The following is a 44,643-nucleotide window of genomic DNA, read 5'->3' on the forward strand; positions in this document are numbered from 1 at the left end:
AACCACCACCCGCCGCTGTCCTTCGGGCGGGCGGAGCTGGCGACCGTGCAGCAGGTGTTCGACCACGTGCTCCTGCTGGCCCGGGCGCCGGTGCTGGCCGGGGAGGACGGCGGGAACGTGGTCGCGGAACTGCGCGCGATGCGCGCCGGGGCGCCCGGGACTGTGCTGCTCACGGTCGGTGCAACGGCACGCACCCGGGCTCGATTCCCCACCCGGGTCGGTCGTCGGGGAAACCACTCCCCGGCCCGGCCGGGCCGCCCTAGGCTGCTGCGCCGTGGCAGCGACACCGGCGGTGCGGACCCTGGACCAGGCGCGGGCTCGGTACTCCCTGCACGAGTACGACCCGGCCGACGGCGCGGACGGACACGGCTACGGCGAGGTGGCGGTGGCCGCCCTCGGCGCCGATCCGGCCCAGGTGTTCAAGACCCTGGTCGCCCGGGTCGACGGGGCGCTCACCGTCGCCGTCGTACCGGTCAGCGGCCAGCTGGACCTCAAGGCACTGGCCACCGCCGCGGGCGGGCGGAAGGCCACCATGGCCGACCCGGCCGACGCCGAGCGGAGCAGCGGCTACGTGCGGGGTGGGATCAGCCCGCTGGGTCAGCGGAAGGCGCTGCCGACCGTGGTGGACGACAGTGCGCTGACCTTCCCGACGGTGCTGGTCAGCGCGGGACGCCGCGGGCTCCAGCTGGAGCTCTCGCCGGCGGACCTGGTGCGGCTGACCCGGGCCCGGACCGCCGCCATCGCCCGTCTCGGCTGACGGGCCTCCGCTCCCCCGCGGCTCGGGCGCGCCGCGGCCCCTGCCGGGGGCCGGCGGGGGTCAGCCGTAGGGGGTGAGCAGCTGGTCGACCGGCGCGAAGTCGTCGGTGAGGACGTCGGCGTCCCCGATGAACCGGTCGAGCTCGGGTCCCTCGGCCACCTGCCAGGCGAGCCCGCGCTCGGCCAGTGCGGCGGCGATCCCCGCCGACGGCAGCGGACGCTGCGAGGCGACCGCGACCACGTTCCCGCCGTCCTCCCCGGCCAGCACCGGCCGCACCCGGCTAGGATCGAGCGACGTGGTCGCCCGTTCCCGGGCGCCGCAGAGAGGACGGTCGGTGCCCGAGGAGCCCGCGATCGACAGCCCCGTCGTCGAGACGGCGAAGCCCGATGAGACGCCGGAGGCGCGCGCTGACGGCAGTCGTGCCGAGCTCGCCGAGACCCGGGCCCAGCGCGACGCCCGCTTCGAGCGCGACGCCCTGCCCTACCTGGACCAGCTGTACCCGGCGGCGCTGCGGATGACCCGCAACCCCGCCGACGCCGAGGACCTGGTGCAGGAGACCTTCGTCAAGGCGTACTCCGCCTTCCACCAGTTCGCCGAGGGCACGAACCTCAAGGCGTGGCTGTACCGGATCCTGACGAACACCTACATCAACAGCTACCGCAAGAAGCAGCGCCAGCCGCAGCAGTACCCCACCGAGCAGGTGCAGGACTGGCAGCTCTACGCCGCCGAGGAGCACACCTCCAGCGGCCTGCGCTCCGCTGAGATGGAGGCGCTGGACCACCTGCCCGACACCGACATCAAGGAGGCGCTGCAGCAGCTGCCGGAGGACTTCCGGCTCGCGGTCTACCTCGCCGACGTCGAGGGGTTCGCCTACAAGGAGATCGCCGAGATCATGGGCACGCCCATCGGCACGGTGATGTCCCGCCTGCACCGCGGTCGACGGGGTCTGCAGAAGCTGCTGGCCGACTACGCCCGGGACCGCGGCTTCGTCGCGGCCGGAGCTGCTGGGGAGGCGACCCGCTCATGAGCACCGACGCTCACGACGGCGCCCGGCACGACCTGCACGGCGAGGAGGTCACCTCCTGCGACGACGTGCTCTCCCACGTCTTCGAGTTCCTCGACCACGAGACCGACGACGCCCGGCGCGCGGTCATCGCCGAGCACCTCGAGGACTGTTCGCCCTGTCTGCGCCAGTTCGGCATCGAGCAGGAGTTCAAGGCGCTGGTGCGCCGCCGCTGTGGCGGCGACCCCACGCCGATGGGGCTGCGCGACCGGATCAAGGTGCAGCTGACGACCGTCTCGTTCGAGGAGGACGGCACCCAGGTGCGCGTCGAGAAGACCAGCATCGAGACGACGACCTTCGAGACCCGCGGCGAGCTCCCGGGGAAGCGCCCCACCGCCTGACGGCGGCGGAGCGCTCTCCGGCCCCCCTTGCAGGGACCCACCGCGAGCTCGCGAGTGGGGGCAAGGGGGTCCTTCTTCAGGCGTTGGGGCGCTTGCCGTGGTTGGCGCCGCTCTTCTTGCGGGCGCGCCGCTTGCGTCCACGCTTGGACATCGCTGCCCCTCCTCTCTGTGCTCCACCCGGGCGGGACGCCCGGCTGCTGATCGGTCCCGGCGCGGGATGCAGAGCACCCCGGCACCGGCCAAGCTGACCCTGCAAGGCTCTCACGGGTGGGCCCGGCACCGTGCGCTGGTGCACGGTCGGGACCAGCGGTGGCACGGGCCATCGGCAGGAGGCCGGCGCAGCCGGTGAGCGCAGGACGCCGGCGCAGCCGGGAAGAGGAGACGACGTGGTCCAGGCAGTCGACAGCGTGCTCGTGGCCGGCCGGGGGCCGATGGCCTGCGCGGTGATCCGGGCGTGCGGCCGGCTGGGCGTGAAGGCCGTGGCCGTGTACTCGGAGGCAGAACGCGACGCCCGGCACGTGCGGATGGCCGACGAGTCCGTGCTGCTGGGTCCCGCGCCGGCAGCGGAGTCCTACCTGGATGTGCGCCGGCTGGTGGAGGCCGCTCGCCGCACGCGGGTCGACGCGGTGCTGCCCGTCCCCCCGGCCCTCGCCGGGAACGCACGGCTGGCCGCGGCGGTGGCCGACGCCGGGCTGGGCTGGATCGGGCCGGAGGCCGGGGTGCTCGAGCGCCTCGGCGGTGACGGCGTCGAGCCGGCCAGTGAGCGTGGCTTCCTGGCCTGGGTCAGTGCCGAGGGGCTGCACCACGTCACCCCGGTGCTGCGTGACCGCGCCGGCGGCACCCCACGGGTCTCCTGGACGCCCCCCGACGGGCTGGGATCACTGCCCGCGGCCGCCCGGCGGCTCCCCGAGCTCGGCTGGCGCGGGCTGGTCACGGTGGGCATCGACCCCGGCGGGGAGCTGGCCGAGGTGGCGGCGGGCTTCTCCCTGGACATGGCCGTGCTCGAGCGGGCACACGGGCTGGACGCCGTCGCGCTCGCGCTGGGCAGGGTGTCCGGCACGCCGGCGGACAGGGCCCTGGACGCTGCCGAGGGGCCGCCGTACGCCGGCCTCGCCGTCCAGCTGCGGTCGACGCTGCCGCCGGGCACTGCGGGACGGGTCACCGGCCGGCTGCCCGACGTCGTGGTCGCTGACCGGCGGGCGGCCGGGGAGGCCCAGCTGGTCGCGGTGAGCGGCTACGACGCAGGCGACCGACTCGACGGCTGGTACGACGCACTGCTGGCCACGGTCAGCGCCGCCGGCCCCGATGCGGCGAGCGCCGCGCGGGCGGCGACGGAGCTCCTCACCGGTCTCCCGGAGACCGGCGTCCCGCACGACGGTGCGGCCGTCTGCGACGTGCTGCAGCGCATCGCCGGTGCGCTCGTCCCCGACTGCACCTGACCGCTGCTCGGCACGGTGCGGTGCAGGCCCCCACGCGTGCTTTCATGAGCACACCGTCGGCTCAGGCGGATCGTGGCAGGTCAGGGAAGAGGGGGCGCCGGTGGCGGTCGAGGAGATCCACGCCGAGATGGTCTCCAGCGTGTGGAAGGTGCTCGTGGCCCCCGGTGCGGAGGTCGCCGCCGGTGACACGCTGGTCATCCTCGAGTCGATGAAGATGGAGATCCCGGTGCTCAGTGAGCGCGCCGGCACGATCGGCGAGCTGCACGTGGTCGAGGGCGAGGTGCTCCAGGAGGGCGACCTCATCGCCACCGTCGTCCCGGCGTAGCGACCCCGGGCGGGGGAGGACGGGGCCCGTCAGGCCAGGTCGAGGGAGTAGACCCGGAGGTCGATGCCGGGCACCGGCGCCCAGTCCCGTTCTGGCAGCCGGGTGAAGCCGAGGTGGGCGTAGAGCCGGTGCGCTGCGGTCATCCGCTCGCCCGTGGACAGCACCATCCGTCGTTTGCCGGCGGACCGGGCCCGGTCCAGGCAGGCGCGCACGAGCGCCGCCCCGATGCCCTGGCCGCGCGCTCCGGGGTCGACCGCCAGCATCCGGAACGCCGCCTCGTCCGGGGACTCGACGACCTCGCCGAAGTCCCCGGACAGCACCAGTGCCACGCTGCCCACGATGCGCCCGTCGTGGTCGCGGGCCACCAGCAGCTCCGCGCGGTCCGCCCGCCCCGCCACGTCGGCCAGCTGGGGCAGGTACTCGGCCGGTGCCAGGTCCTCGGCTGCGTAGGCGGCCACGGTGAGCTCGGCGATGCGGGCGTGGTCCGCGGGCCCGGCCGGGCCGACGACGGGTGCGGGGATGACCACCGGAGCAGGGTAGACAAAGGACCCTGTCCCACTCCTCCCTCGCAGGCTCGGGTGAGCCTCCGGACAGGGCCGTAGGCTCCGGCTCACCATGAGCAGCCTGTCCGAACGTCTCACCCGTGGCTCGGCCAGCCCGTCCCAGGTCGACCACGCGCGCCGGCTGGTGGCCGACTGGCAGCTGCTGGCCGACCTCTCCTTCGCCGACCTCACGCTGTGGGTGCCGCTGCAGACCGGGGCCTGGTGGTGCGTGGCCCAGGTGCGCCCGCTGACGGCGCCCACGAGCCAGCCGGAGGACCTGGTGGGCAGTGAGGCCACCGGGGCGGACGCCGAGCCGCTGGTGCGTGCGCAGCGGGAGGGGCGGCCGATCACCGACGGCGATCCCGACTGGTCGGGGGCGAGCCCCCGCCGTCGGGAGGTCATCCCCGTCCGGCACGACGGTGCGGTGGTCGCTGTGCTGGCCAAGGACACCAACCTGGCGGCGACCCGGTCGCCGTCGACCCTGGAGCTCACCTACCTCGACATCGCCGCGGACCTCTCGTTGATGGTGGCGGCCGGCACCTTCCCGCCGCGCATGCTGGACGACGCGGAGATGAGCCCGCGGGTGGGTGACGGGCTGGTCCGGCTGGACGGCACCGGGCACGCGGTCTACGCCAGCCCGAACGCCCTGTCGGCCTACCGGCGGATGGGGGTGACCGGGGACGTCGTCGGGTCCGACCTGGGCGAGGTGACCCGGCAGGTCTCGGCGGACCGGGTGGCCGGTGAGGCCGTGGCCGCGAGCATCGCCGCAGCGGTGGCCGGCCGGTTCCCCGAGCCGATGGACGTGGAGAACGACGCGGCCACCATGCTGGTCCGAGCCCTGCCGCTGCAGGCCCCCGGCGGTGAGGAGGGCGCGCTGGTGCTGGTCCGCGACGTCACCGACGTGCGCCGCCGGGACCGCGCGCTGATGACCAAGGACGCCACCATCCGGGAGATCCACCACCGGGTGAAGAACAACCTGCAGACCGTGGCCGCGCTGCTGCGGCTGCAGGCCCGGCGGATGACCGAGCCGGCGGCCCGGGCGGCGCTGGAGGAGTCGGTGCGCCGGGTGGCCTCGATCGCGGTGGTCCACGAGACGCTGGCCGGCAGCCGGGAGGACGTCGTCGAGGTCGACGACGTCCTCGATCAGGTGCTGCCGATGCTCGGTGACGTGACGTCGGTGGGGCCGGCCGCCCGGATCACCCGCGACGGCGCGATCGGGGAGCTGCCCGCGGCGTGTGCGACGCCGTTGGTGATGGCGGTGACCGAACTGCTGCACAACGCGGCCGAGCACGCGTTCGACGACGGCGAGCCGGGGACGATCGTGCTCGCTGCCGAGCGGACGGGCGACGACCTGGTGGTCCGGGTCCGCGACGACGGGCGCGGTCTGCCGCCGGGCTTCGACCCCGCGGCCAGCACCGGGCTCGGGCTGCAGATCGTGCGGACGCTGGTGACCAGCGAGCTGCACGGGACGCTGGAGATGGGACCGCCGGCGGACGGCGGCCCGGGGACCGAGGCGGTGCTCAGCCTCCCGGGCGCCGGCCGGCCCCGCCGCTGAACGACAGCAGGGACCGCTCCGGTCACGGAGCGATCCCTGCTGTCGTTCAGCCCCGTCCGGAGGCTCACCCCGAGCGTGCGAAGGGAGAGGGGGACGGGGTCCTTCTTCAGGCGGTGCGGACCCGGGTGCGCGCGGTACGGCGCTTCAGGGCACGGCGCTCGTCCTCGGACAACCCGCCCCAGACCCCGGAGTCCTGGCCCGAGCTCAGCGCCCAGTCCAGACAGGACTCGACGACCGGGCAACGGCCGCACACAGCCTTGGCCTGCTCGATCTGGACGACTGCCGGGCCCGTCGTCCCGATCGGGAAGAAGAGCTCCGGGTCTTCGTCCCGGCAGAGCGCGCGGTGGCGCCAGTCCATGGCGGTGTACTCCTCGATCTCGTCAGGGTGTCCGGTCGTCGGTCCGAAGACCGCCCCCGCAGGTCCGTGCGCTGATGTCAGCACGAAGAACGACGACCGCCTGCTGTGTTACCAGCAGGTTGCTTGCTTGTGATGCTTTCACGAGTAGACGCACTGTCAAGCAGTTCGCCGGGCGTCGGCGGGGCTCGTGAGCAACCTCACCACGCCGGGCGGGGCCTCGCCACTCCGTCCTACCGCACCCGGCGCGTCCCTGCATCACCCAGCGGGGGCCAGGACCGAGCGCTCGGTCACACGACGACGCGCAGCGCGTCCGGGACCGACCGCACGCGCAGCCCGGTGGTGGTGCCCAGGTGGTCACCGTCGAGCTGCCACCCCTGCGGGCGGGTCGACGTCAGGGTCAGTTCCCCGAGGTCGTGCCAGCGGTGCACCCCGCGGCCCCGGGCGTCCGGCCGGGCGGCCATGGTCTGGCGCACGTGGTGCAGCATCCGCACCACGCCGACGCGGCCCATCGCGAAGAGGTCCAGCCCGGTGTCGAAGGACGCCGCGGGGCTCGGGTCGATGGGCCGGGCCCCCAGGTAGGTCCACGGGCTGACGTTGGAGACCAGGGCGAGGAACAGCCCGTCGACGGGGGCCGTGCCGGGCAGCTGGAGCGTCATCGGCGGACGACGGCGGTCCCGGCCCAGCAGGAAGGCGTTGACCCCGGCCCCGATGTAGAGGCTGCCGGTGGACCGCCGTCCCCGGGCGCGCTGGGCCTCGACCCGGGAGATCACGTCGGCGTCGAAGCCCATGCCCGCGGCGAAGACGAACCACCGGGGCGTGGTCCAGTCCTCCGTCGTGCCCGCTCCGCCGACGCGGGCCTCTGCGGTGCCGAGGGACACCAGGCGGGTGCGGCCGGCGCGCAGCGAGTCGAGGATCTCCCCGGTCGCCTCCACCGGGTCGCGGGAACGGCCGAGCGCGCGGGCGAAGACGTTGGTCGAGCCGCCCGGCACGACGGCGAGCATCGGCACGTCGGGCCCCGGGCCGGCCGTGAGCAGCCCGTTGGCTGCCTCGTTGACCGTGCCGTCGCCCCCGAGGGTCACGACGAGGTCGATCCCGTCCGCGGTGGCCTGGGCGGCGAGCTCCCGGGCATGACCGCGGTGGGCGGTCTCGGCCAGCTCGAGGTCCAGCTCACTGGACAGTGCGCGGACCAGCACGTCGCGGACCTTGCGGGTGGTGGTCGTGGCCGCCGGGTTCGCCACCAGCAGGGCACGCATGCCGCCCAACATATCCAGCGGCTCCGGGCCGGCCGCGCGGCACGTCCGGTGCGGCGGCTCGCGCGGTGCCCGCGGGTAACCTCGACGGCGTGTCAGGTCAGGACGGACAGACCCCGGGCCGCCGTCGGCCGAGGGCGGAGGGCCTGCTCGGGAGGGCGGCGCAGCCGACCGCACCGCGCCCGCAGCGGGAGCGCCAGGAGGCACCGACCGCCGTCCGGCGGGCCGCCCTGGTGGTCGCCGTGGAGGCGCTCGCGCTGACGGTCCTCGCGTTCGTGCTGCTGGTGCTGACGCTGACCGGCTCGCCGGACAGCGTGGGCCGCGCGCTGGCCGAGGTGGTCTACGTCGGGCTGGGGGCGGGGCTGCTCGCTGCCGCCGCGGTCGGGCTGTGGCGGGTGTCCGGCTGGGCCCGCGGTCCGGTGATCGTGCTGCAGATCCTGCTGGGCCTGCTGGGCTACAACGCGGCCTTCGAGGCGCAGCAGCCGCTGCTGGGCCTGCCGGTGCTGGCCCTGGTGGCGACCGAGCTCTGGCTGCTGGCCACCCCCGAGGCGCGGCTGGCCTTCTTCGAACGCTGAGGGAGGCCCCCGCTGACCCGGGGCCGGCTCGCCCTAGATGAGCTCGATGACCTCGGCGATCGAGGGCAGCACCCGGCTGGGCCGGAAGGGGAAACGGCTGACGTCCTCGGCGCGGGTCGAGCCGGTGAGCACCAGGATGGTGTCCAGCCCCGCCTCGATGCCGGCGACGACGTCGGTGTCCATCCGGTCACCGATCATCGTGGTGGACTCCGAGTGCGCCTCGATGCGGTTCATCGCGCTGCGGAACATCATCGGGTTGGGCTTGCCGACGAAGTACGGCTCCGCCCCGGTGGCCTTGGTGATCATCGCCGCCACCGAGCCGGTCGCGGGCAGCGGGCCCTCCGGGGAGGGGCCGGTGACGTCGGGGTTGGTGGCGATGAACCGGGCGCCGGCGCCGACCAGCCGGACCGCCTGGGTGATCGCCTCGAAGGAGTAGGTGCGGGTCTCCCCGAGGACGACGTAGTCCGGGTCGGTGTCGGTCATCGTGTACCCCGCCTCGTGCAGCGCGGTGGTCAGGCCCGCCTCACCGATGACGTAGGCCGAGCCGCCGGGCAGCTGGGAGGCCAGGAAGTCCGCCGTGGCCAGGGCCGAGGTCCAGATCGCCTCCTCCGGCACGTCCAGGCCGCTGCGGGCCAGCCGGGCGGACAGGTCGCGCGGGGTGAAGATCGAGTTGTTGGTCAGCACCAGGAACCGGCGGTTGCGCTCCACCAGCCGGGCCAGGAAGTCGGCCGCGCCGGGCAGCGCCTTCCCCTCGTGCACCAGCACGCCGTCCATGTCGGTCAGCCAGCACTCGGACTCGCCGCGTTCGGTGGTCACGCCGTTCTCCTGTCGGTCGGGTGGGTCAGCGACGGTCGGCCGCGAACCTGGTCAGGGCGTCATCGGTGAGCCGGAAGACCGTCCACCCGTCCATCGGCACGGCACCGGCGGCTCTGTAGAAGTCGATGGACGGGGTGTTCCAGTCCAGGACGGACCACTCCAGCCGGGCGAAGCCGCGGGCCACGCACTCGTCGGCCAGCGTCCGGAGCAGTTCACGGCCGAGCCCCGTGCCGCGGTGCGCGGGGGAGACGTAGAGGTCCTCGAGGTACAGCCCGTGGGTGCCACGCCAGGTGGAGAAGTTGAGGAACCACAGGGCGAAGCCGGCGATCTCGGCGTCGTCCCCCGCTCCGGTCAGGGCCACGTGCCCGAACAGCGCCGGGGACTCCCCGAACAGCGCGGCGTGCAGCTGGTCGGCGGTCATCCGGGCCTCGTGCTCGGACTCCTCGTAGGCGGCGAGCTCACGGACCAGCCGCAGCACCGTCGGGACGTCGTCCGGCCGGACCCGGCGCACGCTCAGGACAGCACCTCCTTCACCCGTGCCGGGACGAGCCGGCCCAGTGGGGACAGCACCGGCATCACGAGCGGGGAGAGCAGGTAGCTGTAGGCGACCACGAGGCAGGTCACGGTCGGCACGGTGATCAGGCCGACGACGACCAGGACGACGGTGGCGACCAGTCCGTAGGGCTTGCCGCTCTTCGGGCTGACCAGGGACCGGAACGAGCGGTAGCGGACGTTGCTGATCATCAGCAGCCCGGGGACGACGACCACCAGCAGCACCCACAGCCGGTCGCGGCCCTGCATCGCGTCGGCGAAGGCGTACACGCTGGCCAGCACCACGCCGGCCGCGCCGGGGCTGGGCAGGCCGGTGAAGAAGCGCTTGTCCGCCGTCGGGTCGATCGTGGTGTTGAAGCGGGCGAGCCGGATGGCCGCGCAGGCCACCCAGAGGAAGCAGACCACCCAGCCCAGGGCGTCGAGTTCGTCCCGGCCGTCGGAGAACAGGGCGAAGGCCAGCAGGGCCGGGGCCAGGCCGAAAGAGACCAGGTCGGCCAGTGAGTCGAACTGCAGGCCGAACGGTGAGACGGCGCCGACCAGCCGGGCGACCGCGCCGTCGGCGATGTCGAACACGACCGAGAGCGCGATCAGCAGACAGGCCAGCCGGTACTCGCCGCGGAACGCGACCAGGATGGCGCCGAAGCCGCACATCATGTTGGCGAGGGTGAACAGGCTTGGCAGCCACGAGCGAGCCCGCCGGCGCCCGCCGCGCACCGAACCACGGACGAACTCGACGGTGGTGGTGCGCCTCCCTGGCATCCGCCGGCTCCTCAGCTGGGCTGGGACCAGCGGGCGATGACGGTCTCCCCGCCCCGCACCCGCTGCCCCTTCGTGACGGTGACGGTGCACTCGGGTGGCACGAAGACGTCCATCCGGGACCCGAACTTCATCAACCCGATCCGGTCGCCGGTGGACACCTCCTGCCCGGGCACCACACGGGTGACGATCCGCCGGGCGAGCACGCCGACGATCTGCCGGAAGACGACCGTGCGGTCGCCGTCGCGCACCCACAGCTCGCTGCGCTCGTTGCGGTGCGCGCTCTCCGCGCGGTAGGCGGCCAGGAAGCTGCCCGGCGTGTACGTGGACTCCGTGATCCGGCCGCCGTAGGGCGCGCGGTTCACGTGCACGTCGACGACGGACAAGAAGACGCTGACCTGCTGCCAGTCGCCCTCGGGGGCCACGCCCGGCTGCGGCTCACCGGCGACCATGACGACGCCGTCGGCCGGGGAGAGCACGTCCTCGGGCGACGGTGGGACCGAGTCGCACCGCCGGTCGGGGTCGCGGAAGAAGACGGCCATGTACGCCGACAGGGCGAGGAGGGGCCACGCCAGAGCGCGGGCCCAGCGGAGACCGCTGCCCCGACCCAGGACGGTGGAGACCGCCGCAGAGGCCAGGGGAACGGCGAGGAAGGGCCAGCCGGCCCGGTCGATGCGCATCGCAGACCGAGGCTACCGGGACGACCGCGATGTGCCCCGACGGCTGGCTCAGGCGGGCGCCGAGGCGAGGTCTGGGTCGGCTCCCTGTTCGGTGCTGCGCCCGCGCGGGGGCCCGCCGTACCAGTCGAGGCAGATCATCGTGGCGTCGTCGCGGAGGTCGCCTCCCGTCTCGCGCAGCACGGCGGCGCCGAGGGCGTGGACGACCTCCCGCGGGTGCAGGTCCGCGGAGTCAGCCAGCGCCGAGGCGACATCGAGGTCCACCGCGTTGCGCTCCTGCATGCCGTCGGTGAGGAAGACGATCCGGTCACCCGGTTCCAGCGGGAAGGGCTGTACGTCGAAGGACTTGCCGGGAAGGACGCCGAACGGCGCCTCGACACGGAGGTCGATCTCCTCCACCCGGCCGGCGCGCAGCCGGAGCGGCAGGACGTGTCCGGCGTTGACGACCTGTGCCATTCCGGTGTGCAGGTCCACCCGCAGGAGCTGGCCGGTGACGAACTGTCCCGGAGCAGAGTTCTCGGCCAGGGAGTCGTTGGCGTAGCGGGCCTGCTCAGCGAGGTCCAGGCCCTTCCGGCGCCCGTTGCGCAGACTGCCCACGAGCAGGGTGGCCAGGAGGGCCGCGGGCACCTGGTGGCCGACGGCGTCGGTGATCGACAGCTGGAGGGAATCCCGGTCGAGGGTGTAGTCGAAGGTGTCTCCGCCGACAGAGCTGGCCGGTTCCAGCCAGCCGGCGAGGGTGAACTGACCCGCCTCGCACGTGTAGGAGGCGGGAAGCAGACGGCGTTGGATCTCCGCAGCCAGCGCGAAGGGCGTGGACCGCTGGCCCCACTCGAACACGTCGGTGTGCCGGCGCGCGGCGATGATGACGTAGGCCAACGCGTGCGCGGCGCTCCCGACGTCGGCGACCTCCTTCGCCGAGGGGTGGTGGTTCAGCCGCAGCTCGATGACCCCGATGGCGTCGCCTCGGTCGGTGACCGGGACGATCATCCGGACTCCGTCGTCGAGGGCCTGGACGTCCGGCTGCTGGGTGCGCAGCACCTGCTCGTAGTCGGTGCCGGCCAACGGGATCGTCTCGGCCTGCTCCACGCCATGGCTGCGTGCTCCAGCGACCTGGCTGGCGGACGTGAGGCGGACCACGGCCCGGCCACTGAAGTCGGCGACGAGCAGGGTCACCGCCCGCGCGTCCACCATCTCGCCCAGCGCAGCCGACACGGCTTCCACGGCGTCGATCGGCGCCGCCGTCTCGACCTTCTCCAGCAGTGCGCCGACGTCGATCACGTGATCCTCCGAGCCGCGCATGGGGCAGACCCTAGGCGCACGACCGCACCGAGGACCTGGATGACGAACGACGGCGCTGCCGAGCCGCCCCGTGGGGCGGCCCGGCAGCGCCGGTGGAACGTGGGAACTCTCAGGCCGCGGCCTTGGTCTCCCAGAAGATCCGGTCGATCTCGGCGATGAGGTCGAGCAGCTTCTGGCCCTCGGCCGGGTCCATGCTGCCCTTGCCGCCGGCGGCACCGGCCTGCTTGGTCGCCTTGTTGAACAGCTCGTTCAGCTGCGGGTACTTCTCGAAGTGCGGGGGCTTGAAGTAGTCGGTCCACAGCACCCACAGGTGGTGCTTGACCAGGTCCGCCCGCTGCTCCTTGATCATGATGGCCCGGGTCCGGTAGACCGGGTCCTCGTTGCCCTGGTACTTCTCCTGGATGGCCTTCACCGACTCGGCCTCGATGCGGGCCTGGGCCGGGTCGTAGACGCCGCAGGGGAGGTCGCAGTGCGCGGTGGCCTCCACGGCGGAGAACATGCGGAACAGACGCATGGGTGTGCCTCCGGGTTCGTGGGGATGGATCTTCTGCGACCCTACCCGCGGTGATCAGCGACAACACGTCGAGCAGCAGCCCGGGAGACCTCCCCGGGCTGCCGACCCGTTGGGTGCTGGCCCGGGTCGCGGGGCCGTCGATGGCCCCGACCGTGCGGCACGGGGACCGGCTGCTGGTCCGCCGGCTGCCTCCCGGAGCGCCGGTGCGGCCCGGCACCGTCGTCCTCGCCCGCTTCCCGGCCCGGCCGGAGCTGCTGGTGGTCAAACGGGTGCGCCGGGACGTGCCCGGGGGGCACTGGGTGGAAGGCGACAACCCCCTGGTCACCGACGACTCGCGGGCGTTCGGGACGGCGGTCGTCGTCGGGCGGGTGGCGGCCCGGCTGTGGCCCCGTCCGGGGCGGCTGCCCGTGGCGCCGCCCGGCTGACCGCCCGGCTCAGCCGAGCCGCTGCAGCAGCGGGTCGACGAGCTCGTGCGCTGCGGTGTTGAGGTAGAGCAGGACGACGGTCGCCACCACGAACAGCGGGACGAGCACCGCCTTCTCCACGACCGCGCCGGTGCGCAGGTGCACCGGCGCGAGCCGGCTCCGCCGGATCAGCCAGAAGACAGGGACGGGCACCCCCTCCTTGGTCAGCCAGTCCCCGGCGATGTGGGTCAGGGTGCCGAGGACGACGGCCAGGGGGAGCCACCCGGGGGCCGGGCTGTGCGCGAGCAGCAGCCACGCACCGCCCCAGGAGAGGACGAGGTTGCCGATCACGGTGTTCTCCGCGCGACCGGGGATGACGAAGTGCAGGGCCCGCAGGGCCAGCCCGATCGCCAGGGCCAGCAGGAGCAGGCTGGACCACCGGTGCCAGGTCGCCGCCGTGGCCAGCAGCCCGAAGGCCAGCGAGCCCAGGACGGCGTCGTGGGTGCCCCAGCGGTGTCCCCGCGCGATCGTGTTGACGAGCCCGGAGGGGACGTCGGTGAGCGGGCCCCACATCCCGGAGATCGTCGAACCGCGCTGGTCCAGGTCCGGGAGCATGGCGAACCCGCCGACGGCGGACACCCAGGCGACCTGGGCGACCGTGCCGTGCACCGGCACCCAGGGGAGCGTCGCGGCACCGGCCGCCAGACCGGAGAGAGCGTGTGAGTGACCGAGCACCTACGCAGCGTCTCCCCGCGTCGCCGTCATCCCGCGGAGGCGCGCGGTGGCCCGTCAGTCCTCGTCGACGTCGTCCGTGCCGCCCCGGGCCAGCCAGGTGGCCAGCCGTTCCACCGGCACCTCGAAGTCGGGGTGCTGGTCGACGAAGGCCTGGAGCTGGTCGGCCAGCCAGGAGAGCGAGACCTCTTCCTCGCCCCGCCGGCCGGCCAGCTCCTCGATGCCGCGATCGGTGAAGTACATCGTCGTGTCCTGCCGCGCCGTGCTCAGTCGGCGAAAGCCCGGGCGACCAGCTGGCGCTGCTCGACCTCGTGCACCTTGGCCGAGCCCACGGCCGGGCTCGCCGAGGCCTTCCGGGACACCCCGCGCAGCGTGCGCCCGGCCGGCAGGTGCTCGGGCAGGTTCACGGCCATGAACTGGGCGGCGCCCATGTTCGCCGGCTCCTCCTGCACCCACACGACGTCGGTCGCGTTCGGGTAGGCCTCCAGCGCCTCGGCGATCTCCTCGGCCGGCAGCGGGTAGAGCTGCTCGACCCGCAGGATCGCGGTGTCGGCGGTCCCCTCGTTCTCCCGCTGGGCGAGCAGCTCGTAGCTGATCTTCCCGCTGCACAGCAGGACGCGGCGCACCGCGGAGCCGTCCAGGGGCTGCCCGCCCACACCCGGGTCCGGGAGCACCGGACGGAAGTGCTGCTCGGTGAAGTCGCTCACCGAGCTGACCGCGGCCTTGGCGCGCAGCAGCGACTTGGGCGTGAACACCACCAGCGGGCGGTGCACCTCCGACAGCGCCTGACGGCGCAGCAGGTGGAAGTAGTTCGCCGGCGTCGAGCAGTTGGCGACCGTCATGTTGTTCTCGGCCGACAGCTGCAGGAAGCGCTCGATCCGGCCGCTGGAGTGGTCGGGCCCCTGGCCCTCCAGCCCGTGCGGCAGCAGCATGACGACGCCGGACCGCTGGCCCCACTTGGCCTCACCGGAGCTGATGAACTCGTCGATGACCATCTGTGCGCCGTCGACGAAGTCGCCGAACTGGGCCTCCCAGAGCACGAGGGCCTTGGGGTTGGCCACCGAGTAGCCGTACTCGAAGCCGAGCGCGGCGTACTCCGACAGCAGCGAGTCGTAGACGAAGAACTTCGCCTGGTCCTCGGTGAGGTTCAGCAGCGGCGTGTGCTCCTCGGCGGTCTCCCGGTCGATGAGCACCGAGTGCCGCTGGACGAACGTGCCGCGGCGGGAGTCCTGCCCGGCCAGCCGGACCGGCACGCCCTCCATGAGTAGCGACCCGAAGGCGAGCAGCTCGCCCATCGCCCAGTCGACGCCGCCCTCGCTGGCCATCGCCGCCCGGCGCTCCAGCATCCGCTGCAGTTTGGGGTGCACGGTGAAGTCGGTCGGCAGTGAGACGTGTGCGTCGCCGATCGCCTTGAGCACCTCGGGGGTGATCGCCGTGTCGACCGTGGCCTCCTGCGGCGAGCGCGGGTCCATGACCGGCTCGGGCGTGGAGGAGTCACGGGCGTCGTGGGTCTCGGCGAAGGCCCGCTCGAGCTGCCCGCGGTAGTCCTTCAGGGCCTCCTCGGCGTCGGCCAGCGTGATGTCACCGCGGCCGACGAGCGCCTCGGTGTACAGCTTCCGGACCGAGCGCTTGCGGTCGATGATGTCGTACATCAGCGGCTGGGTCATCGACGGGTCGTCGCCCTCGTTGTGCCCGCGCCGGCGGTAGCAGACGAGGTCGACGACGACGTCCTTCTTGAACTCCTGCCGGTAGTCGACCGCCAGCTTGGCCACCCGGACGCAGGCCTCGGGGTCGTCCCCGTTCACGTGGAAGACCGGAGCGCCGATCATCCGTGCCACGTCGGTGGAGTAGAGGGTCGAACGGGACTGGGCCGGGCTGGTGGTGAAACCGACCTGGTTGTTGATGACCACGTGCACGGTGCCGCCGGTGCGGTAGCCGCGCAGCTGGGACAGGTTCAGGGTCTCCTGGACGACGCCCTGGCCGGCGAACGCCGCGTCGCCGTGCAGCAGCACCGGCAGCACGGTGAAGCCGCCCTCGCCCTTGTCGATCATGTCCTGCTTGGCCCGCACGATGCCCTCGAGCACCGGGTTGACCGTCTCCAGGTGGCTGGGGTTGCTGGCCAGCGACACCGCGACCGAACGGCCCTCGTGCTCGAAGGTGCCCTCGGCCCCGAGGTGGTACTTCACGTCGCCGGAGCCCTGCACGGTGCCCGGGTCGATGTTGCCCTCGAACTCGCCGAAGATCTTGGCGTAGCTCTTGCCGAGGACGTTGGCCAGCACGTTGAGCCGGCCGCGGTGGGCCATGCCGATCGCGACCTCCTCGATGCCGTGCGCGGAGGAGCTGACCAGCACCTCGTCCAGCAGCGGGATGACCGACTCGCCGCCCTCGAGGCTGAACCGCTTCTGGCCGACGTACTTGGTCTGCAGGAACGTCTCGAACGCCTCGGCGGCGTTGAGCCGGCCGAGCACGCGCTTCTGCTTGTCCCGGCTGGGCTGGTCGTGCTTGACCTCGATGCGCTCCTGGAGCCAGCGGCGCTCCTCGGGGTCGGTGATGTGCATGTACTCCACGCCGACGGTGCGGCAGTAGGAGTTGCGCAGCACGCCGAGGATGTCGCGCAGCAGCATCGTGCGCTCGCCGGCGAAGCCACCGACCGGGAAGGGCCGGTCGAGGTCCCACAGGGTCAGCCCGTGCTGGACGATGTCCAGGTCCGGGTGGGTGCGGACCTTGAACTCGAGCGGGTCGGTGTCGGCCATGAGGTGGCCGTTGCGCCGGTAGGCCTCGATGACCTCGATGACCCGGGCTTCCTTGTCGATCTGGCCCTCGTGGCTGATCCGCTTGTCGGGCACCCAGCGGACCGGCTCGTAGGGGATGCGCAGCGAGCGGAAGACGTCGTCGTAGAAGCCGTCCTGGCCCAGCAGCAGCTGGTGCATCCGGCGCAGGAAGTCGCCGGACTCCGCCCCCTGGATGACCCGGTGGTCGTAGGTCGAGGTCAGCGTGATGATCTTCGAGACGGCCATCTCGGCGAGCGCCTCGGGGCTCATCCCCTGGAACTCGGCCGGGTAGTCCATCGCGCCGACGCCGACGATCGTGCCCTGGTTGGTGGTCAGCCGCGGCACCGAGTGGTTGGTGCCGATGGTGCCCGGGTTGGTGAGGCTGATCGTCGTGCCGGAGAAGTCCTCCATCGTCAGCTTGCCGGCCCGGGCCCGCCGGATGATGTCCTCGTAGGCGCCCCAGAAGGCGGCGAAGTCCATCTCCTCGGCGCCCTTGATGGAGGCCACCACCAGCGAGCGGGTGCCGTCGGGCTTGGGCAGGTCGATGGCCAGGCCGAAGTTGACGTGCTCGGGCTGGACGTGCACCGGCTTGCCGTCGACCTCGGCGAACGCACTGTTCATGTTCGGGAAGTCGTCCAGCGCCCGGACCAGCGCGTAGCCGATCAGGTGGGTGAAGGAGATCTTCCCGCCCCGGGCGCGGGCCAGGTGGTTGTTGATGACGATCCGGTTGTCGACCATGAGCTTGGCCGGCACCGCCCGCACGCTGGTGGCCGTCGGCACGGTCAGCGAGGCGTTCATGTTCTTCACGACGCTCGCCGCGGCCCCGCGCAACGGGGTGCGCTTCGGGCCTCCGCCGTCCTCGTCGGCGGTGGCGCGACCGGCCCCCGGCTTCACGACCGGCTTGGCCGGTGCCGCCGGCTTCTGCTGCGAGGCGCGCTCGGCGGCCCGGGCCACCACGGTGCCCTCGGACCGGGCGTCGCTCTGGGCGGCACGGGCGGCCGGGGCGGCGGCCTTGTCGGCGCCCTTGTCCGAGGCGCCCTTGTCGGAGGCGCCCTTGTCGGAGGCGCCCTTGTCGGCGGACCCCTTGTCGGACCCGGACTCCTCGGCGGAGCTCGTGCTGGCGGGTGCCGGCTTCGGCGCGGCGGGACCCGACTGGGTCATCTGCGGTGCGACCTCTCGGCTGGGCGCGGGGGAGGCGTAGGTGGTGGCCGACGGCGCGGCCGCCGCCTCGGACACCGGGGGCTCGGCCGCCTCAGCGGGCTCGGCCGGCTCGGAGGAGCGGTCCTGCCCGTCGGCGACGGGGCTGCCGGGCCGGTAGTCGGCGAAGAAGTCGTGCCAGGCCTGGTCCACACTCCGTGGATCGGCGAGGTACTGCTGGTACATCTCCTCGACCAGCCACTCGTTGGTGCCGAAGCCCGCCACCGGGTTGGCGGAGTGGGCGGGGGACGGCTGGGATGAGCTCACGCTTGACACGGGGTCGAGTGCCTTCTTCGTCGGTGGACGTCGTTGGACCGGGTGCCGACTTTACGCCCCCGATCCGGGGGTGCAGCGCTCCTGCGTGAGATGCCGCACGTGTCCCGGGTCACTGCGGCCGTCCGGCCGGGGAGAACCGGCACCGTGCGGTCCGATCCGCCGCCGGGCGTGGCGTCATCCGCTCGCGCCGGCGGTGACCAGCATCTCGGCGAGCGAGTCGGCCACCGGCGGGTCCCCGGCGGCCTCGGCGCGCTGCCGTGCGGCCGCCACCCGGGCGATGTCCAGGGCGGAGGCGCCGTCGTGGGTGGTGGCGTCCACGTCGGCCCCGGCGTCGAGCAGCAGCCGCACCACCGCCTGGACATCGCCACCTGAGGCGGCGCCGGCGACGGCGGCGTGCAGGGGGGTGCGGCCGGTGACCGGGTCACGGACGTCGGCGTCCGCGCCCGCCGCGAGCAGCGCCTGGACGACCGCCGGCGCAGCCCCGGCGGCCGCGGCGTGCAGCGCCCGGCCGGGCGCCGCGCCGCGGTCCAGCAGCACCTGGACCGTGCCGGGTCGGCCACCGGCCGCCGCCCAGCTCAGCAGGTCGGTGTCGGTGGCCGGGTCGGTGAGCGGGACGCCGTCGTCCAGCGCCCGGGACAGCGTCTCGACCTCGCCCAGGAACGCCGCGGAGGCGGCGTCGACGGGCGCACCCGCCTCGCGGAGCACCTCCACCAGGGCCGGCGCGTGCACCAGGGCCAGGTGCAGGGGTGTGCGGCCGTCCTCGGTCCGGGCGGTCGGGTCGGCCCCGGCCTCGACCAGGGCGGCGACCATCGGGGCCTGCCCGGCGAGCACGGCCAGGTGCAGCGCGGTCCAGCCGTCCGCGCCGTCCCGCTCGAGGGTGGCCGACAACAGGTGCGGCTGCTCCTGCACGGCCGCGCGGACGGCACCGAGCTCGCCGTCGGTGACCAGTCGGCCGAGCCGCTGGACGGTCATCCGACTCGTCACGCAGCGACCTCCGTCGTCGTCGGGTCCCGGTGGGTGCGCACTCAGGCCACGTCCCGGCGGACGGCCAGCAGCGTGCCGAGCAGCGCGGCGACCAGGCCGTAGCCCAGCAGCAGGAGGGCGCCCTGCCACTGCTGGAGCAGGTCCGGGCCCTCGAAGGTCGCCGTCATCGCCTCCAGCGCGCCACCGGGCAGCCACTTGTAGGCCCCCGAGGTCGCCGGGATGCTGCGCAGCAGCGGTTCCACGACGAAGAGGTAGATCAGTGCGGCGACGATGGCGCCGACCTGGTTCTTCAGCAGCGCGCCCAGGCCCACCCCGATCACCGTGTAGATGACCAGCGCGAGACCGGCGAAGGCGAGCACCTCGAGGTTGTCGCCGCTCAGCTCCGGGGCGCCACCTCGAGCGTTGCCGTAGACCAGCACCACCGCCACGGTCACGGCGCAGACGATGACCGCGTAGGGGATCGCCACCAGGGCGTAGGCCAGCAGCTTGGCGATCACCACCCGGCCCCGCTGCGGGGTGGCGAGGAAGGTCGGCGTCGCGGTGCGGTGCCGGTACTCCTGGGTGATCCCGATGATCCCGAGGACCACCGAGATCACCGTCGCGTTCGTGGCGAGGGAGAAGGCCAGCTGGCCGTACGCGGGGGAGTCCAGCGGCGGCAACCCGCTGTCCGGGTTGCCGGCGAAGGCGGTGAACAGCGCCGCGAAGGCGCCGGACAGCACGCAGGCGCCGATCAGCAGCCCGATCCACACCCGGGTGGTGAAGAGCTTCGTCCACTCCGCGCGGACCAGTCGTGCCACGACGGTGCCCATCAGACGGCTCCCTGCTCGGCGGGGACGGCGGCGTACTGCTCCGAGCCGGCGGTGAGCCGGAAGTACACCTCTTCCAGCCCGCTGGTGCGCGACCGCAGCTCGTGCAGCTCGATCCCGCCGGCGAACGCCCGCCGGCCGATCTCGTCGGTGCTCAGCCCGGTGACCGTCAGCCCGTCGGAGGTCGCGTCGGTCGGGGCCACCGTCGTCCCGTCGGCGCGCAGCAGGTCGGCCAGCGCGGTGGTCTGCGGACTGCGCACCAGCACGCTGCCGGCGCTGCCGGAGCGCAGCTCGGCCAGCGTCCCCTGGCGGACGAGCTTGCCGGCGCCGACGATCACCACCCGGTCGGCGGTCTGCTCGACCTCGGACAGCAGGTGGCTGGAGACCAGCACGGTGCGGCCCTGGTCGTGGGCCAGGTGGCGGAGGAACCCGCGCAGCCACTGGATGCCCTCCGGGTCCAGGCCGTTGGCCGGCTCGTCGAGCACCAACACGGCCGGGTCCCCCAGCAGTGCCGTGGCCAGCCCGAGGCGCTGGCGCATGCCCAGGGAGTAGCCCCCGGCCCGGCGTCGGCCGGCGGTGCCGAGCCCGACCAGGCCGAGCACCTCGTCGGCGCGGCCGACCGGCAGGCCGGTCGCGCGGCAGTACACCCGCAGGTGGTCGCGACCGCTGCGCGCCGGGTGGAACGCCGTCTCCAGCACCGCGCCGACCTGGCGCATCGGCTCGGGCAGCCCCGGGTAGCCGACGCCGTTGAACGTGGTCGTCCCGGTGTCGGGCGTGATCAGGCCCAGTGCCATCCGCAGCGTGGTGGTCTTCCCCGCGCCGTTGGGCCCCAGGAAACCGGTCACCTGCCCGGGTTCGACGGTGAAGCTCAGGTCGTCGACCGCGCGCACCTTGCCGAACGTCTTCGTGAGGCCGTTCACCTCGACCCTGACGGGGTCGACGGCGGCCGATCTGCCGCTGCTGATCTCGTCCTCCTCGTTCCGCCGGCGGGTCCGGCGACGGGGCCATCCAAGCGCACCGGCGCCCTCCGACGCGAGGACTCCGGCGGCGGGAGGTGGCACCCGATCGGTCGTGGGTTCGGTAGGTTCCGCCCGGGTGGGCGAGCTCGCACACCGACGGATGTCCCAGCAGTGCCGTGCACGCGGCCGACGAACGCCCGCCGAGGAGGTCCGGTGACCGTCTCTCGCAGCACCAGCGGCCGGCCGGCCGCTGCACACCGCGCGGGCTGAGCGCTGCCGACGTCCGAACCGGGTCCCGCCGACGGTCCCGATCCGCGTGAGTCCCTGGAGCGGTTGCTGCTCGAGGGGCCACGCCGGTACACCCGCCGGCAGGTGGCCGAGCTGGCCGGCATGCCACCCGAGCGCACGCAGCGACTGTGGCGTGCGCTGGGCTTCGCCGACGTCCCCGAGGGCGACCCGGCGTTCACCGACGCCGACGTCACCGCCCTGGCCCGGCTGTCGGCGCTGATCGACTCGGGCTTCGTCGAGCCCGGCGCGGAGGCGTCCATCGCCCGCGCCATGGGGCAGTCGCTGTCCCGGCTGGCCGACTGGCAGACCGACATGCTGGCCACCCTGCTCGCCGCCCCCGGCGGCCCGCCGGAGGACCGCGCGGCGGTGGAGGCCGACGCCGTCCGGTCCACCGAGCGGCTGCTGCCGCTCATGCGCGAGCTGCAGGACTACGTCTGGCGGCGGCACCTGGCCGCCAACGCCGGGCGGCTGTTCCTCGCCACCCCGGGGGCCGGGGACCGGCGGGAGCTGGCGGTCGGCTTCGCCGACCTGGTCGGCTACACCTCGCGCAGCCGCGGCATGGGCGGGCGGGAGCTGGGCGCGATGGTCGAGGACTTCGAGGGGCTGGCCGCCGACGTCATCGCCCGGTTCCGCGGCCGGGTGGTGAAGACGGTCGGGGACGGCGTGCTGTTCACCTGCGCCGACCCGGTGGACGCCGTGGAGATCGCGCTGCTGCTGCCCGACGAGTGGACCGCCGCGGACCGTCCACCGCTGCGGGTGGGTGCTGCCCACGGGGCGGTGCTCACCCGGCTCGGGGACGTGTACTCCCCGGTGGTCAACCTGGCCAGCCGGCTCACCTCGCTCGCCCGGCCCTCGACCGTGCTGGTCGACGAGCAGCTGGCGCGGGAGCTGCGCGGTGTCCGGGAGTACCGGGTCCGGCCGCTGCGCCGGGTGTCGGTGCGCGGCTACGACAACCTGCGCCCCTGGCTGGTCCGCCGGCGCGGCGCGGGCGACGAGGCGCCGGGGGTGGCCGCGTTCGAGGAGCTGCTCGACGAGATCGCCGACGACGTCCTCGCGCTCCCCGAGGACGAGGATCCGCCCGGCGGCGCCGGCCCCTTCGCCGACTGACCCCGGTCCGCGCCGGGGCCGCTCACCGGGCGTCCGGCCGGCGGACGGCACCATGGGCGGGTGTCCGCCACGCTGCTCGCCCGTGGACTGGCCGCCGGTCACGGCGCCCGGGTCCTGTTCGCCGACCTCGACCTGGTCGTCGCCCCCGGCGACGTGGTCGGCCTGGTCGGGGTGAACGGCGCGGGCAAGTCCACCCTGTTGCAGACCCTGGCCGGGGTGCTGCCGGCCGAGTCGGGGGAGATCGCGCTCAGCCCGCCGTCGGCGACGGTCGGCTACCTCCCGCAGGAGACCGACCGGCGGCCGGGGGAGACCGTGCTCGACCTGCTGGCCCGGCGGACCGGGGTCGCCGCCGCCGAGCGGGTCATGGAGGAGGCCACCGAGGGGCTCACCGCGGGTGCCCCGGGCGCCGACGACCGGTACGGCGACGCGCTGGAGCGCTGGCTGGCCCTCGGCGGCGCCGACCTGGCCGAGCGCGCCGAGGCGGTGGTCGCCTCGGTGGCTCCCGGTGTGGCACTGGACGCGGCGACGGTCGGGCTCTCCGGCGGGCAGGCCGCCCGGGTGGGGCTGGCGTCGCTGCTGCTCAGCCGGTACGACGTCCTGCTGCTCGACGAGCCCACCAACGACCTCGACCTGGCCGGGCTGGAGCAGCTGGAGCGCTTCGTCGCCGGCCTGCGCACCGGCGTGGTGCTGGTCAGCCACGACCGCGAGTTCCTCGCCCGCACCGTCACCCGGGTGGTGGAGCTGGACCTGGCCCAGCAGTTGGTGCGGGTGCACGACGGCGGCTACGAGGCCTACCTGGTCGAGCGGGAGGTGGCCCGTCGGCACGCCCGCGAGGAGTTCGAGGAGTTCGCCGACACCAAGGCCTCGCTGGAGTCCCGGGCGCGGATGCAGCGCAACTGGATGGCCAAGGGCGTCCGCGACTCGATCAAGAAGTCCAAGGACGGCGACAAGCACATCAAGGCGGCCAACCGGTCCTCGTCGGAGAAGCAGGCCGCCAAGGCCAAGCAGACCGAGCGGCGGATCGAGCGACTCGAGGTGGTCGAGGAGCCGCGCAAGGAGTGGGAGTTGCGGATGGAGATCGCGGCGGCTCCGCGGGCCGGCGCCGTGGTCGCCACGCTCCGTGGCGCCGTCGTCCGACGTGGCGGGTTCACCCTCGGGCCGGTGGACCTGCAGGTCGACTGGGGTGACCGGGTGGCGATCACCGGGGCCAACGGGTCGGGGAAGAGCACCCTGCTCGCCGCGCTGCTGGGCCGGTTGCCGCTGGACGAGGGGGCGGCGGCGCTCGGCTCGGGCGTGCGACTGGGCGAGGTGGACCAGGTCCGGGGCAGCTTCCTGGGGGACGAACCTCTGGCTGCGGCGTTCGGGGCCGAGGTGCCCGACCTGCCCGATGCCGAGGTGCGCACGCTGCTGGCCAAGTTCGGGCTGCGCGCCGACCACGTGGTGCGGCCGGCCGGCACCCTGTCGCCGGGGGAGCGGACCCGCGCGGCGCTGGCGCTGCTGCAGGCCCGCGGGGTCAACGTGCTGGTGCTCGACGAGCCGACCAACCACCTGGACCTGCCGGCGATCGAGCAGCTGGAGCAGGCGCTCGCCGACTACACCGGCACGTTGCTGCTGGTCACCCACGATCGCCGGATGCTCGAGGCGGTCCGCACCACCCGGCGGTTCGCGGTGGCCGACGGCCGGGTCCAGCAGGGCTGACCGGGCCGGGAACGACGCCGCCCGCCCGGGACGAGGTGTCCTGGGCGGGCGGGGAGTCGCGGTGCGAGCTGGGCTGTGTGCCCCCGGCAGGATTCGAACCTGCGCCCCTGCCTCCGGAGGGCAGTGCTCTATCCCCTGAGCTACGGGGGCTCGTCCGCGTGTCGTGCTGTCCTGCGATCGTGCTGCGCTCTGCTCCCGCTCGGCGCCCGTGGCACGTTACCAGCCCACGGATGCGTCACCGGCAGGGGCCCCGCGGCCGCGGCGACCGGGTCAGGGTGCCGGCAGGGGCTCCCCGCCACGCGCCCGGAGCATCGCCGCCATGGTGGCCGTCTCGGCGTCCTGGGTCTCCGCTATCGACCGGGCCAGCCGCTCCACGACGTCGACGTCGGAGTGCTCCCGGCCGTACTCGGCCATGGCCAGCCCGCCCTGGTGGTGCCGGATCATCAGCTGCAGGAACATCCGGTCGAACGCCGTCCCGGACAGCGAGCGCAGCTCGGCGAGCTCCGCCTCGGTCGCCATCCCCGGCATCAGCGCCGCGCCGTCCGCCTCGTGTCCGGCCATGTCGTGTCCGGCCATCTCCCCGTCGGACATCCAGGCCATGGTCTCCCCGCCGTTGAACGGCAGGTCCCACAGCGACAGCCAGCCCTGCATCCGGCCCAGCTGGTTGGTCTGGGTGGCCGAGATGTCGAAGGCCAGCTGGCGGATCTCCGGGTCCTCGGTCTCGGTGAGCGCCAGGTTCGCCATCTCCACCGCCTGCAGGTGGTGCCGGGACATGTCCCGGGAGAACCCGGCGGCCACCGAGTCGGTGGTGGGCTGCTCGTCGCGCCCCACGCCCAGTGCCACGGCCAGCCCCCCGCCGGCCACCAGCAACCCGAGGGCGATCACCGCAACCAGGACGCCGGTCAGCCAGCCCCGCGGCCGGCCGGAGCTCGTCGCTCCACGGCCGTCCTCGTTCGCGGGATCGGTCATCGGGTCCTCTCCGGTGGTGCGGCGGGTGGCGTGACGGGCGGGAGGTGGGTCAGGGCGCCGAGGTGGTCTCCGCCGCCGGGGTCGACGTCGTCGGCGCGTCGGTGACCATGGCGTCGGCGCCCCGGCTGTTGCCGTCCTCCACCAGCGGGTCGGTGATGAAGAGCGGGTTCTCGCAGCTGGCCCCGACCTCGGGGTAGAAGTCGGCGTTGTAGGTCATGAAGTCGGCGTACTGCTGCACCCGGACGTCGTCGGCGGAGTCGACGGCGAGCTGGTGGTTCCACGACTGCAGGCTGATCGGCGTGCCCAGCCCGGCGTAGGGCGAGAGCATGAGCCCCGACGTGCCCTCGACCAGCTCCTCGAGCGTGGCGAGGTCGCCGTCGGCGATGAGGTCGGGGTCGTAGGTGATCCAGGTGGCGCCGTGCTCCATGGAGTGGACGGCGTTCTCGTGCCGGATGTCCACGTCGTAGACGGTGCCGGTGCAGTCGGCCCACTCACCGTCGTGCGGCCCACCGACCGGCGGGGTCTCGGTGTAGCTCACCGGCGTGGTGACGTGCTCCTGGCCGGCGGCGTACTCGAAGGTCTCCAGGCCGCTGATCTGGCTGGCCTCGGTGACCCGGTTCGCGTTCGACTCGTTCACCTGGACGACGGCGTAGCTGATGATCGCCGCGGCGAAGACGACCACCGCGACGGCGGCGGCGATCAGGCCCCACGGCTTCTGCTGGGTGACCACGGTGGTCGGCGGGCGCGTGCGCCCCCGGCCGCCGGAGCCCTTGCCGGGCACCCGTGACCCCCCACGGGAAGCGCCGCCGGTCGCGCGGCCGTTCTCGGGCTTGGGGTCCTTGGCCACTGCCGCTCCTCGCTCGCTGTGCGTCGTGGGCCGCGCTGTCTCGCGAGCAGCGCATGCCCTCGTCCGGCCCAGGCTGCTCCCGTCCGGCGGGTGCGAGTCTAGGTCGCGGAGCTGTGCGGTCCCTGGCCGTCGGTGGCCCGGCGGAGGTGTCGCGGCGCACAGCCCGGCGGGCAGGTCGGAACGGGGATGCCCGGCTCCGTACGATCGAACGGTGACACCCGAGCAGCTCAGCGACGTCGTCCGGTCCGCAGTCGCGGCGGCCGTGGAGCGCGGCGTGCTCTCCGTCGCCGTCCCCGACGAGGTCGTGATCGAACGGCCGAAGAACCCCGAGCACGGTGACTACGCCACCAACGTGGCGCTCCGGCTGGCCAAGGCCGCCGGGCGCCCGCCGCGTGAGGTCGCCGAGGTGCTGGCCGCCGAACTGCGCGGTGTCGAGGGCGTTTCGGCGGTCGACGTCGCCGGGCCCGGCTTCCTCAACGTCACCCTGGCCAAGGACGCGCTGGGGCAGATCGCCGTCCGGGTGGTCGCCGCGGGCGAGGCCTACGGGCGCACCGAGGTGCTGGCCGGGCAGCGGCTGAACCTGGAGTTCGTCTCGGCCAACCCGACCGGCCCGGTGCACATCGGCGGCACCCGGTGGGCCGCCGTCGGCGACGCCCTCGGCCGGTTGCTGACGGCCAGCGGCGCGCAGGTGACCCGGGAGTACTACTTCAACGACGCCGGCGCGCAGATCGACCGGTTCGCGCTCAGCCTGCTGGCGGCGGCGCACGGGCGGCCGGTGCCGGAGGACGGCTACGCCGGCGACTACATCGGTGAGATCGCCGCCCAGGTGGTGGCGGCCGAGCCCGGCGTGCTCGAGCTGCCCGAGGCGGAGCAGCAGGAGCGGTTCCGGGTGCTCGGCGTCGACCTGATGTTCGCCGAGATCAAGCGGACGCTGGCCGACTTCGGCGTCGTCTTCGACGTGTACTTCAGCGAGCGCACGCTGCACGAGACCGGTGCGCTGGAGAAGGCGGTGGCCCGGCTGCGGGAGCAGGGGCACGTCTTCGAGGCCGACGGCGCCGTCTGGCTCCGGACGACGACCTTCGGGGACGACAAGGACCGGGTGCTGGTCAAGAGCGACGGCGAGACGACCTACTTCGCCGCCGACTGCGCCTACTACCTGGACAAGCGCGAGCGCGGCTTCGACAAGGTCGTGATCATGCTCGGCGCCGACCACCACGGCTACATCGGCCGGTACAAGGCGCTGGTCGCCGCACTCGGCGACGACCCGGACGTCAACCTGGAGATCCTGATCGGCCAGCTGGTGAACCTCGTCCGCGACGGGGAGCCGCTGCGGATGAGCAAGCGGGCCGGCACGGTGGTGCTGCTGGAGGACCTGGTGGCCGCCGTCGGGGCCGACGCGGCCCGGTACGCCCTCGCCCGGGCCTCGGTCGACCAGCAGATCGACCTGGACCTGGACCTGTGGAGCCGGCAGACCAACGACAACCCGGTCTTCTACGTCCAGTACGCCCACGCCCGGATCTCCTCGCTGTTGCGCGGCGCCGCCGACCTCGGCCTGCCGCTGGGTGAGGCCGGCGACGTGGACACCGCGGCGCTGGCGCACCAGCGGGAGGGCGACCTGCTGCGGGCGCTGGGGGAGTTCCCCCGGGTGATCGCCTCGGCCGCGGAGCTGCGGGCCCCGCACCGGGTGGCCCGCTACCTGGAGGAGCTGGCCGGCACCTACCACCGGTTCTACGACTCCTGCCGGGTGCTGCCGCGCGGTGACGAGGAGGCCACCCCGGTGACCACGGCCCGGTTGTGGCTCTGCGCGGCGACCGCGACGGTGCTGCGCAACGGCCTGGCCGTCCTCGGCGTCTCCGCCCCGGAGCGGATGTGAGGGCGCACCCGGCCGGTCCGCTGCACGGCAACATCGCCCCGCCCCCGGCGGCCGGCCCGGCACCGGCGGACCTCGGCGTGCTGGACCCGCAGGTCTGGCCGCGGTCGGCCCGGCGGGTCGACGGCGAGCTGGAGCTGGGTGGCCGCCGGGTGACCGACCTGGCCCGCGCGCACGGCACGCCGCTGTTCGTGCTGGACGAGGGCGACTTCCGCGGCCGCGCCGCCGACTTCGCCGACGCCTTCACCGACGCCGACGTGCACTACGCCTCCAAGGCGTTCCTCTGCGGCCAGGTGGCCCGCTGGATCGCCGACGACGGCCTGCACCTGGACGCCTGCAGCGGCAACGAGCTCGCGGTGGCGCTGGCCGCCGGCTTCCCGGCCGAGCGGATCGCGCTGCACGGCAACAACAAGTCGCTGGTCGAGCTGCAGCTCGCGGTCGACGCCGGGATCGGCCACGTGGTGCTCGACTCCTTCGACGAGATCGACCGGCTGGTGCCGCTTGGGGAGGCCCGGGTGGCCGCCGGCGGCGCGCCGGTGTCGGTGCTGATCCGGTCGACCGTGGGCATCGAGGCGCACACCCACGAGTTCATCGCCACGGCCCACGAGGACCAGAAGTTCGGCTTCTCGCTGGCCACCGGCGACGCGCTCACGGCGGCGGTCCGGGTGATCCGGGAGCCGGGCCTGCACCTGGCCGGGCTGCACAGCCACATCGGCTCGCAGATCTTCGACACGGCCGGCTTCGAGGCCGCCGCGCACCGGGTCGTCGGCCTGCTCGGCCAGGTCCACCAGGCCACCGGTGAGGTGCTCGGCGAGCTCAACCTCGGCGGCGGGTTCGGCATCGCCTACCTCGCCGAGGACGACCCGGTCACCCCCGAGGACGTCGCGGTGAAGCTGCGGTCGGTCATCGCCGCCGAGTGCGCCGCCCTGGGTCTGCCGGTGCCCCGGCTGGCCGTCGAGCCGGGCCGGGCGATCGCCGGACCGGGCACCGTCACGCTGTACGAGATCGGCACGATCAAGCCCGTGCGGCTCGGGGCCAGTGGCGCGCCGGGCACCCCGCTGGTGCGCAACTACGTGTCCGTCGACGGCGGGATGAGCGACAACATCCGCACCGCCCTCTACGACGCCAGCTACACCTGCGTGCTGGCCAACCGCAGCTCCGACGCCCCGCCGGCGCTCTGCCGGGTGGTCGGCAAGCACTGCGAGAGCGGCGACGTGCTGGTCCGCGACCTGTGGCTGCCCTCGGACGTCCAGCCCGGTGACCTGCTGGCGGTCGCCGCCACCGGCGCCTACTGCTGGTCGATGGCGAGCAACTACAACTACCTGTTGAAGCCGCCGGTGGTCGCCGTGCGGGACGGGGTGGCGACCGAGATCGTGCGGCGTCAGACACTGTCCGACGTGTTCGCCCTCGATGCCGTCCTCGCCGACGTGCCCGCCCCCAGCCCGGCGATCGACCAGCCGGCGCCCGAGCACGCCGCAGGAGCCCAGTCGTGAGCGATTCCCTGAAGGTGGCCCTGCTGGGCTGCGGCACCGTGGGCAGCGCCGTCCTGCGGCTGCTGTCCGAGCAGGCCGATGACCTGACCGCCCGGATCGGGCGGCGGGTGGAGGTCGCCGGGGTCGCCGTCCGCCGTCCCGACCGGCACCCCGAGGTGCCCGCCGAGCTGCTGACCACCGACGCCGAGGAGCTGGTCACCCGGCCCGACGTCGACCTGGTGGTCGAGGTGATCGGCGGCATCGAGCCCGCCCGCACGCTGCTGCTGGCCGCCATCGGCGCCGGGAAGTCGGTGGTCAGCGCCAACAAGGCACTGCTGGCCGAGGACGGCGTCGCGCTGCACGCCGCCGCCGCCGAGGCCGGCGTCGACCTCTACTACGAGGCCGCGGTGGCCGGGGCGATCCCGCTGCTGCGCCCGCTGCGCGAGTCGCTGGCCGGTGACCAGCTCCGGCGGGTGGTCGGCATCGTCAACGGGACGACGAACTACATCCTGTCCCGGATGGTCGAGACCGGGGCCGGCTTCGGCGAGGCGCTGGCCGAGGCGACCGAGGCCGGGTTCGCCGAGGCCGACCCGACTGCGGACGTGGACGGCTTCGACGCCGCCGCCAAGGCCGCGATCCTGGCCTCGCTGGCGTTCCACTCCCCGGTCACCGCCGCCGACGTGTACCGCGAGGGCATCTCCGCGGTCTCTGCGACCGACGTCGCCCGGGCCGCCGAGATCGGCTGCACGGTGAAGCTGCTGGCGATCTGCGAGCGGGTCGCGGGCAGTGACGGCGCCGACGACTCCGTCGCCGTCCGGGTGCACCCGGCGATGATCCCGACCACCCACCCGCTGGCGGCGGTGGGCGGGGCGTTCAACGCCGTCTTCGTCGAGGCGGAGGCGGCCGGTGAGCTGATGTTCTACGGCCAGGGCGCCGGCGGGCAGCCGACCGCGAGCGCGGTGCTCGGCGACCTGGTCGCGGTGGCCCGCAACCGGGTGGCCGGCGTCGCCGGTCCGGGGACGACGGGGTACGCCGGTCTGACCGTGCGGCCGATGGCCGACACCCCCACCCGGTACCACGTCAGCCTCGACGTCGCCGACAAGCCCGGGGTGCTGGCGACCGTCGCGCACGAGTTCGCCGCGCAGGGCGTCAGCATCGCCACCGTCCGTCAGGACGGGCACGGCGATGCCGCCACGCTGGTGATCGTGACCCACCAGGCCCCGGACGCGGCCCTGGCCACGACCGTGGCCCGGCTGCGGGAGATGTCGGCCGTGCGGGGCGTGACCAGCGTGCTGCGGGTGGAGGGGCTGTGAGCGGAGTGTTCCGCGGAGGCGAACGGGTGATGTGGTCATGAGCGCTGGACTCCCGACGGGGCTGCGCGCTCCCGTCTCGCCGTACTGGCCGGGGCTGATCGAGGCCTACCGGCACCGGCTGCCGGTGGGCCCCGCGACCCCGGTGGTCACGCTGCAGGAGGGCGCCACCCCGCTGCTGCCGGCACCGGAGCTGTCCCGCCGCACCGGCTGCGAGGTCTGGCTGAAGGTCGAGGGCGCCAACCCCACCGGGTCGTTCAAGGACCGCGGCATGACCATGGCCATCTCCAAGGCCGTGGAGGAGGGCGCGCAGGCGGTGATCTGTGCGTCCACCGGCAACACCAGCGCGAGTGCCGCGGCCTACGCCGCCCGGGCAGGCCTGGTCTGTGCGGTGCTCGTGCCGCAGGGGAAGATCGCGACCGGCAAGCTCGCCCAGGCGCTGGTGCACGGGGCGAAGCTGCTGCAGGTCGAGGGCAACTTCGACGACTGCCTGACCCTGGCCAGCAAGCTGGCGATCGACTACCCGGTCAGCCTGGTCAACAGCGTCAACCAGTACCGCATCGAGGGCCAGAAGACGGCGTCGTTCGAGATCGTCGACGTGCTGGGCGACGCCCCGGACGTGCACTGCCTGCCGGTCGGCAACGCCGGCAACATCACCGCCTACTGGCAGGGCTACCGCGAGTACGCCGCTGACGGCCCGGCCACGCGCACCCCGAAGATGTGGGGCTTCCAGGCCGCCGGCGCCGCGCCCATCGTCACCGGCCGGGTGGTCGACCGGCCCGAGACCATCGCCACCGCCATCCGGATCGGCAACCCGGCGTCCTGGACGAAGGCGCTGGACGCCCGGGACGCCTCGGGTGGCCGGATCGACGCGGTGACCGACCGGGCGATCCTCGCCGCCTACCGGCTGCTGGCCCGCAGCGAGGCGGTCTTCGTCGAGCCCGCCTCGGCCGCGTCGGTGGCCGGTCTGCTGCAGGTGGCCGAGGCCGGTGGACTCGAGCCGGGGCAGCGGGTGGTCTGCACGGTCACCGGCAACGGCCTCAAGGACCCCGAGTGGGCGATCTCCGGTGCGCCGGCACCGGTCACCATCCCGGTCGACGCGGCCGCCGCCGCGGCGCAGCTGGGGCTCTGAGTGGAGCAGCCCGCCGCGGTCCGGATCCGCGTCCCGGCGACGAGTGCGAACCTCGGTCCGGCCTACGACTGTGCCGGGTTGGCGCTGTCCTGCTGGGACTCCATCGACATCGCCGTCACCGACGGTGGGCTGACCGTCGAGGTGGCGGGTGCCGGCGCCGGTGAGCTGCCGACCGACGAGTCGCACCTGGTGGTGCGCGCGTTCCGGGCCGCCTCCGCCGAGCTGGGGTGGACACCGGCCGGCCTGCGGTTGTCCGCGCGCAACACCATCCCGCAGGGCCGGGGGATGGGCTCCTCCGCCGCGGCGGTGACCGCCGGGGTCCTGGCGGCGTGGGCGCTGTGCCCCGACGTCGCCGAGGTCGACGCCGAGGCCGTGCTGCGGCTGTGCTCGGAGCTGGAGGGCCACCCGGACAACGTCGCCCCGTGCCTGCTCGGTGGGGCGACGCTGTCCTGGACGACGCCCTCCGGCGCACGCGCCGCGCGGCTGGCCGTCGACCCGCGGATCGCCCCGGTGCTCTTCGTCCCGGCCACCACGCTGGCCACGCACCTGGCCCGGGGGCTGCTGCCCGAGACGGTGCCGCACGCCGACGCCGCACACGCCGCCGGTCGCTCCGCACTCCTGGTGCACGCGCTCACCCGCGACCCGGCCCTGCTCCTCGAGGGCACCGAGGACCGGCTGCACCAGGCGCAACGGGCGCCGGCCATGCCCGAGAGCGCCACCCTGCTGGCCCGACTGCGTGCCGACGGGCACGCCGCCGTCGTCTCCGGCGCCGGTCCGTGCGTGCTGGCGCTGGCGGTGCTCGGTCCCGACGAGGACGCCGGTGCGCTGGATGCTGCCGTGCAGGTGAGGGCCCTGCGGGAGGCGACGCCGGCGGGCTGGGAGTGCCGGCCACTGCCCGTCGACCCCACCGGCGCGGTCGTCACCCCGCTGTCCGGTGATCACGATGCGGTATCGTCCGGGGCGCCTGGAACACACCCGTGACGGACTGTGTTGAAAGGTGTGTCGGCCTGTGTCTAGGCTGACGACGTAGCCGCCTCCGGGCGAGCCTCACGCGGGGCGTTGCAGACGGTCGACCCGTCGCCGCTGAACCCCTCGCACTCCACAGACCCGCGTCATCCCGATCGATCCGACGAGTCCAGCACTTGGCTCTCGCGTTCCGGGGCCGGGTCACCTCCTGCGCTGGTAGGCGCAGGTCACCGCAGGGAAGGACCTGTACGTGAGCGAGAGCACCGACCTCATCGACGGCGAGCGCGACGCCGCCCCGTCCGACGAGGCAGCTGCCGGCAGCGGGACGGCTCCCCGTTCGCGCCGCCGTGGCAGCGGACTGTCCGGCATGCTGCTGCCCGAACTGCAGCGCCTGGCCGGCGAACTGGGCATCCCCGGCACCGGCAAGATGCGCAAGAGCGACCTCGTCGCCGCGATCTCCGAGCGGCAGGTGGGCGCCGGCTCCGCCGCCGAACCCGCCTCCTCCGCCGGTGCGCCGGCCAGCGCCCCGAGCGTGCCCGCTCCCCGCGCCGACGAGACCAGCACCGCTCCGGCCGCGCCCCTGGAGGCCCCGGTCAGCGGCGGTGCGAACGGCGGTCCGACGACCGTCCCCAGCACCGACGCCGCTCCCACCGACGTCCCTCCCACCGACGTCCCTCCCGCCGACGCCGCTCCCGCCGACACGGCCCCCGCGGGTCGTCGCCGCCGCGGGGCCAGCCGTCCGGCCGGGGCGCCCGCCGTCGACTCCCCGGTCACCGCTCCCGCCGCCCCGGTCGCCGCAGACGACACCGCGGAGCCGGCCACGGTCGAGGCGGCCGAGCCGGCCCAGTCCGACACCCGCCCCGACGGTGACCGGCCGCAGCGCAGCCGCAACCGGGACCGCGCCGAGCGCGCGCCCCGGGAAGCCGGCGAGCGCGAGGAGCGGGGCAACCGGGACTCCGGCAACCGCGACTCCGCCACCCGCGACGCCGCCACCCGCGACTCCGCCGCCCGCGAGGAGCGGGGGAGCCGCGACTCCGGCGAGCGCGAGGACCGCAACCGCGACTCCGGCACCCGCGAGGAGCGGAGCAGCCGTGAGGACCGCAACCGGGACTCCGCCGGCCGGGACGAGCGGGGCAGCCGCGAGGGTGCCGACCGTGACGGGGAGCAGCGCGGCGGACGCAACCGCAACGACGGCGAGTCCGGTCGTCCCGGTCGCAACAACCGGGACGCCAACCGCAGCGACGGCCCCGGCAACCGCAGCGACGGCCCCGGCAACCGCAGCGACGGCCCCGGCAACCGCAGCGACGGCCCCGGCAACCGGAACGACGGCCCCGGCAACCGCGGCGACGCGGGCGCCAACCGCAACGACGGCCGCAACGACACCCGGAACGACGAGGACGACGACGACTTCGAGGGCGGCCGCGGTCGCCGTGGTCGTCGGTACCGCGACCGCAACCGGCGCGGCGGCAGCGCCGGTGGGCGCGAGCGCTTCGACCAGGGCGAGCCCACCGTCAGCGAGGACGACGTCCTCCTCCCGGTGGCGGGCATCCTGGACGTGCTGGACAGCTACGCGTTCGTCCGCACGTCGGGGTACCTGACCGGCCCGAACGACGTCTACGTCTCGCTGTCCCAGGTCCGTCGCTACGGCCTGCGCCGCGGCGACGCCATCACCGGCGCCGTCCGTCAGCCCCGTGAGGGCGAGAAGAAGGACAAGTACAACGCGCTGGTGCGGCTGGACTCGGTCAACGGCCTGGACCCGGAGCAGGCGCGCAACCGCCCCGAGTTCACCAAGCTGACCCCGCTCTACCCGCAGGACCGCCTGCGGCTGGAGACCGAGTCGCACCTGATGACGACCCGGCTCATCGACCTCGTCATGCCGATCGGCAAGGGCCAGCGGGCGCTGATCGTCAGCCCGCCGAAGGCCGGCAAGACGATGGTGCTGCAGTCGATCGCCAACGCGATCACGACCAACAACCCCGAGGTCCACCTCATGGTGGTGCTGGTCGACGAGCGGCCCGAAGAGGTCACCGACATGCAGCGCTCGGTGAAGGGCGAGGTCATCGCCTCGACCTTCGACCGGCCGCCGGCCGACCACACCACGGTCGCCGAGCTGTCGATCGAGCGGGCCAAGCGCCTGGTCGAGATGGGCCACGACGTCGTCGTCCTGCTGGACTCGATCACCCGGCTGGGTCGGGCCTACAACCTGGCGGCCCCCGCCAGCGGGCGCATCCTCTCCGGTGGCGTCGACTCCACGGCGCTCTACCCGCCCAAGCGCTTCCTCGGTGCGGCCCGCAACATCGAGAACGGCGGCTCGCTGACGATCATCGCCTCGGCGCTGGTCGAGACCGGCTCCACGATGGACACGGTCATCTTCGAGGAGTTCAAGGGCACCGGGAACGCCGAGATCAAGCTGGACCGGCGGCTGGCCGACAAGCGGGTCTTCCCGGCGGTCGACGTGAACGCCTCGGGCACCCGCAAGGAGGAGATCCTCCTCTCGCCCGACGAGCTGGCGATCATCATCAAGCTGCGCCGGGTGCTGTCGGCCCTGGAGCCCCAGCAGGCCCTGGAGCTGCTGCTCGACCGGATGCGCAAGACGCGCAACAACATCGAGTTCCTGATGCAGGTCCAGAAGACGACGCTGGGCGTGAACGAGAAGGACTGACGAAGGCCCCCTGCGCCCCGTCGCGAGCCAGCTCGCGACGGGGTCCGGCAGGGGGGCCGTACACTGGGCGATCGAGCCTCCGCCGTCAGGGGTCGCCCAGTTCCCCGACGGTGTCATGACCAGCAGACAGACCAGCAGACCACGAGACCAGAGAGAGGGTGTACCGGCATGAAGGCCGACATCCACCCGCAGTACCACGTCACCGAGGTGACCTGTGGTTGCGGTAACACGTTCACCACCCGCAGCACCTCGCCGTCCGGTCAGCTGACCGTCGAGGTCTGCTCGGCGTGCCACCCCTTCTACACCGGCAAGCAGAAGATCCTGGACACCGGTGGCCGCGTCGCCCGCTTCGAGAAGCGGTTCGGCAAGCGCACTGCCGGCACCCCCGCTGACAAGTAGCACCCCCGACGGCGCCCGCGCCGCCCTGCACCAGGGCGGCGCGGGCGCCGTCGTCATGTCCGCACCACCTGCCCGCGGCCTGTCGGGACCGAAGACCAGAGGAGTGCCCGTGAGCAGCAGCACCGGAGCCGGCAGCGACCGGCTCGCCGGCCTGCTCGCCGAGCACCGCGAGCTCGAGGCCGAGCTCGCCGACCCGGCGGTGCACGGCGATGCCGCCCGGGCCCGCCGGCTGGGGCGGCGGTACGCCCAGCTCGCCCCGGTCGTGGAGACCGCGCGCCTGCTCGACGCCGCGACGGACGACCTCGCCGCCGCCCGCGAGCTCGCCGGGGAGGACGCCTCCTTCGCCGCGGAGGCCGACGAGCTGACGGGGCGCGTCGGGGAGCTGACCGGCCGGCTCACCGAGCTGCTGCTGCCCAAGGACCCCGACGACGACAAGGACGTCATCCTCGAGATCAAGGCCGGGGAGGGCGGGGCGGAGTCGGCGCTGTTCGCCGGTGACCTGCTGCGGATGTACCTGCGCTACGCCGAGCGGCGCGGCTGGGCGACCGAGGTCCTGGACGCCGTCCCGGCGGAGCTGGGCGGGTACAAGGACGTCGCCGTGGCGATCAAGTCACGCACCGACGAGGGCATCTTCGCCCGGCTGAAGTTCGAGGCCGGGGTGCACCGCGTCCAGCGGGTCCCGGTCACCGAGTCCCAGGGCCGGATCCACACCTCGGCGGCCGGGGTGCTCGTGCTCCCCGAGGCCGAGGAGGTCGACGTCAGCGTCGACCCGAACGAGCTGCGGATCGACGTCTTCCGCTCCTCCGGGCCCGGCGGGCAGAGCGTCAACACCACCGACTCCGCGGTGCGGATCACGCACCTGCCCTCCGGGATCGTGGTGAGCTCGCAGAACGAGAAGAGCCAGCTGCAGAACCGTGAGTCCGCCCTGCGGGTGCTGCGTTCCCGGCTGCTCGCCGCCGCGCGGGAGGAGGCCGCCGCCACCGCGTCGGACCAGCGGCGCAGCCAGGTGCGGACGGTCGACCGCAGCGAGCGGGTGCGCACCTACAACTTCGCGGAGAACCGCATCGCCGACCACCGGGTCGGCTTCAAGGCGCACAACCTCGACCAGGTGCTGGACGGCGACCTCGACCCGGTCCTGGACGCGCTGACCGCGGCCGCGACCGCCGAGCTGCTGGCGGTCGGCTCCTGAGCGCCACCCCGTCGGCCGGCCGGGCGCTGCTCGGCGACGCCGTCCGGCGGCTCGCCGCGGCCGGCGTGGAGTCGCCCCGGGTGGACGCGGAGCTGCTGCTGGCCGCCGTCCTCGGGGTCACGCGCACGGCGCTGCTGACCCTCGGCGAGGTCCCCGGCGAGCAGGCAGCCCGGTACGCCGCCCTGGTCGAGGAGCGCGCCGCCCGGGTCCCGCTGCAGCACCTCACCGGGACCGCACCCTTCCGGCACCTCGAGCTGTCGGTCGGTCCCGGGGTCTTCGTGCCCCGCCCGGAGACCGAGCTCCTCGCCGGCTGGGTGCTGACCAGGATCGCCGGGCTGGCCGCGCCCACCGTCGTCGACCTGGGAGCGGGCTCCGGTGCGATCGCGCTCTCGGTGGCCAACGAGCACCCCGGCGCCCGGGTCGTGGCCGTCGAGCGGGACGCCGCGGCGATCGAGTGGACCCGGCACAACGCCGCGGCCCGCGCCGCTGCCGGTGACACCCCCGTCGAGGTGCTGGCCGGCGACATGACCGACCCGGCGCTGCTGTCCGAGCTGGACGGCGCCGTGGACGTCGTCGTCTCCAACCCGCCCTACGTGCCCGACGGTGCCCGGTTGCCCCGGGAGGTCACCGAGCACGACCCGCCGCTGGCGCTGTGGGGCGGGCCGGACGGGCTCGACGTCGTCCGCGGGATGCTGGGCACCGCCGCCCGCCTGCTGCGCCGCGGCGGCTGGCTGGGCATCGAGCACGCCGATCAGCAGGGGAGTGCGCTGCCGGCGCTGGTCCGGGCCCACGGCCGGTGGGCCGACGTCGCCGACCACCGTGACCTCGCCGACCGGCCGCGCTACACGACCGCCCGGTCGTCCGCGCGGGGGCAGTGACAGACTCCCGAGCCGTGGCCGACGTCTTCGACTGCAGTGACCCCGACCAGCGCGAGGCAGGGCTGACCGCTGCCGCCATGGCGCTGTCCCGTGGTGAGCTCGTCCTGCTCCCGACCGACACCGTCTACGGGGTGGCCGCCGACGCCTTCACCCCGGGCGCCGTCACCCGGCTGCTGGCGGCCAAGAACCGGGGCCGCAACATGCCCGTCCCGGTGCTGGTGGGGGAGGCGTCCACGCTGGCCGGGCTGGTCGTCACCGTGCCCCAGGTCGCCCACGAGCTGGCCGCGGCCTTCTGGCCCGGGGGCCTGACCCTGGTGGTGGAGCACGCACCGTCGCTGGCGTGGGACCTCGGGGACGCCGAGGGGACGGTCGCCGTCCGGCTGCCGGACGACGACGTCACCCGGGACCTGCTGCGCCGCACCGGCCCGCTGGCGGTCTCCAGCGCCAACCGCTCCGGCCGCCCGGCCGGCACGACCGCGGCGGAGGCGGCCTACCAGCTGGGCGAGCACGCGGCGGTGGTCCTGGACGGGGGACCGCGCACCGGATCGGCGCCCAGCACGATCGTCGACTGCACGGCCCCCACCCCCCGGGTGCTGCGCCTGGGGGTCATCGGGCTGGAGCAGCTGCGCGAGGTCGTCCCCGACATCACCGACTGACCGGCGCCCTCCGGGGCCGCACCGCGTCCGACGGCCGTCCCGGGCGACTCACCGCACGAGGATCGGCGGCCGGCCGCGGTGCGATGCGGAGCATCGCCAGGCCACAGCGATACCGTGGTGCGACAGCCGCGCGCCCCTCATCGACGAGTGCACGCGGGCACCCGCACCGAGCAGCAGGAGTGCACCCGCGATGAGCACCCCGGCCACCACCCCCTACTGGGGCCCGGACTTCGACGCCCTGGCCGACTTCGACCCGGAGATCTCCGGCGTCGTCCTCGACGAGCTCGACCGGCTGCGGGGCGGCCTGCAGCTGATCGCCAGCGAGAACTTCACCAGCCCCGCCGTCCTGGCCGCGCTGGGGAGCACGCTGTCGAACAAGTACGCCGAGGGCTACCCGGGGCGTCGGTACTACGGCGGCTGCGAGGTCGTCGACCGGGCCGAGGAGATCGGCATCGCCCGGGGCAAGGAGCTGTTCGGCGCAGAGCACGTCAACCTGCAGCCGCACTCCGGTGCCAGCGCGAACCTGGCGGCCTACGGCGCCTTCCTGCAGCCCGGCGACACGCTGCTGGGCATGGCGCTGCCGCACGGCGGGCACCTCACCCACGGCACCAAGGTCTCCTTCTCCGGCAAGTGGTTCAATGCCGTCCAGTACGGGGTCGACGCTGGTACCGAGCACATCGACTACGACCAGGTCCGTGACCTCGCCCGCGAGCACCGGCCCAAGCTGATCGTGGCCGGCGGCTCGGCGATCCCGCGGCTGATCGACTTCGCCGCCTTCCGGGAGATCGCCGACGAGGTCGGCGCGGTCTTCATGGTCGACGCGGCCCACTTCATCGGCCTGGTGGCCGGCAAGGCGATCCCCTCGCCGGTGCCCTACGCCGACGTCGTCACCTTCACCACACACAAGGTGCTGCGTGGCCCTCGTGGCGGGGCCATCGTCTGCAAGGCCGAGCACGCCAAGGCCATCGACAAGTCGGCCTTCCCGATGATGCAGGGCGGCCCGCTCATGCACGCCATCGCGGCCAAGGCGGTGAACCTCAAGGAGTGCCTGCAGCCCGAGTACCAGGCCTACGCCCGCCAGGTGATCACCAACGCCCAGGCGCTCACCGAGGGCCTGGCCGCCGAGGGCCTGCGGCCGGTCGCCGGTGGCACCGACACCCACCTGGCGCTGCTGGACCTGCGCGAGGTCACCGACACCGCCGGCGAGCCGGTCACCGGCAAGGTCGCCGAGGCCCGCTGCGACGCGGCCGGCATCGTGCTGAACAAGAACGCCATCCCCTTCGACCCGCAGCCGGCCTCGGTCGCCTCCGGGGTCCGGGTCGGCAGCCCCTCGGTCACCACCCAGGGCATGGTGGAGGACGACATGAAGTCGATCGCCTCGCTCATCGGCACCGCGATCCGGGACGCCGACGGCTCCCGGACGACCGAAGTCGCGGCCGGGGTGCGCGAGCTGGTCGGCGCCCACCCTGCCTACCCCGAGCCCACGCGCGTCGGCTGAGCCGTGCGCGAGTACGCCGTCGTCCTCCTCGCCGCGGCGCTGGTCACCTTCCTGGCCACGCCGGTGGTGCGGGTGGCGGCGGTCCGGTTCCGGGTGATGGCGGCGGTCCGTGACCGCGACGTGCACGTCATCCCGACCCCGCGGGGCGGGGGAGTGGCGATGTACCTGGGCGTCGCGGCCGGCGTCCTGGTCGCCTCGCAGCTGCCGTCGCTGCAGCGCAGCTTCGAGTTCAGCACCCAGACGATCGCCGTCCTGGTGGCCGGCGGGCTGATCTGCGCGCTGGGGGTGCTCGACGACCGGTTCGGCCTGGACGCGCTCACCAAGCTGACCGGTCAGATCGCCGCGGCCGGGGTCATGGTGCTGCTCGGCGTGCAGCTGGCCTACGTGTTCCTGCCGGTCGCCGACATCGGCACCCTCTCCCTGGGCCCGGACGTCGGGGTGCCGGCGACGATCCTGCTGACCGTCCTGACGGTCAACGCGCTGAACTTCATCGACGGGCTGGACGGGCTGGCGGCCGGGGTCTCGGCGATCGCCGCCCTGGCCTTCTTCGCCTACAGCTACCACCTGGGGCTGGTCGGCTTCGACGACGTCGCCAGCGCACCGGCGCTGATCACCGCCGTGCTGGCGGGAGCCTGTCTGGGCTTCCTGCCGCACAACTTCAGCCCGGCCCGGATCTTCATGGGCGACTCCGGCTCGATGCTGGTCGGGCTGATGCTGTCGGCCGCAGCAGTCTCGGCCACCGGGCAGACCGACTCCCAGACCCTCGGCTCGGCGGCCAGCCTGCTGCCCCTGACCCTGCCGCTGCTCGTGCCGATCGCGGTGCTCTTCATCCCGTTCATCGACCTGCTGATGGCCGTGGTGCGTCGCACCCGGCGGGGCCGGTCGCCGTTCAGCCCGGACAAGATGCACCTGCACCACCGGCTGCTGTCGATCGGCCACTCGCACCGCCGGGCGGTGCTGATCATGTACTTCTGGGCCGCGCTGCTCAGCTTCGGCGCCGTCGCCCTGTCCATCACCGGCGGCACCGTCGAGGTCCTGGTCATCGTGGGTGCGCTGCTGGTGGTGGGCGTGGTCGTGGTGCTGAGCCCACGCGCCCGCCGGGCGGCGATCGCGGCCCGTGAGGCCGAGCTCGCGGCGATGAAGGAGCGCAGCCGCGCCGCGCACCCCGCCAGCCGTGCCGTCCGGGACGGCGCCGGGGCGACGCGCCCCCCGACCCCTGTGGCGCCGTCCACCCCGGCCGGGGTGCGCCGATGAGCGGCGCCCGGGCGACCGGGGACGCACCCTGGGACCTGTCCTTCCTCCGGATCGGGCTGCTGGTCACCGCGGTGGTGACCGCGGTGGCTGCCCTCGCCGTCGGGATGGCCCTGAGCTGGCCAGATGCGCTGACCGTCGTCATCGGTGCGACCGTCGTGACGGCGTTCTTCTGCATCTCCGGACTGGTCGTCGCGTGGGCCGGCAAGGTGGACGACACCTGGACGATGCCGGCCGCGCTGGGCACGTTCGGGCTCAAGGCGCTGGTGCTCTTCCCGCTGCTGACCGGCCTGCCGGCCGACGGGTGGCCGGACCGGCAGGTGCTGGCCTGGACGGTGGTCGCCGGCGCGCTGCTGTGGAGCGGTGTGCAGCTGCGCTGGGTCTGGACCCGCCAGTTGTTCTACGTGCCACCGCCGACCCCACCGGGGGAGCAGCAGCATTCCCCGGAAAACCCGGCACCACCCGGCTGATAGTGTCCGAACCGATGGCCGAGGACACTCCCGAACCTGGGAACGCTCGACCACGACCTGCACGCGCAGCTCGTCAGCCCAGTGGGGCCGACATGGGCTGGGCGGTCACCGGGACGCTCCTGTCCGGGATGGCGGTGTGGGGCGGGGTCGGGTGGCTGATCGACCAGTGGCTGGACACGCGAGTGTTCTTCCCGGTCGGGATCATCCTCGGCGTGGCAGTGGCCATCTACGTGGTGGTCAAGACATACGGCGAACCCGACCCGGCCCCCGGGCGGGACGCCGGACACCCCCCGGGCGGACGACGGAGCCGGCCCAGGACGCAGAAGGGACAACGGTGACCTCCAGCGCCCACGCGCTCGGCGACGTGCTCGCTGTGGAGAGCGACCCCGGCGGCGGCTTCACGCCCCCGGGCATCGGTGAGTTCTACCCCGAGGTTCTGACCAGCTTCTCCGTGCTGGGTGTCGGCTTCGAGATCACCCGGATCACGATCATCGCCTGGGTGGCCACGCTGGCCATGATCGCCTTCCTGGTGGCCACGGTCCGCAAGCCGGAGATCGTCCCCGGCAAGATGCAGTTCATCGGCGAGACCGGCTACTCGTTCATCCGCGACGGGATCGCCCGGGACGTCGTCGGCCCCAAGGGCCTTCCGTTCGCCCCGTTCCTCGCCTCGCTGTTCTTCTTCATCCTGGCGAACAACCTGATGGCGATCATCCCCTTCGCCCAGATCTCGCCGATGTCGAAGTTCGCCTTTCCGCTGGTGCTGGCGCTCATCTGCTGGGTCGTCTACATCGTGGTCGGCATCAAGAACCAGGGGCTGTGGCCCTACTTCCGGGACATCATGTTCCTGCCCGGCGTGCCGAAGCCGATGTACCTGCTGATCACGCCGCTGGAACTGCTGCAGAACTTCATCGTGCGGCCGTTCACGCTGGCGATCCGGCTCTTCGCGAACATGTTCGCCGGCCACATGCTGCTGGTGACGTTCGCCCTCGGGGCCACCTACCTGCTGTCGGTCGGCAACTTCTCGGCCGTGTTCGGGCCGATCTCCGCGCTGATGGCGATCGTGATGACCTTCTTCGAGCTGCTGGTCATCTTCCTGCAGGCCTACGTCTTCACGATGCTGATGGGCACCTACCTCAACGGCTCCGTCGAAGCGGCCCACTGATCCGCACCACGGTGGCCCGCACGCCGGGCCGCTCCCATGAACTGCACCACCCGCAGGACCCCGCCAGCCGCCCGGTGACCGCCGGGCGACGACACAGGAGGAACACCCCGCAATGATCGAGGTACTCGCAGAGCTCGAGGGCAGCATCGGTTCGGTCGGCTACGGCATCGCCACGATCGGCCCCGGCATCGGTGTGGGCCTCGTCTGGGCCGCCTACATCCAGGCCACCGCACGTCAGCCCGAGTCGGCCGGCCTGACCCGTACCTACGCCTTCCTGGGCTTCGCCCTGGCCGAGGCGCTGGCACTGATCGGCTTCGTCGCCCCCCTCGTCTACGGCACCTGATCCGCACTCGTCGGACGAGTTCGGTCACTGACACCCAGACGAGGACGTTGAGAGCATGAGCATCCTGGCTGCGGAGAGCGCGAACCCGCTCCTCCCGCCCTTCGGCGAGATCATCGTCGGCCTGATCGCCTTCGCGGTCCTGCTGTTCGTGGTGGTCAAGTTCGTCGCGCCACGGTTCGAGCAGGTCTTCCAGGCCCGGCGCGCTGCGATCGAGGGCGGGATCGAGCGGGCCGAGGCCATGCAGGCCGAGGCCAAGGCGGCGCTGGAGCAGTACCGGGCCCAGCTCGCTGAAGCCCGCAACGAGGCCGCCCAGATCCGGGACTCCGCCCGGGCCGAGGGGCAGCAGATCATCGAGCAGCTGCGCGCCCAGGCCCAGGAGGAGTCGGCCCGGATCGTGGCCCGTGGCGAGGAGCAGCTCGCTGCTTCCCGTCAGCAGGTCGTGGCCGAGCTGCGTGGCCAGATCGGCAGCCTCGCCGTCGAGCTGGCCGGCCGGGTGGTCGGCGAGTCCCTGGCCGACGACGCCCGCCGCAGCGGGACCGTCGACCGGTTCCTCGACGAGCTGGACCAGATGGCCGCGAGCAACCCCGCCGGGAACGGCGCGGTGCAGCCGGCGGATGGCGCCAACACCGGCAGCTCGGTGTACGTCCCCGAGGGCAAGCGCTGATGCACGCCTCCAGCCGGGCCGCGATGGAGGAGTCGCGGGCGAGCCTCCAGGAGAAGTCCCAGGGGGCTCGCAGCCGCAACCACGGTGACGTCCTGCTCACCCTGGCCGACGAGCTCTTCGCGGTGGCGAACCTGCTGGACAGCCAGCCGTCGCTGCGACGCGCGCTGTCGGACGCCTCCGTGCGGCCCGACGACCGCGCCGGCCTGGCTCGGCGGCTGCTCTCCGGCCAGCTCGGCGCCGACACGATGTCGGTCGTCGAGACGGTCGCCCGGCAGCGCTGGTCCCGCCCGCGGGACCTCGTGGAGGCCACCGAGACCCTCGGCACCGAGGCGGCGCTGGACGCCGCCGACGCGCGTGGCGAGCTGGAGGGGGTCGAGGACGAGCTGTTCCGCTTCGGCCGCATCGTGGCCGGCGACGCCGACCTCGCCCGCATCCTGGGTGACCGGTCCGCGCCGCGGGAGGGCAAGACCGCCCTCCTCGACCGGCTGCTCTCCGGTCGGGTCAGTCCGGTGACCGAGCGGCTGGTGCGGAACGCACTGACCAGCTCGCACGTGCACAACCCGGAAAACGAGGTCGAGCGGCTCTCCACGATGGCCGCCCGGCGCCGGGGGCGCTCGGTCGCCCACGTGACCTCGGCCGTCCCGTTGACCGCCGTGCAGGAGCAGCGGCTCATCGACGTGCTCGGCCGGCTCTATGGGCGGACGATGGGCCTGCAGGTCCAAGTCGACCCCGACGTGCTCGGTGGCCTGGTCGTCCGGGTGGACGACGAGGTCATCAACGGCAGCATCGCTGCGCGACTCGAGGCCAGCGGCCGGCGGCTCGCCGGCTGAACCAGCTCGACCGGCACCGCCGCACCGCACCACC

General features: G+C 73.6%; 46 protein-coding genes and 1 tRNA gene. 28 read left to right on the top strand and 19 right to left on the bottom strand.

The features are described 5' to 3' along the window. The first annotated feature begins 274 nt into the window (after positions 1-274). On the top strand, positions 275-757 hold the full coding sequence (ybaK, locus tag G5C62_RS07400) for a Cys-tRNA(Pro) deacylase (RefSeq protein ID WP_164700508.1): 483 nt from the start codon (positions 275-277) through the stop codon (positions 755-757). Positions 758-817: 60 nt separating this feature from the next. On the opposite strand, the gene G5C62_RS07405 is transcribed toward ybaK, so the two are convergent. Continuing rightward, a complete protein-coding gene (locus tag G5C62_RS07405) occupies positions 818-1,033 on the bottom strand; it encodes a hypothetical protein (RefSeq protein ID WP_241175764.1) in 216 nt (71 codons plus the stop codon). Between the two features lie 58 nt (positions 1,034-1,091). Between G5C62_RS07405 and G5C62_RS07410 the strand changes: the two genes are divergently transcribed. The 4 genes from G5C62_RS07410 to G5C62_RS07425 all read left to right on the top strand — a co-directional run bounded on the left by G5C62_RS07410 (position 1,092) and on the right by G5C62_RS07425 (position 3,925). Beyond that, complete coding sequence (locus tag G5C62_RS07410) at positions 1,092-1,784, top strand: sigma-70 family RNA polymerase sigma factor (protein ID WP_164700509.1); 693 nt, start codon at positions 1,092-1,094, stop codon at positions 1,782-1,784. Then, a complete protein-coding gene (gene rsrA, locus G5C62_RS07415) occupies positions 1,781-2,161 on the top strand; it encodes a mycothiol system anti-sigma-R factor (protein WP_164700510.1) in 381 nt (126 codons plus the stop codon). Before G5C62_RS07410 ends, rsrA begins: the two co-directional genes overlap by 4 nt. A 386-nt stretch (positions 2,162-2,547) precedes the next feature. Further along, on the top strand, positions 2,548-3,600 hold the full coding sequence (locus G5C62_RS07420; RefSeq protein WP_164700511.1) for a biotin carboxylase N-terminal domain-containing protein: 1,053 nt from the start codon (positions 2,548-2,550) through the stop codon (positions 3,598-3,600). A gap of 100 nt (positions 3,601-3,700) precedes the next feature. Then, complete coding sequence (locus G5C62_RS07425; RefSeq protein WP_081975602.1) at positions 3,701-3,925, top strand: biotin/lipoyl-binding carrier protein; 225 nt, start codon at positions 3,701-3,703, stop codon at positions 3,923-3,925. Between the two features lie 29 nt (positions 3,926-3,954). Here G5C62_RS07425 and G5C62_RS07430 read toward each other — a convergent pair whose 3' ends face one another. Beyond that, entirely contained in the window at positions 3,955-4,452 is a 498-nt protein-coding gene (locus G5C62_RS07430) for a GNAT family N-acetyltransferase (RefSeq protein WP_241175765.1), read from the bottom strand. Positions 4,453-4,540: 88 nt separating this feature from the next. On the opposite strand from G5C62_RS07430, the gene G5C62_RS07435 reads away from it, so the two are divergent. Then, positions 4,541-6,022: a sensor histidine kinase gene (locus G5C62_RS07435; protein ID WP_164700513.1), complete on the top strand. Its 1,482-nt coding sequence runs from the start codon at positions 4,541-4,543 to the stop codon at positions 6,020-6,022. Between the two features lie 106 nt (positions 6,023-6,128). On the opposite strand, the gene G5C62_RS07440 is transcribed toward G5C62_RS07435, so the two are convergent. Both G5C62_RS07440 and G5C62_RS07445 read right to left on the bottom strand, forming a co-directional pair. Beyond that, entirely contained in the window at positions 6,129-6,380 is a 252-nt protein-coding gene (locus G5C62_RS07440) for a WhiB family transcriptional regulator (protein WP_036340246.1), read from the bottom strand. Between the two features lie 287 nt (positions 6,381-6,667). Further along, complete coding sequence (locus tag G5C62_RS07445) at positions 6,668-7,633, bottom strand: diacylglycerol kinase family protein (protein ID WP_164700514.1); 966 nt, start codon at positions 7,631-7,633, stop codon at positions 6,668-6,670. An 89-nt stretch (positions 7,634-7,722) separates the two neighbouring features. Here G5C62_RS07445 and G5C62_RS07450 point away from each other — a divergent pair, with 89 nt between their 5' ends. Then, positions 7,723-8,205 (top strand): hypothetical protein, encoded by a 483-nt coding sequence (locus G5C62_RS07450; RefSeq protein WP_241175766.1) that lies wholly within the window; start codon positions 7,723-7,725, stop codon positions 8,203-8,205. A 33-nt stretch (positions 8,206-8,238) separates the two neighbouring features. Here G5C62_RS07450 and G5C62_RS07455 read toward each other — a convergent pair whose 3' ends face one another. The 6 genes from G5C62_RS07455 to sodN form a co-directional block, all read right to left on the bottom strand. Beyond that, complete coding sequence (locus G5C62_RS07455) at positions 8,239-9,021, bottom strand: HAD-IIA family hydrolase (protein ID WP_197058591.1); 783 nt, start codon at positions 9,019-9,021, stop codon at positions 8,239-8,241. A gap of 25 nt (positions 9,022-9,046) precedes the next feature. After that, the gene (locus G5C62_RS07460) at positions 9,047-9,532 is read right to left on the bottom strand and encodes a GNAT family N-acetyltransferase (protein WP_241175767.1); all 486 of its coding nucleotides are present in this window, start codon (positions 9,530-9,532) and stop codon (positions 9,047-9,049) included. 2 nt (positions 9,533-9,534) lie between these two features. Next, positions 9,535-10,332 carry a CDP-diacylglycerol--serine O-phosphatidyltransferase gene (pssA, locus tag G5C62_RS07465; protein ID WP_164700516.1) on the bottom strand — a complete coding sequence of 266 codons (798 nt, stop codon included), beginning with the start codon at positions 10,330-10,332 and terminating at the stop codon, positions 9,535-9,537. Between the two features lie 11 nt (positions 10,333-10,343). Then, a complete protein-coding gene (locus G5C62_RS07470; RefSeq protein ID WP_036340238.1) occupies positions 10,344-11,009 on the bottom strand; it encodes a phosphatidylserine decarboxylase in 666 nt (221 codons plus the stop codon). 48 nt (positions 11,010-11,057) lie between these two features. Beyond that, positions 11,058-12,305 carry a PP2C family protein-serine/threonine phosphatase gene (locus G5C62_RS07475; RefSeq protein WP_164700517.1) on the bottom strand — a complete coding sequence of 416 codons (1,248 nt, stop codon included), beginning with the start codon at positions 12,303-12,305 and terminating at the stop codon, positions 11,058-11,060. Between the two features lie 109 nt (positions 12,306-12,414). After that, the gene (gene sodN, locus G5C62_RS07480) at positions 12,415-12,819 is read right to left on the bottom strand and encodes a superoxide dismutase, Ni (protein WP_164700518.1); all 405 of its coding nucleotides are present in this window, start codon (positions 12,817-12,819) and stop codon (positions 12,415-12,417) included. Positions 12,820-12,869: 50 nt separating this feature from the next. On the opposite strand from sodN, the gene G5C62_RS07485 reads away from it, so the two are divergent. Continuing rightward, positions 12,870-13,244 (top strand): S26 family signal peptidase, encoded by a 375-nt coding sequence (locus G5C62_RS07485; RefSeq protein WP_241175768.1) that lies wholly within the window; start codon positions 12,870-12,872, stop codon positions 13,242-13,244. A 9-nt stretch (positions 13,245-13,253) separates the two neighbouring features. Here the strand turns inward: G5C62_RS07485 and G5C62_RS07490 are convergent, their stop codons facing one another. From G5C62_RS07490 to G5C62_RS07515, 6 genes are all read right to left on the bottom strand, one after another. Next, entirely contained in the window at positions 13,254-13,958 is a 705-nt protein-coding gene (locus G5C62_RS07490) for a metal-dependent hydrolase (RefSeq protein ID WP_164700520.1), read from the bottom strand. Positions 13,959-14,012: 54 nt separating this feature from the next. Next, a complete protein-coding gene (locus G5C62_RS07495; protein WP_036340230.1) occupies positions 14,013-14,198 on the bottom strand; it encodes a DUF6104 family protein in 186 nt (61 codons plus the stop codon). 23 nt (positions 14,199-14,221) lie between these two features. Then, positions 14,222-18,190 (bottom strand): multifunctional oxoglutarate decarboxylase/oxoglutarate dehydrogenase thiamine pyrophosphate-binding subunit/dihydrolipoyllysine-residue succinyltransferase subunit, encoded by a 3,969-nt coding sequence (locus G5C62_RS07500; protein WP_164700521.1) that lies wholly within the window; start codon positions 18,188-18,190, stop codon positions 14,222-14,224. Positions 18,191-18,373: 183 nt separating this feature from the next. Continuing rightward, positions 18,374-19,183, bottom strand: coding sequence for an ankyrin repeat domain-containing protein (locus G5C62_RS07505; protein WP_164700522.1), 810 nt, complete (start codon positions 19,181-19,183; stop codon positions 18,374-18,376). 41 nt (positions 19,184-19,224) lie between these two features. Beyond that, positions 19,225-19,992, bottom strand: a complete 768-nt coding sequence (locus G5C62_RS07510; protein WP_164700523.1) for an ABC transporter permease — start codon at positions 19,990-19,992, stop codon at positions 19,225-19,227. Then, the gene (locus G5C62_RS07515; RefSeq protein WP_036340558.1) at positions 19,992-20,909 is read right to left on the bottom strand and encodes an ABC transporter ATP-binding protein; all 918 of its coding nucleotides are present in this window, start codon (positions 20,907-20,909) and stop codon (positions 19,992-19,994) included. Before G5C62_RS07515 ends, G5C62_RS07510 begins: the two co-directional genes overlap by 1 nt. Before the next feature lie 372 nt (positions 20,910-21,281). Between G5C62_RS07515 and G5C62_RS07520 the strand changes: the two genes are divergently transcribed. Both G5C62_RS07520 and G5C62_RS07525 read left to right on the top strand, forming a co-directional pair. Continuing rightward, positions 21,282-22,343 carry an adenylate/guanylate cyclase domain-containing protein gene (locus G5C62_RS07520; protein WP_241175769.1) on the top strand — a complete coding sequence of 354 codons (1,062 nt, stop codon included), beginning with the start codon at positions 21,282-21,284 and terminating at the stop codon, positions 22,341-22,343. Positions 22,344-22,403: 60 nt separating this feature from the next. Further along, complete coding sequence (locus G5C62_RS07525; protein ID WP_164700524.1) at positions 22,404-24,041, top strand: ABC-F family ATP-binding cassette domain-containing protein; 1,638 nt, start codon at positions 22,404-22,406, stop codon at positions 24,039-24,041. Positions 24,042-24,119: 78 nt separating this feature from the next. Here G5C62_RS07525 and G5C62_RS07530 read toward each other — a convergent pair. From G5C62_RS07530 to G5C62_RS07540, 3 genes are all read right to left on the bottom strand, one after another. Further along, a tRNA-Arg gene (locus G5C62_RS07530) sits at positions 24,120-24,191 on the bottom strand. Between the two features lie 120 nt (positions 24,192-24,311). Next, positions 24,312-25,010: a DUF305 domain-containing protein gene (locus tag G5C62_RS07535; protein ID WP_164700525.1), complete on the bottom strand. Its 699-nt coding sequence runs from the start codon at positions 25,008-25,010 to the stop codon at positions 24,312-24,314. 49 nt (positions 25,011-25,059) lie between these two features. Beyond that, entirely contained in the window at positions 25,060-25,857 is a 798-nt protein-coding gene (locus G5C62_RS07540) for a DUF3105 domain-containing protein (RefSeq protein ID WP_164700526.1), read from the bottom strand. Between the two features lie 211 nt (positions 25,858-26,068). On the opposite strand from G5C62_RS07540, the gene argS reads away from it, so the two are divergent. The 18 genes from argS (at position 26,069) to G5C62_RS07630 (ending at position 44,609) form a co-directional block, all read left to right on the top strand. Then, the gene (gene argS / locus G5C62_RS07545; protein ID WP_036340208.1) at positions 26,069-27,730 is read left to right on the top strand and encodes an arginine--tRNA ligase; all 1,662 of its coding nucleotides are present in this window, start codon (positions 26,069-26,071) and stop codon (positions 27,728-27,730) included. Further along, positions 27,727-29,220 carry a diaminopimelate decarboxylase gene (gene lysA, locus G5C62_RS07550; RefSeq protein ID WP_036340205.1) on the top strand — a complete coding sequence of 498 codons (1,494 nt, stop codon included), beginning with the start codon at positions 27,727-27,729 and terminating at the stop codon, positions 29,218-29,220. The genes argS and lysA overlap by 4 nt, the downstream gene beginning before the upstream one ends. Further along, positions 29,217-30,512: a homoserine dehydrogenase gene (locus G5C62_RS07555; protein WP_164700527.1), complete on the top strand. Its 1,296-nt coding sequence runs from the start codon at positions 29,217-29,219 to the stop codon at positions 30,510-30,512. Before lysA ends, G5C62_RS07555 begins: the two co-directional genes overlap by 4 nt. A gap of 37 nt (positions 30,513-30,549) precedes the next feature. After that, positions 30,550-31,641, top strand: coding sequence for a threonine synthase (gene thrC / locus G5C62_RS07560; RefSeq protein ID WP_164700528.1), 1,092 nt, complete (start codon positions 30,550-30,552; stop codon positions 31,639-31,641). Next, a complete protein-coding gene (gene thrB, locus G5C62_RS07565; protein ID WP_164700529.1) occupies positions 31,642-32,622 on the top strand; it encodes a homoserine kinase in 981 nt (326 codons plus the stop codon). Positions 32,623-32,857: 235 nt separating this feature from the next. Further along, a complete protein-coding gene (gene rho / locus G5C62_RS07570; RefSeq protein ID WP_164700530.1) occupies positions 32,858-35,269 on the top strand; it encodes a transcription termination factor Rho in 2,412 nt (803 codons plus the stop codon). Between the two features lie 168 nt (positions 35,270-35,437). After that, positions 35,438-35,668, top strand: coding sequence for a 50S ribosomal protein L31 (gene rpmE, locus G5C62_RS07575; RefSeq protein ID WP_164700531.1), 231 nt, complete (start codon positions 35,438-35,440; stop codon positions 35,666-35,668). A gap of 109 nt (positions 35,669-35,777) precedes the next feature. Then, entirely contained in the window at positions 35,778-36,857 is a 1,080-nt protein-coding gene (prfA, locus tag G5C62_RS07580; protein WP_036340194.1) for a peptide chain release factor 1, read from the top strand. A gap of 26 nt (positions 36,858-36,883) precedes the next feature. Then, on the top strand, positions 36,884-37,735 hold the full coding sequence (gene prmC, locus G5C62_RS07585) for a peptide chain release factor N(5)-glutamine methyltransferase (RefSeq protein ID WP_164700539.1): 852 nt from the start codon (positions 36,884-36,886) through the stop codon (positions 37,733-37,735). Between the two features lie 14 nt (positions 37,736-37,749). Next, positions 37,750-38,391 (top strand): L-threonylcarbamoyladenylate synthase, encoded by a 642-nt coding sequence (locus G5C62_RS07590; RefSeq protein ID WP_036340189.1) that lies wholly within the window; start codon positions 37,750-37,752, stop codon positions 38,389-38,391. Between the two features lie 190 nt (positions 38,392-38,581). Next, positions 38,582-39,889: a serine hydroxymethyltransferase gene (glyA, locus tag G5C62_RS07595; protein WP_164700532.1), complete on the top strand. Its 1,308-nt coding sequence runs from the start codon at positions 38,582-38,584 to the stop codon at positions 39,887-39,889. Between the two features lie 3 nt (positions 39,890-39,892). Beyond that, complete coding sequence (locus G5C62_RS07600; protein ID WP_164700533.1) at positions 39,893-41,143, top strand: glycosyltransferase family 4 protein; 1,251 nt, start codon at positions 39,893-39,895, stop codon at positions 41,141-41,143. Beyond that, complete coding sequence (locus G5C62_RS07605; protein ID WP_164700534.1) at positions 41,140-41,610, top strand: hypothetical protein; 471 nt, start codon at positions 41,140-41,142, stop codon at positions 41,608-41,610. Before G5C62_RS07600 ends, G5C62_RS07605 begins: the two co-directional genes overlap by 4 nt. A gap of 92 nt (positions 41,611-41,702) precedes the next feature. Next, positions 41,703-41,948 carry an AtpZ/AtpI family protein gene (locus G5C62_RS07610; protein WP_231558512.1) on the top strand — a complete coding sequence of 82 codons (246 nt, stop codon included), beginning with the start codon at positions 41,703-41,705 and terminating at the stop codon, positions 41,946-41,948. Next, positions 41,945-42,772, top strand: a complete 828-nt coding sequence (gene atpB / locus G5C62_RS07615; RefSeq protein ID WP_036340177.1) for a F0F1 ATP synthase subunit A — start codon at positions 41,945-41,947, stop codon at positions 42,770-42,772. The genes G5C62_RS07610 and atpB overlap by 4 nt, the downstream gene beginning before the upstream one ends. Before the next feature lie 112 nt (positions 42,773-42,884). Next, the gene (gene atpE / locus G5C62_RS07620) at positions 42,885-43,115 is read left to right on the top strand and encodes an ATP synthase F0 subunit C (RefSeq protein ID WP_014377627.1); all 231 of its coding nucleotides are present in this window, start codon (positions 42,885-42,887) and stop codon (positions 43,113-43,115) included. A gap of 55 nt (positions 43,116-43,170) precedes the next feature. Next, entirely contained in the window at positions 43,171-43,779 is a 609-nt protein-coding gene (locus G5C62_RS07625) for a F0F1 ATP synthase subunit B (RefSeq protein WP_036340174.1), read from the top strand. Further along, entirely contained in the window at positions 43,779-44,609 is an 831-nt protein-coding gene (locus G5C62_RS07630) for a F0F1 ATP synthase subunit delta (protein ID WP_164700536.1), read from the top strand. The genes G5C62_RS07625 and G5C62_RS07630 overlap by 1 nt, the downstream gene beginning before the upstream one ends. The last annotated feature ends 34 nt before the right edge of the window (positions 44,610-44,643 follow it).

The sequence above is a fragment of the Modestobacter sp. KNN46-3 genome (assembly GCF_011039295.1).

Coding starts and splice junctions, on each gene's coding strand:
- rsrA (WP_164700510.1), top strand. CDS start 1,781: ATGAGCACCGACGCTCACGACGGCGCCCGGCACGACCTGCACGGCGAG.
- G5C62_RS07435 (WP_164700513.1), top strand. CDS start 4,541: ATGAGCAGCCTGTCCGAACGTCTCACCCGTGGCTCGGCCAGCCCGTCC.
- G5C62_RS07440 (WP_036340246.1), bottom strand. CDS start 6,380: ATGGACTGGCGCCACCGCGCGCTCTGCCGGGACGAAGACCCGGAGCTC.
- G5C62_RS07445 (WP_164700514.1), bottom strand. CDS start 7,633: ATGCGTGCCCTGCTGGTGGCGAACCCGGCGGCCACGACCACCACCCGC.
- pssA (WP_164700516.1), bottom strand. CDS start 10,332: ATGCCAGGGAGGCGCACCACCACCGTCGAGTTCGTCCGTGGTTCGGTG.
- G5C62_RS07470 (WP_036340238.1), bottom strand. CDS start 11,009: ATGCGCATCGACCGGGCCGGCTGGCCCTTCCTCGCCGTTCCCCTGGCC.
- G5C62_RS07475 (WP_164700517.1), bottom strand. CDS start 12,305: ATGCGCGGCTCGGAGGATCACGTGATCGACGTCGGCGCACTGCTGGAG.
- sodN (WP_164700518.1), bottom strand. CDS start 12,819: ATGCGTCTGTTCCGCATGTTCTCCGCCGTGGAGGCCACCGCGCACTGC.
- G5C62_RS07495 (WP_036340230.1), bottom strand. CDS start 14,198: ATGTACTTCACCGATCGCGGCATCGAGGAGCTGGCCGGCCGGCGGGGC.
- G5C62_RS07510 (WP_164700523.1), bottom strand. CDS start 19,992: ATGGGCACCGTCGTGGCACGACTGGTCCGCGCGGAGTGGACGAAGCTC.
- G5C62_RS07535 (WP_164700525.1), bottom strand. CDS start 25,010: ATGACCGATCCCGCGAACGAGGACGGCCGTGGAGCGACGAGCTCCGGC.
- thrC (WP_164700528.1), top strand. CDS start 30,550: ATGAGCGCTGGACTCCCGACGGGGCTGCGCGCTCCCGTCTCGCCGTAC.
- rpmE (WP_164700531.1), top strand. CDS start 35,438: ATGAAGGCCGACATCCACCCGCAGTACCACGTCACCGAGGTGACCTGT.
- glyA (WP_164700532.1), top strand. CDS start 38,582: ATGAGCACCCCGGCCACCACCCCCTACTGGGGCCCGGACTTCGACGCC.
- G5C62_RS07605 (WP_164700534.1), top strand. CDS start 41,140: ATGAGCGGCGCCCGGGCGACCGGGGACGCACCCTGGGACCTGTCCTTC.
- G5C62_RS07610 (WP_231558512.1), top strand. CDS start 41,703: ATGGGCTGGGCGGTCACCGGGACGCTCCTGTCCGGGATGGCGGTGTGG.
- atpE (WP_014377627.1), top strand. CDS start 42,885: ATGATCGAGGTACTCGCAGAGCTCGAGGGCAGCATCGGTTCGGTCGGC.
- G5C62_RS07625 (WP_036340174.1), top strand. CDS start 43,171: ATGAGCATCCTGGCTGCGGAGAGCGCGAACCCGCTCCTCCCGCCCTTC.
- G5C62_RS07630 (WP_164700536.1), top strand. CDS start 43,779: ATGCACGCCTCCAGCCGGGCCGCGATGGAGGAGTCGCGGGCGAGCCTC.